Here is a 45,219-nt window from a genome sequence, read left to right as displayed (position 1 = left end):
ACAAGTGAACGGATATGGTCCGTTTTTGTCGCAGGTGACAAATGTGAACGGATTTGCTCCGTTTTTAAGTCGCTTGGAGCTGAATATCAGGCTTTTGTATTTTGGGAAGTGAACGGACATGCTCCGTTTTCAGGTCGCTCCCGCTTGCTTTCGCCTAATTGGCTTTACAGGTGAACGGATTTACTCCGTTTTTCTGTCGATTATTGCCAAATTGAACGGATATGCTCCGTTTTTTAGGCCCGTTTTAGGCCTTTTTCAGCTCCAGAACTGAACGGATTTGACCGTTTTTAGTGGGGGAACATGCTCCGTTTTATCTAAGCATAACACCTATGTATATATTTTCCATCTGTTAGATCATAATCTTTATCCTCTTTGACATCCCGCAGAAAATCAGCCTGTGATGTGTTTGCAATTTCATAACCTCTGTTTTGCAAGTCTTCCCAAAATCTTAACTGGGCAAGATAGTTTGTTGTAACAATCTCTTCGGCAGAAAGCCCAGCGCCTAAAATCTTATTAACAGCATTAATTTCATTCTCATCGGGTTCTTTCGTTGAGAAACTCTTCGCTGAAGCATCATATTTTAATTTTTCAATTTCTTCCTTTGTTTTTACCTTTGGCTCATAACGTTTTGTCCAATCGCGCTGGCTATTGCGCTGACTATTAGTAAATTGAGAGCCTGCTGATGAATTGCCGCCTCCTGAGTTGCCACCTGTAGATTGAGTATTACTGGAAGCTTGATCATTATTTGTTGAGTTATTATGTCCACTTGTTGCTGATTCCTGTGATGGCGATGCAGCGTTTTCTTGGCTACCAACGGAAGATCCAGAATTGTTGCCTTCTAAAGTATTTTCTTTCTGCTCTACCTGAGATTCTTCTTGTTGCCTTTCTTTTTGCAGATCCTTCAATTCATTTTCAAAATACTTAGGCTTAACCTCTTCAATAGGTCTTTCCACAACAATCTCAGGCTCTTTTTCATCCTTGATATCAAGAAGTCCAAATATATCCTTCCAATATTTTTTTAATAAAGAAATAAAATTCTCGTCATCATAAAGGTCTCTGCAATTTTGATTCAGATAATCGACCACTTTTTCTCCTTTATAATTCTCATCTAATTTGCTTTTACATTCACGATAATCTAAATCCATACTTAGATATTCGCAAAGTTTTTTCACGAACGACTCATATACCTTCTTATCTTGCCAGCTATCTACATAGTAGAATGTTTTATTGCTTTGATCAAAATAGAAATCTTCATTATCTATGGATAGGTCATAGAAACCATAGCTTATAGATTCACAGAGGAAGAATTTTACATCTTGCATCTTTTGCTTCATAAACTCAAATCTTTCCGACCATTCGTTTTTATATCTATATGCTATTATCAATAGTAGACGACGATATATTTCATAAATCACAATTGTTGTCTGACTTCCTTCTAATGAAGTTTTTGGGGTAGGCTTTAAGTCATCATCGGTGTATACAGGTATATTGAACATTTTACATACTTCTAACTCTTTCCCCTTTGGGAAAAATGAAATATCAATAACCCTTGGTGAAGATTTAAATACGTATGCCTGATTACACTTGTTCGGATCAATTGCTATCAAACTTGATACATGACTCGTCCCTCCTTGTCCGTTCTTCCAATTCGCATTTTTTTGTGAGAGATAAGTTGCCACCCAAGTTGGTTTATCTTCCGAGCTATCGTCGAGAAGCCATCGTAAAGCATTGGACCGTTTTGAATTATCTGGTTCTGAATTTATCAAAAATTGTATGATGTCACTCAAAGATAAGCTATTCTTACATTGTTTACACAACTCATCGAAAGGCTCTGATGATTGCATACCCTCGTCAATAACCTTATCATCATAGTTGGGGATGTATTTCATATAGTCTTTCAATGAAGAAGCATACAAATCAGATGCTTTTTTCATAGCCCCACTCTGAGATGGTATACACTCAACATCATTTAAGACGCCTTTCTTGACCATAGCATTAATGGTAGAGATAATCTCTGGATCTTTTGAACCGACGTAAAGACACCAAAAATAGATGGAAAATTTTTTAAATTTCAGATGTTGGATATCGACACTAATATCTTTAAATCTATCCTGACATCCCATGTTCAATAACAATTGAGAGACTTCTTTTATACCACCATATTTCAGGTAAACATTACTAATATATTTTTTAGAGATGCCAAATCTTTCAAAATCACATTTGCACTCATACTTTGAGCCCAGATATAAATCTTCAGATTTCGTTAAATCACCACCTCTATCGTATAGTTTAATCTCACTCTTTCGTTTTATAGTATAATCTGAATGATTCAACATTTCCTTAAAGAAAGCGAGATGATCATCCTTTTGAATGAGATTATTATTAGCATTTTGAATTAAGATAAATTGGTCTACTTTCGCATCTATCCATTGTTGAAGTTCCGTAATTTTCTTTGTACCCGCTGAATCCGCTATCTTAATGATAAGATTCCTGATGCTCTCATCTTGGTAATAATCGCGTGATATTTCACCAACTAGTTTGACCATTTTGAATGGTTCCTTCTGTGAATAGTTATCAACTGTTATCCTTAGAGCATTTGCAATTGGCACAAAGACTCCACTTGTGGTGGTTTCGACTTGAAGTTCTTTTAGCTTTGTAGCAAGTGAATCAAATGTGTCCTTATCTGCTAGTTCATTACTGTACTGATCGACCAAAACCCAAGGCAGCTGCTTATCTTTAAGTGTAGGAAGGTCATGCTTGATGATACTGTAAATGACCTCTTTAACATCATCCTTAACACCTAAATTTTTGAAGAAGCGTCTCCATTCTTCAACATTATCATTATCTCTAATATATGCTGAACTAACAAACGTATTTTTTCCATGATTTCTAGCAAAATCTTCTATTTGGGCCTGCCCCATGTATGAATTAGACATATAAATCTCTGCTGTGGATAAACATGTCATGGTTGGCGCAGATTCTTCGTTTGTTTCATTTCTTGTCGAGTAAGAGATAATGGGAAGAACTTTCAAACGGCTAATCTTTGCTTGAGCCTTAATGCCGTTGTCGAATAGCCATGACCAGAATAGAATATTCTTTTCTCTATCTTGAATCGTCTGTCCTAGGGTGGCTGCATTCTTTTCTATCCAGCAGCAAAGAGCTTCGTCATCCAATATAATGCTCCTTTGAACATCATTCCAATAGGCAAGGTTCCCTTCTGTGATAAATGCAGAATCAATAGCATTTATTTCTGGAAGTAATCCTGATGCACATTTATTTAGGACACCAAATTTGTCATTACCCAAGATGAAACAATTATTACTTAGGTTTAATCTTCTTGGTTCATCTTTACCATACACATAAATTGGAGCTCCGTTTAATAATACTTTATCTATATCATTAAGAAGCGTATATTTCTTACTCATAAAGTTGTGAAAATCTACGCATCTTTCCTTAGTATCTAGTAATACTTTGAACTTTGTCACGTTAACTATTTCTGGGATAACAGTAGGTATAGACTGATCGACAATGATATCCTCAAAAAAATTGCTAAACTTTTGAGGGTCATAAGTCTTAAATCCAAATAGGCCGAATAGACTTCTCAACTTCTGATTTTCATCATATTCATTTGACAGAATGGTGAGATGATTTTGTGGCATCCACGAGCTATCATTCATTTCTTCAAGTTCTTCATTATAGAAGAATCGATTTACTCGTTCAGAGATAACAATGGGGAGATCCTCTCCAAGTATCAGCATAGGAGAATTTCTAAATATTTCCGCTTCCTTGTTATTATTATCCCATTGGTATTCCCCTAAGAAATTCCAAAATGACAAATTAATCTCATTGCCTTTCTTTATCGACTCGTTTATCTCTAAGATATGTCTTTTTACTAAATATTTAAAAAATCCATCGGTTAGGTCAAAAAGGCCGAAATAACGTTTAAAGAAAGATACCATTTCTTTCTTTCCCGTTTCATCAAGATCTTTATAATAATCGTCAGAGATATGTGACATCCAGGATTTATCAAACCAATCATAATGAAGATACTTGTCATTGATTTGATTAAAAACTTTTTCATCCGAGGCTGAATAGTAATTCACATTACCATTACCATCTTCAAAGAAAAGTCCATATCTTGAGAAACGATTGTAGCTAATGCTTTTCTTTTCAAGAGAATCACTTTCCTCAATAATGCCTTTTATGTCATCTTTATGGATGAAGAGATAATTAATGAACGATTTGCTTATATCAATAGAGTCGCCTATTTTCTTTTTTATGTCATCCCAACAATTGCCGTCCGCTAGCACTTCGTTGATGATGTATTTGTCGTCTAATTCTGAAATATTGTATAATTTCAGATATACTTTAACATCAGAATTGGTATAATAGTCATCATGAAGAATGGTAACCCAATCATAACAGAACCAACTCTCCTTTCTGATATTACTTACATATGGAGAGTTAAAGAATAGTTCCCTAAGATTTAAGGAAGTGTCTGTTGGAATCAATTTTTCCTCAATATCAACTAAAGGAATCTTGTTGATTAAATTTTTCGCATCAACTTTGTTAATAGCAATGTAAGTAACAAAACTAACAGATTTGTCCTTATCTGTAAGAGTCTCTTGAGTTGCTGCTGTATTTGCTTCACTATACAAGAAATTATTGATGAGATCTTTTGCACTATAATGCCTAAACTTTGCTATATTCTCCTCCTTCTCCAGCAATTTGCATTTTACTCTTGTATTTTTCGACAATCTAGGTAGTATATCAGCAAAAGCAGACAGATATTCTAAGGCTTCATCTATATTGTAATACAGTTCACCAACCTTGAATAGTTCAGATTTGTCATGTTCACCAATAAACATTGGCAGATCACTATAATCATTAGGATATTTATCTATAAAGTAATTAATCCATTGGGCATTATTATTATCATCCTTAAGCCATTTTATAAAATCATCGTTTTGGAATAAGCCAATCAGATTCGATTTCTCAAATCTAAGACTATTCTCACCATAAAGCGATAATACTTTTTTGAAATTAGAGCTTTTTCTTAATGACGGATGAGGCAATTGTCCATTCATATTAGTGAACGAAAGAAAAACACGATCCTCAAAAACGTCATTCCCTGTAACACTCGTATTATCTAGAATAATGTTTTTAATGCACGCATATTCAATTGTATTATTCGCTCCACATACGGGAACCAATGGCTCTGTATTTATACATTCCTCAAATCCTTTTTGGAAACGGCTAATCATGTTAACATGCTCTTCATTTCGGCCAATTTTACAAGTTTTAAAATCTGGAATTAAAGAGAACACAGAATCATAATCATACCCGTGCTCAAGCAATTGTTTTATCCATTTGAAAAAAGCACGTCCTGCTATTTCTGAATACTCTATGTTCCAATACTCTTGCTGTTCAATACCATCACGAGGCCCTGTAGGAATCATATCTGTATTCATCAGGAACTTAAACCCCCATGAATCTTTCGTTGGAAGATAACAATAAATGCGAGAGTTATCAACCGTTAGCAGGGCTTTGTTGGCTACTTTACAAGCGAATGATACTGATGTTTCTGTCTTGAATTTAAACTTCTCAGGCATTCTGCCCTTATGAGAATCTATTAATTCTGCGATTTTCGTTTTAATCTCTGGAGCTATTTCTGACTTAAGATCATTGGGATTTGAAACGACCCACTCGCCCTCGTTGCCTTTTCTTGTGCATTCAATATTTTCGCGACCAGGAATCTTCACAGTTACACTGTCTATCCATGGAATAAAGATGATGATCCTGGGATCACTAAAAGCCTCTAAGAATCGATCTATATATCCATCCTTTGCTAAATGTATTATAGATTTATCTCTTGGCTTAAGAGCTATTTGCACATTGTAATCCTTATTCTTTTCAAAAGATGAGCGAAGGGCAACTGGAATTCCTGTTGTCCATATAGGGGTTGTTTCAAATGAGACCGCACTCCTTTCAATTTTTGACTTGTCAAATCTAAAGGAATAATCTCCCGTTTTGATATAAACATAATCACAGTCAATAAAGACATTTTTAAAACCTACACCTTTATATCCAATCGTTTCTATATTATCGATTTTTTCCTTTTCACCTATTCCGCAAATACCAAGTACATTTTGAACAGTGAATTTGGCTCCCGTATGTCTGAAATACAGATAATCTCCTTCAAACTCAAACTCTACGTGCACTGGTATTTTATTACCATTTGAGTCCCTTTGAGGGTAGTCATTTGCATTTTGTAGCAATTCATAAATAAATGTATTCCTATCTTGTCCGCTAATATTGATGCGATTGTTCTCTATTCCATGTAACGCCAAATCCGTACTTCTTCCTTCATTAGATATGGCATCCTTATATAATCGAGTTATAATTTCCTGTGGAACGACAGCCTTTATGGGCTTGTCTATTGTTATCTCAGTTCCATTAGCGTCTTTAAACTTCCATGTAAATTCGATACAATCTCCATTTTTGAAGGTTGCTATAGGACGGTCAAGTGTCAAACTAATAGGTGCATCTTCTAATCTTGAAAAATTAATCTTTCGCACGCATTCAATAGAATAATTCCCATCCTTGCACGTATAAACGCCAACGAGTCTAAAAATACTTTTTCCCCACTTAGACTGTAAGACTTTTATCCTCGGGTCATTTTCTAAAGATTGCTTCTTGTATCCCGTTTCTGCTTTTATTTTACTATCAGAAGACTTTGACATTTTGGAGGGAATCAATCTCTTTGTGTCAGCATTGATAGAAGCGTCTATGTTTTTATACACAGGTAACATTAAGAACATGTTGTCAGATTTCAAACGTAGTTTGCGTTCTGCCAACTTTAGCTCTATTCTATGCCAACCTTTAGGTATTCTAATATATGAATCCCTCTTAATGTTATAATAAATATACTTTTTAGCGACAATATCAGGATAAGATATTGCTTTGCCACCTTTTATGGTTCTAAATTTGGAAAGAGAACCATTATATTTCTCTTTGTTAGTCGTAAACAAAGGGATATTCGACATGAAACACTCAAAGACGAATTCATCTACTCCCCAAAACTCTTTGAGGTACTCAACAATCTGCTTGTCAGTCCATTGCTTGACGGACTCCATATCTATGCTATTGGTAATCTCAGACATTTTTTCTTTATTTAAGTTTACTCATTTGATGTTTCTTTGCCTTTGTAACAGCCTTCAGCCTCGCTTTCCTCTCGCTCTTCTCAAACTGTAGCCACTCTCATGAGTAAGCTTAGAAGCAGCCTGGAGTATGGCAAGAAGCAGCTTAGAAGCTGGCTACACTATGTTAAGACCTCCCAATGTCCACCAAACTTACCTCCAACACGCCGGACGATGTTATTCTTTTTCAGTTTTTTTGTATTCCAATAAACACCATCTTCTGTGATACCACAAGCTGCAGCCAGTTCCTTATTGGTAATTTGAGGGTTCTCTCTCATCAGTCTAATGATTGTTTCCGTAGTTGTTTCCGTAGTTGTTTCCGTAGTTTTCTCCGTAGTTGTTTCCGTAGTTGTTTCCGTAGCAGGTTTGTTATCACAACCTGCATGAGTCGGGATGTGGATAAGGAATGTCAGACGATCTTCTGTCGTCTCGAAAGTGGCACGGGGAGAACCATTGGCAGCCAGTTTCTCCTGAATGGTGGGTACTCCTGTTGAACGGCCCTCCGTCAAATCCAACTCTTTCAAGAAGTCACCCAACCTGCGGTTCCGATAACGACGACTCTTCAAACTATCACCTTTTTCGATAGCCGACATAGGAATGCTACGGTCAGGCCCGGGACAGTTGAGAATGGTGATACCATCAGGCTCAATGGTAATCTCTACGGGTTCATGTTGCTGATAGTCTCTATGATACATCGAATTGACAACAGCTTCTTCTATAGCATCATAAGGATAGTTCCAGAATCGATCAGCTTCCTGCTTGCCAGACACTTTCTGAACCGTCTCATAAAGAATGTTAGTTTCCAGATAGTCCATCGTCTGCTTGATAATCTGTGGCACACTTCCTTTGAACGTCTTTTCTGTGAAGTTCTGTGGATTCTTCAGTTTTCCTTCTGGAAATGTCACAACATCAATCTGCGTATAAGGGAAGAACTTCTCAGGACGTTCGCAGAACATCATTCCCGCTACGTTCTTAATCATACGGTTCTCTGTCGGGCCAGTCAACAGTTCCATCTGCTCCAGCGTATCTGCCAATGGCTGCGTGAAGAGTGAAGCTTCCAGTTTGCTGCCAATGGTGGCCAAATAATCACGTAACAATACCATAGAGATATCACTCATAGTGATTTCTGGATTCGGACGCTCGTCGAACGGCACACGGTTGGCCATGTCTCTCAGTTCATCCAGTACTTCACCCTTGGCAACAATGCTGCTTGAACCACTTCGGATGTAATACTTCATCTTTTTCTCCTTTGCCGTTACATCCACTGGGATAGCATACGGACGGTTCACACCTGATGGTGCCCAAATCACCAGCACCTGCTGCCCATCAACCTCTTCAACCGAGGTTCGTGGCAGATAGTATGGGTCGAACATATTATTAAACCCAACCATCTTTTTCATGATTCCGTCCACAGCCTCAATATTGATGCCAGGTACAGGTCTTTTGGCGATACCGTATTCATTCTCTTCGACTCCCACGAGTATATAACCGCCTCCGAGGTTGTCGAAGTCGTTAGCGAAAGCGCAGATACTATGATAGATTTCAGCAGGGTTCCAGCCTTTTTTGAACTCAATCCTGTTCCCTTCTACTTTCCGCTTGTTCAGCAAATCTTCAATATTAATTGGTAGTGCCATATCCTTATAACTTTTTATTTGTCTGCAAATACTTTTTCGAAATGTGCCCAGGCGGTACGATAGTCGGCGATGCGGTCGCAGCGGGTGTATGGTGCTACGAAGGTTTGTTGCTGGCCACTATAGAGTTCGCTCTTGGCTGGGTCGATGGTGTGGGTATGAGTGGGTGATGTACCTGCATAGGTATTTTCGTCTATCTGTTCACCACGAATATCCTCCCATCCAAGCATACCAGTACTGTTGTTGCGCTTTCGGTCAAGACCTACTCCAACAAGACCTTTGGAACAGGTAAAGACAATCTTACCTTCGGCATCATACCAAGTATCATTCTCATTCTGTTGAAGCACAGGGAACTGAATGGTATATATCATCTCCAAATCTTGTAAACTCATTCCCAAAGCCATAGCAGATAATACATCAATTTCCACTAATGCCTGACGACGCTCGAAGTAGTTGCGAAGTGGAGTATCCCATGACCATTTCTCTGTTAATGTAGAAAAAGGATGCAGACGATTATCATCTATACTCCATGTTTGGCTACAGAAATCGTCACGCCAGACTTCACCCCACAGGACAGCATAGTGTTTCGTGAGGCAGTTGAGCATGAGTGTACGAGAATAGAGTGCTGATTGATATTTTTGTTCTACATTTATTGGAAAATATTGAATTCTTCTAGGATTCAAATTTTGCATCGCAATAATCTTAACATAGAAATCCATAACAATTGAGGAACAAAGCGCAGCCATATCCACGGTGTTATCTCCGCTGTTAAATGCAGCGGAGATAACACCGTTGATATGTGCTGTTTTGCTGCGCAAAACAGCACATATCAACGATCGTTCACCTTCAATGCTGAGCATTGCTCTGAAGCCCAACTTATAATAATCCATCCAGCTATCATACAATGGTTGGCCTTTATCATCTTGACCCTTTTGGAATCCTTTTATCAATTGTTTATATTCTTCTATAGGTCGCAATGGGATGTAATTTGTTCGAGGAACATAATCTGCACTCAATTGTAGCAGGCTGATACTATCATAAGATCTGTTAGTATCGCATACAGTTTTAGGGGTTTGATATATAGGATTTGCAACATGAAAATGTGGCCCACTATAAATAAATTTATAATCATCACCATCCGTGTAACACGTTTCACGTTTTGTAATTCTTTCTCTCTGAGCGCCACTTTCATCAAAGCACGTTGTAACAATATTTGCAATATCTTTAACATGTGATGGATATTCAGAAATTTTTTCTATAACATTTATAATTAACTGTGAGTGCAGACTAATCAATTTTGCGCAATCTTTTGTAGTTCCATCCTCAAAAGTATTTGATAAAAGTTCTATTTCTCTGTTTGTAAAATGGACAATTCGATCACGGTGTGGCTTAGTATTCCACTTTCCTTCACCATCTTTTATTCCACCACAAATACCATGCCCATCATGATTTAGACAGCCGTCTATTGTGCTGGGGTGATACAAATTATATATATTTATAAAGTCCGCGCTCTCTTGTACACTTCCTAAAATATGACAGCCGTATTTTGTATGCCAATCAATTTCAGCAAACAACAGAAGTGCATTAACGTATTGAAAATGATATCTTAATCTTTTGTATAGAACTTTTCGTAAAGGTTGTCCCTTAGGATCGTCATATACTCCTTCAGGACACAAGATTCCAATGTATCCATTTGCAGGAGAAGCCATTTCCATGCAGTTGGACAAAACACATTTGTATAAGTTTGTTTTTTGCCCTATAAGTAAAGGATAATTACAAAAGGCATTAAGAAAAATAGTACTACATGCCTGTTCATTCTGTTCACTAATATACAACTTCTCCATTGAGGAGTCTCGCATAAAATCTTCAATACGCTGACGAATTATTGGAGAACTAACATTACGGATAGCTACTTCTGGATATTTATCAGAAATAACATCTTTCTCATTAAACTCAAGTTTAATCCAAGGTGGATTACCGCATATGATGTCAAATCCATCACGGAGCCAGAATACTTCAATGAATTCCAGCATGGGATGGAAGAAACGATAACGCTCAGACAAACGACAGACTATCTTAAAGCGCTGTGGATCTTCATCAGAGAACAAAGAAGTATTACCTTGAGCTTCGGTGAGTATTTCCTCTTGCGTCTTGGCTACAATCTGTGCTTCATCCTCTGAAATACGATTGTACTCAGGCTCATCTTCACATACCATATCAGCACGTTCCAAGGCTTGACGAGTACGATTATCAAGTTTGTCGTTATCTACATCGAGCAATGCCTCTATGTCTGCCCAATATTCCTCACGGGTAGGAATACTCTCAGCATCTTTATACTCCCAGAACCACAACGAGCACCAGTAATCCATCGCCAGTTTCAATTTGCGATAGGCATTGTTATGTCCATAGCGGGTATCAAAGAGTTGCTGCTTGCGAGCATAGCTCTCTGCCTGCTCTTCTTCCTTAAACATTGATTCGCTGTCAGAATGGTCAATACCATCCCATACCTCATTACGATTGTTGGTGTATTTGTCGATAGAGATTTGATCAGTATAATACTCTTTCAACAATATATCAATTTTACCAGACAATCGCTGGAGCGTCTGGAAATCATATTCGGTGATAGGCGCTGTCCAATCCTTCAGGATAAGCGTCATGCGAGCAAACTCATTAGGATGAGCCTGTTTCTGTTCTTTGATACTTCGCACACCAAGCATATTGGCATCAGGAAGTAGGAAGTGATAGACATCGTTGACAGAACGGTTCACTCGGTTGGAGAAGAACTTTATCTTATGAGGAGCTTTTTCCCACCATTTGTTCTGCTTTAGCGGACGGCCTTGCCTCTCAAAGATTCCTTTCACGTCATCTTTGCTATACACCTTCAGCCAAGCGCCAATAACAGCATTACCGACAGCAAGACGGTTTGCAAAGAAGGGGGGTTCCATATCCTTGTGAATCACATTGAGCCACAAAGAAAGCTTACCTAACTCGATAGCCGTGGGGTTCAAGTCAACACCATAGACATTGTGGGTGGCAATAAATGCCTTGACTCTTTGAAGTTCATCGCGATATTTGTCAGGTTGAATGCGCCAGTTCTTTAATCCACGTTCACGCTGCTGTCGCTGCTGATGGGTAAGATAGGCCTCAGCCAACTGATTGATGACTTCGTTCTGGAAGGCGGCAGCACCCATGGCTGGTTCCAAGATTTTCAGATCAAGAAGTTCTGTGGCCTTGCGCTTATTGGCAGCTACATCATCGATGATAGCCTTCAAGGTATATTTAACCGTGCTGCGCGTCAGTACTTCTGGTGTGTAGTAACTTGCTGACTTCTGACGATCACGTCCATTCAGTCGATAAACGAAAGTACCCTTGGGCAGAATAACGGGTTCACCAGTTTCCCGATTGCATAGTACTTCTGAAATATCAAAGTCGCCCATACGGCTGTAGGGAACCAAGAATGTACCATCTGAAGGATCATTCGCCTTGTGTACCTCGATATAGTCTTCCTCTGCATAGAAGCCACGGAATGCAAGCAGACTTTCATATACACTACCCAACTGGTTTACACCCAGATTGGCATAGCTGATGCGACCACAGTAGTTTTTCTTTTTAGAGAGTGAGAGGGCTTTGATAATTTCCTGCCACTTGATATTACGGATACGTACATCAGCCAGATGTTTCAAATTTTTGTTATTGAACAATGGTGAGTCGATAGGACGAACTCGGAAACTCTTATAATATCCAGATAATGTAGCATTGTGACCATCAGACAACAGGTTGAACAAATGATGGATGCTGTCATCGAAGAAATATCCGTCGCGACTTTCCTGAGAGTTGAGACGTACCATCTCTAAATCGCGAAGGGATTCCAGTGAATAGCCTCGCTTATATACCTCATCGCCAACTGGAAGTATTTCCAACTCTTCACGACTCTCTGCATAGAAAAGGAAGAGCAGACGATAAATGATGGTTAGACAGTCATCCTTGACCTCTGACTCGAAGTCATCATCGGTTTCGTCATAAGTATCCGTTTCTTTATTGTATTTGCCAAAAGGGCGATTCACCACATTCTTCATGTAGTGCAGAGCTTCATTAGCTAAAGTCTCTACTGCAAGAATGACTCCTTCCTTCAAATCCTTTGTGACCTCGTAGGCATTTTTGTAGCTTTCCTCGATGATGGTGTCCATCAATACCATTTCGCCCTCAGCTGCCAGTGTTTGCTTGCTTACCAACATGTGGAACAAAGCATAGTAGTTCTTAAAAGCAGGAACACGAGCCTGAGCAAAGAGTTCGTCGAGCGAGAACTGCAGATAGCTGCCTTTAACCCATTTGTCTTTATCAAACAGGAATACCATATTACCTGCCATCATCAGAATGAAATGTGGACGGCGGTCTTCTGGCAGTAAGAATATCTGGGTAATAGCCTTATTGATAATGGCTGGAGATATCTTATATCCATCAGGCAGTTCAAAAACAAATCGCCACTGGCGAGCAGAATATTTCTGTTGTTTGGTATTGCGGTCCGGCTCACTTTCATACTGCTGTTCAAAGAGTCCTGCAGGTTCTTGATCATTAATGGCTATCAGATTCTGCATCTCCATGACGAACATCTTCACCTGCTGACCTTGGCGAAGAATATGACGCACAGGAATCATCTCGATGGGGTCAGAATCTTCATTAACGATACAATGTTCCTGGTAAGCATGACCAGTTTCATAACCCAGTATCTTCAACAGTTGAGTATTGAAGTCATGGGTCTTTTTGATGGCATCCTCTGTACGCGGATTATTATTGATGATGAAATTCTTATATTCGTCATAGTCATGCTGGAGTCGAACAAAAGGAGAACAAAGAGCCTTAACCTCGTCATTAGACAGGCCAGAACACTTTTGCACTTTGTCCAGAAAATCCTCACCAAAATATCCAGAAGGGAAATAATCACCTACGTTTTGGATGAAACGATATTTTATATTGTCAGTCATAGAATTGCTTGTTTAATCTGTTAGAAATTATAAAAAACTGCCAGCAGGCGCATGTATGGATCTGCCTTGTCTAGTGAGAACATATCTTGATAAAACTGACTCGACTCGTCGCGAATAGTGTGTATCTCTTCTATCTGTTTATCACGATTGCGACGTGTAAGAATTACATCCTCACCCCCAAAAAGCGTTTCGGCATCATTTGTCCATTTATCGAGCTTCTTTTTGTATTCTGTCAGTTGTTCTTCCATCTTGACGGCCACATCAAACTGCTTTTGCATCATGTACATCTCGTTGCCTTTAGATACGGCACTCGACAGATTGCACTGCAAGATCTCGACATCAGCCTCTTGGACTCCCTGTAGGAAGCCTTCTGTGATAGGATATTTATTCAAGAACTCGTCCAATGATACGGGCTGTTCACGGATAGCACCCTCTTTATCGAGAGGAACCACAAAGAACTTGCTAACTAGCGTCTGTCCTAATCCATTGGCATGACTGCCATAGAACAAATAGTAGCTCATTCCCTTAGGTAACTGTTCACCCTTAACAACAAATGCCTGGTTCTTAGGAACTGAAGCCGTAAACTTAGTAAGCAGATACTGAATAATGGGATGGAGGTCATACAAAGGTAAGAACTTGCTCCAACCACCATCTTTGCTCTTGCGGGATGCTGCTATCGACTTATTCAATGTTGGTTTATCTGCACACAGGCGGAAAATGTTATCTAAAGGCACAGCTTCACGAGGCATATCGAACAGTACATCGCTTAACTCAGCATTGTTTTTGACTTCAACGTAAGGAACATCACCTTCTTTCCAGCTAACATCGCCGTGACGAATGGAGTCGATAGCTTCAAGTTCATTGAATAGGTCACGGTAGAAAGACTCGTCTGTCTGATACAGTGATAGTTTAGGCTCAAAGATCTTATCTGAGAGGTGTTCCTTGGCTGGAGTAGTTGCCACGATGTCAGGACGCCCAAACCCTCTGCGCTGGCGACGGCCAGGCTGAAGGAACTCTTCGTCACCTTTCTTCAAGGCTTCTGCCACTTCATCTTCCTCTTTCTTGCTATTATAAAGCTCCATCACACTCATGGCATCGCCCAAAGTGTCGTGAACCTCTTGTTCCTTGTCACGCAGCTTATCGATGATACGGAAGTCGGTGCGTAGGTCAGCATCCTGACCTTGGGCAACAAGATAGTAAATGATGGGCGTTTGTTTCTGTCCATAGCGGTCGATACGACCATTACGCTGTTCGAGGGTGATAAGGCTCCAGGGTATATCATAGTTAAACATGATATGGCAGAAATAATGGAGGTTTACACCCTGAGAACCAGAATCACTGGAAATGAATACACGGATTTTGCTATCTTCCTTAGCGAAATCGTTGACCATCTCTTCCTGTTCAGTATCAGTAAGTGAGCCATCAAAACGCTTTACTTGATCTTCATTCAGTTTGAATTCCTTTTTGATAATCTCCTCAAGGAATTTCATGGTGGCAATACGCTCCGTGAAGATGACAACACGTTCTTTGGGATTCTTCTTCCAAATCTCTTTCAGCTTCTCACGGAAAGCGACATAACGGGTATCGATACCAAGATTGATATTACTGTTTACCAAATCAAGCAGCTCCTTAATCTCTATGCTGTCATCTTTCTTGATGCGTTCTTCAAGTGAAGCCTTTGCAGCGTATGGAGATGAAAGGTAGCTCTTGAAAAGTGACAAAGAGAACAGTGGGTCTGTTCCGTCTTCTTTGTTGACAGAACGGAACTTAGTATGCTGCACTTTAAGGAACTTTTCTTCTTCAGGATGAAGGTCAACAGAAATACTGATAACCTTACGATCCTGAAACTGGCCACGAATTTTATCGTCATCGATATCTTTCTTAAATCGACGGACGTAGTATGGCTTAACATCTTCCTGGGTGTATTCACCATTGCGAGGAATGGAAATAGGATCGAGCATTCGCATAAGATTTGCGAAAGATTCAGCACTTCCATTGTGTGGTGTTGCGGAAGTTAGGATCATCGAATCACACTTCTGAGCAAGGAACTGAGCCAAGTCACCACGTAAGCTGTCCTCGTTGGCAACCTTATGGCACTCATCAATGACGATAATATCCCAATGAGTCTTTTCAAGCCATGCACGAAAACGGCCATTGTTTTTCAGCGTATCAATAGAGATAATGGTTTTGTCGTAGTAGTCAAAGGGATTCTTATTCATTGGAATCTCACTCTGAATCTTTGCGACTCCGACACTATCCAAACGAACGAGAGGAATGGCAAAACGATTCCAGATTTCTTCCTGGAACTGGGCTAGAATACTCTTCAAAGCACAAACGAGGATTCGTTTGCCACGACCACGACGTATCATCTCACTCAGGAATATACCTACTTCGATAGTCTTACCAAGACCTACGCCATCAGCTATAAGCAATCGTGGGCGAGGCAGTTCCATAGCCTTCAAGGTAGGTTCCATCTGATATTCTGCGATATCATAGGCGCCACCTTGAGCTACCGTTATCTTATGCGAGAAGAAGGCATTACTTCTAATCGCAGTTTCGATAAGAAGACGTGTTTTACGCCAACGTGGATCCTTATCTGCCACAAGCAGAGTATTGGAAGGGCTGACGATCTCAATGTCAGTGTCAATGCTCGTATCAAATATGAAATGGTGGTTCTTCACCAATTCACTGATACCTGTGACATGTAGCAAATAAACATCATTTATATCTCTTTCTACACTGGTGATAAGGAAATCCTCACCACGAACAGTAATTCGTTGCCCAGCTGCATAACTTATATTCATATTCAAATCCTGCACTAAAACCAACAATTATCTATTTACATGAGCTAATGAGCACTGCACAAGACATCTTCTGATTTATCCTCCCAAACCAGTCCATAGTTCCTATGCTCACGCAGCAGCCTAATAAGGTTACTACGCAAGTCATTGATCAGGCCCACAAGAGTCTGTAACTTGCAGAGAAGTTCTTTTATGATTACGGCACTACTCATAGCTGCACCCTCCTTGTTTTTGGACACGTCTATAGCTGACCGTTTTGCTAAAATATAGATTCTTCATGCTTAGTTGGAGCTTAAAATCTGTTATGCAATCTGGTTTATTAATCTCATGTCATGCAATGAAGCCCGCACTCACATTAGAGATTGGTTATTGCCATCAATAAGCACAAGGCCAATCCAGGCAAATGCCACAATGCAGCGACAAAATTACAAAGAAAAAATCAATTCAGCAAGAAAAAGTCGGAAAAGTTTGGAAGATATTTTATTAATGCTTATTTTTGCAGCAAAATTCAAATATTGAAGATATGAAACTATTGAAAGAATCCTCTGCCTCGTAATGTTTAACCGAGTGGCGCATCAAGAGTATGTGACCTCTCATAACATTACAAGCATTATGGGTAAAAGTAGAAAAAAGACACCAGTATGCACTTGGTGTTGCTGTAAGTCTCAGAAACGAGGTAAGAAAATTAGCCATCGTAAATTTCGTCGTAAAGAAGCCACCGTTATTATATCAGGAGAATACGACCTTCTCCCTACTCGTCAATGGGAAATCGTTGAGCAATGGGATTTGGGAGGTGACGGCAAACATTATTGTGGCCATTCCCCTAATGAGGAATGGTATATCAAGTTGATGAGAAAATAAATAAAACTGAAAATATTTTGCAAAATGTTTGGTGAATATTTAATTAATGATTATCTTTGCCGCCATAAACAAAATATCACTATAAATCAAATTTATTTAGTATGAAAACAAAACTAATTCACAACCTTGCTACAGCAGCCATGATGCTGCTTGCAATCTTTGTCGCCACAGGATGCAATACCTATTCCGACAATCCCGCTAATGCGTCAAAAAATCTAACCGATGCCGAGAAGGCCGATTTGCTTGAGCGAGCCTACGTCTATGCACTGCCGCTGATGCTTATGGATGCCACCTATATCCATATGACTAACGTGGTTGATCCCGTTGGTCAGCAGGCACCAGCCAACCGTCTGATTCACGCCCGCGTGCTGGCCAACGCCAATACCAAGGAGGTGGTGACACCTAACGTGGACACTAACTACACACAGGTGATGATGGACCTCTCAGGAGATGCACTCGTGTTGCGCCTGCCACACACCGATCGTTTCTGTCTGGCTCAGATTCTTGATGCCTGGAGCAACTGCATAGCAGCTCCTGTAGCCACCGATATCGAGGGTGAATATGGCTACTACTGTTTTACAGGCCCCAAATTCAAAGGCGACGTTCCAGACAACATGACTCATATCGCCAGCCCTACCGACCATGTGTGGATGCTGCTGCGTACTGTTTGTAAGGGTAAGGATGACCTGGACAACGTACATGCCATACAGGACGAGATGCGCACCTATATGCTGAACGACTTTGTAACTACCGGCGCAGAATATAAAGGTAAGGGAACCTACAACCCTGATTACGACTTTAAAGCTCCTGTGGACTACATCATGACTATGCCTATGGACAAATTCTTTGCTCGCGCCAATGAGCTGATGCTCACCAATCCGCCAGCAAAAGAAGATGCCGAATGGTTGGCCGACCTGAAGCGTATCAACGTAGGCCCAGGTCTGAAGTTCGATGCTTCTATCTTCGGCAGTGAGGCAGAGACATTGTGGAAAAACCTCGTAACCAATATTATCGCTATCACAACGCCACACAGTCAGCAGTTTGTTAAGCCCAATGGCTCTTGGCAGTTCTATGGCGAACCTATTGCAGAGTTCGGTACCGAATACTATTATCGTGCTCTTATTGCTGTGGCAGCCCTCGCAGCCAATCCTGTAAGCGTAGCCGTTTACCCACGTGCCAACGTGGATGCCAATGGACAGCACCTTAATGGCAATCATCGCTATCGTCTGCATATAACTTCTGACAACTGGCCAGAAACAAAACCTTACGGTTTCTGGAGTGTGACTCTCTATGGCGAAGACAACTTCCTGTACGGCAATGAGCAGAATCGCTATAATATCACAGACCGCGACAACTGGAAGCGCAATGATGATGGCTCACTCGACATTTATGTTTCGCACGAACCGGATACAGACCATCCCGATAACTGGCTGCCTGCTCCAGCAGACGACTTCCATCTCATCTTCCGTATCTACAACCCAGTGGATCGTATCGCCCATAACGAGTGGACAATGCCTGTCATCACCCGCTTAGATTGATATCCCAGATACCTCAAATTTACCCAAACACTAACCCCGCTCTACTATGATAGTAAAGCGGGGTTAGTATTAGGGGAAAAATGCATTTACTTGATGCGGGGATGTGTGGGGCGAGCCTCGGTGGCATCGTCTGCACTGCGGGTGCGATAGTGACTGCCACCCCAGTTGTAGTCGTAGTCGTATTTACGAGTAGAGTTACGCAGCTCGAAGCTTACTTCCTTGTCGCCATCCCAGAAGCGGCCACGGAATCGATTTGAGTTCAAAGAGTAGCTACGGATTTCTACACGAGCGCCATCTTCGAAGCGGATATAAATGGTACCAAAATCAACATACCACTCGAAACGATATACCTCGTAGTCACGTGGTCCATAATAATCGGCCCAGAGACCATTACCCTCAGTGTAAGAGTTTGAGTATCGCAGGAATGTGATTTCTGAATCAACATACGACTCGCCATAAGCATCGGCTATCGACATGTTACCACGCCATGTGCCTTCGAGATCGTAGGCGATTTCCTCATCGGTTTCGCAAGAGGTGAACGACAGTGTCATCAATCCCATCATCGCGATCATCAGTGTTGTGTAGAGCTTCTTCATAATTGTACCCTTTCTATTTTTTTTGTTAGACATTCGATTATTTTTTGATATTGCAAAGTTAGATAATTTAGCTTACTCCTACAAAGGAAAATCCATAAACCACAATGGGGAATTCCCTAAAGTAGAGAGGAAAGTTGGTTAAAGTCCATATTCCGATAATCGGATATCTGGATGTCGGACAATTCGCTGATCGACTCTGCCGAATTGGTGGTTGCCAGTCCCACTACCTTCATATTGGCAGCACGACCAGAACGCAGACCATTAAAGCTATCCTCGAAAACAATACACTCATCGGTGCTTGCACCCAAGCGCGCGGCGGCTTTGAGATAACAATCGGGATCGGGCTTACTACGCTCGAAATCCTCGCTGGTAAGAATAGCATCAAACAACGACTTAAACTCAGGCTGATAGCGATACACAGCCTGCATCTTAGGCAGATTAGAGCTGGTTACAACTGCCGTTTTCACACCATGACTGCGCAAATCGGCAATCATCTGCTCAAAGCCCTCGATATAGTCGTAATGCATGTGGCTCTCGTATTCGTTAAGTCTATCTGTGATAACAGACTGCTCTTTCTCCAATGGACCACTGAACCACTGATCGTAGATCTGTGTGAGCGTCTGACCTTTAATTTCGTGTTCCAGACCTGGACGTTCGGGGTGATAGAGTCGACACTGAGAACCCCAGAAAATAGAATACTGGGGTTCTGTGTCGAATACTACACCATCGAGGTCGAAGAGTGCGGCTTTCAATGTGCTCATTTCTTCTCCTCCACTGGTACGAGATACTTATCGCCTGTCTGCTTCAACAGATCACGGGCATACTGCTCAGGATAACCAGGACGCTCTGCACGTGCACCATGTCCATAAGGTGTGCGCAGGAAAGTGCCGTTAGCATCTGTTGGCTTAATGGCCATATCGTTAAACTTCACAATCAGGAAGAAGGCCAGCTTCTGCCAACGGGCAATCATCTCGTCGCCCTTCTTACAGCTATAATTTGTCAGGAACTTCACACGCTCCTCGGCTGTAGGCAATGCGAGGGCCTTAGCCTCGATCTCAGGCTGAAGCTGAGCATACGAAGCATCGAGCGAATCACGAACAGCCTGCAGGGTTGGGAACAACTGTGAGTAACGAGGATAAACCATATTGCTAACCCAGTTGCATACCCAGAAAGCATTGTCCATCGAGAAAGTTACGTCATCAGCACCCTCCTCAGTAAAGCACTTGGGGCGACGTGTGATACAAGAATACATAGGTGTGTAAGCCACCATATTGCCATCGTCGTTACCAAACCAGAAGCAAGCACCAACCTCGCGAGGCATCCAGCTACGCATCTGTGAGATAAAGCTCCAAGCAGTCTGCTGGGTTGAGATAGGACGCTCGTTGAATACATCCTGCTCACCCACCTTGAATGTAAGAGGTGTAGGACGATAAGGCATCTGATAGATACCGCCACCGATATTGGTATCGAGAGCGAATGGAGTACCCTCGTAGTGATCGCGCATAGCATCGCGCAGATCCTGGATGGTTACCTTCTTGTTAGGGATAATCCAAAGTGGCATCTCCTTAGCATTCTTCTCCTTACCGGCTGCATAGGGAACATACTCCGAGAAATCGTCGGCAAAGCGGTTGAAGAAACTCCAAACACGAGCCTCGCAAAAACGACGACCCGAGAAGTCGGGAGCAGCGTAGGCTGCATTATAGCTAAAGTCGGCATCTTTACCATCAAACCAGCCCATAGCACGTGCATAGCTTACCACATTGCTTGAGCAAAGCATCAGGTTGGGAACAGGCTTCTTACCATTAACGGCATACTTCTTACCAAACAGGTCCTTCATCTGAACCTTGACATAGCGGCCATCCAGGAACTTGGTGATACGACTCTGGTTGGCGTGAGCTGCTACTGCATTATCAGGAATGCGGACAGCTACCCAAACGGTGCGCTCCTTCGACTTGGTGCGATCAGGACCGCAACCCATCATCTCCAGAATCCAAGCTTCGTCCTTATCAGCTACAGAGAAGGTCTCGCCCTCAGAGTAGTAACCATACTGCTCAACGAGCGATGTCATAATCTGCAGGGCCTCGCGAGCAGTCTTTGAACGCTGCAGGGCGATGTAGATAAGCGAACCATAATCGATAACACCTGTTGAGTCGGCCATTTCCTCGCGACCGCCAAAGGTTGTCTCACCGATAGTTACCTGCCACTCGTTAGAGTTACCAATCACATTATAGGTCTCGGCAGCCTCAGCTATCTCACCTAAATACTTGTTTGTATCCCACTCGTACACCTTACGCATATCGCCAGGCTGATGCTTGGCTGCTGGATAGTGATAGAGGGGCATGAATGCGCCATACGAGTCGGCATTATAAGTTACAAACACCGATCCGTCGGCGCTGGCTTTCTTGCCAACAATAAAGTTAGTACATGCCGATGCGCCCATTACGGCCATCAGCGCAATTGCTAGTATCAGTTTTCTTTTCATATACATTATTATATATTAGTCACAAGCCTTAAACGACATGTCGAGTCCCTTAACAGAATGTGTAAGCGCACCAACGCTGATGAAATCTACACCCTGTTCAGCATAATCGCGAATGGTATCGAAGGTGATACCGCCGCTCGATTCTGTCTCATAACGATGGTTGATAATATCAACCGCCTTCTTGGTATCGGGCACGCTGAAGTTATCAAGCATGATACGATCCACACCACCGTGATCCAGTACCTGCTGCAACTCATCGAACGAACGTACTTCGATTTCAATCTTCAGGTTCAAGCCCTTCTCCTCGAGATACTTATGGCAGCGATCGATAGCGTTTGTGATACCACCGGCAAAATCTACGTGGTTATCCTTGAGCAGAATCATATCAAACAAGCCAATACGGTGATTGCAACCACCACCAATCTTTACGGCCTGCTTCTCGAGCATACGCATACCAGGTGTGGTTTTACGGGTATCAAGCACACGGGTGTTGGTACCCTCCAGACGCTTCACATACTTATCAGTCATGGTGGCAATACCACTCATGCGCTGCATGATGTTCAGCATCAGACGCTCGGTCTGAAGCAGCGAACGGATTTTTCCTGAAACAATCATGGCGATATCGCCTTTCTTTACGCGGGTTCCATCCTGCATCAGCACCTCAACCTGCATGGTGGGATCGAAACGGTGGAACACTTCTTTTGCAATTTCTACTCCTGCCAAGATACCATCTTCCTTAATCAGCAGATGACTCTTACCCATTGCATCCTCGGGGATACAGCACAAGGTAGTGTGGTCGCCATCGCCTATATCTTCGGCAAACGACAGATCTATCAGTCTGTCAACCAATTCATCAACACTTAACATAAATACTTTAAATCTTCAATTATATAATTTTTCAATGTATAAATTCTTAGAAATAAATACCGAATCCAATACGTACACCGAATCCTGAATAGTCAGAATCCTTGGTGCTGTGCTCGTAATAAACCTCGGGCTCAACAGTGAGCTTACCTGTGAGGAAATAAGCGTAACCTACGCTCAGCTCAGGACGGAAATCGCTGAAGTCGTCGCAATGTACATACTTGGCTGTAGCACCTGCATACACACCACAACTCTCAAAATAATAACGCAGTCCGGCACCCAACTGTACCACCGATGGAAAATCGGTCTGAGCACGATAACCTACCAAACCGGTAATCATCCAGTCGTCGGCAATCAGATAACCGCCTTTAGCATCAAGGTTGAAGGTCCAATCGCTACCCTTATGATAGTTCAGATCCAAACCTGAGAGCGAAGCGCCTACATACCACTTATCCTGAGTAAACACCTTTTCAGAATCGTTCAGATACTGTGCGTTAGCACCGATTGCCATCATGAGGCCGATAGCAGCCATTATCAACTTTTTCATAATCATTACTGTTTTAAGTTATTATTCTTTCGATACCATAATACAAACCATACAATAGCTACCACCAGACAAACCACGCCGTAAGGATAACCATCGTTACCAAGTCCCAGGAACTGCTTCGACACAAAGAAGTAGGTACTACAAACGGTAGTCATAAACAAGGCAGGAATCAGCGTAAGCCAGAAGCACTTGTTGTTGCGAACCAGATAAACGGTGATGGTCCAGAGTGTGAACACGCTGAGCGCCTGATTACTCCAACCGAAATACTGCCAGATAGTATTAAATCCATCGGGATTCTCAATCTGCCAAACCAGCATAGCGATAGAGAGGGCAAACAACGGGATACAGATAAGCAAGCGCTTAGGAATGGGGCGCTGATTCATCTTTAACCACTCTGCTACAATCAGTCGGGCCGAACGGAAAGCGGTATCACCCGATGTGATAGGTGCAGCAACTACTCCCAACATAGCTAAGATAGCACCAACAACACCCAACCACTCGTTACAAACCAAGTTTACTACAGCAGGAGCCGAAGTATGGAATCCAGCTGTAGCCTGCTCAATCAGCGTGTAGCCAGGAGCGGGGTTACCATAGAAGAACCACGATGCTACTGTAGCCCAGATTAGTGCCACGATACCCTCGGTAATCATGGCGCCGTAAAAGATGGGGCGGCCCATTTTCTCGCTCTTTACGCAACGGGCCATCAGCGGACTCTGTGTAGCGTGGAAACCAGAGATAGCACCACAGGCAATAGTGATAAACAAAGCTGGGAAGATATTATCCTTCCAAGTGTCTGGCTCTGTAGCAGCACCCATATTATACAGACTGTTCCAGAGCTCGGGCACTGTAGGCCAATGCAGGAACAGCCACACCATCAGCGCAGCTGCCATAAACAGCAGCGAGAAGGCGAAGAGCGGGTATATCTTTCCGATAATCTTATCGATAGGCAGCATGGTAGCAATCACGTAGTAGCAGAAGATAATACCTACCCACATCAATGTATCGCCACCCATCGTGTGCAGAATCTCAGCCGGACTATATACAAACACCGTTCCTACCATAATAAGCAGCAGTACGGTAAACACCAGCATAATACCCTTGGTAGCCTTGCCCAGATACCTACCAATCAGCTCGGGCAGTCCGGCACCATCGTGACGCATCGAGAGCATACCGCTGAAATAATCGTGGGTAGCACCAGCAAAGATACAGCCGAAAACAATCCATAAATAAGCCACAGGACCGAACTTGGCTCCCATAATCGCACCAAAGATAGGACCTGTTCCGGCAATGTTCAGGAACTGGATCATAAAGATCTTCCACGAGGGCAACACGATGTAATCTAACCCATCGGCCTTGGCCACAGCTGGGGTAACACGATCGTCAGGACCAAATACTCGCTCCACGAGTTTACCGTAGAACAAGTAACCACACACAAGAGCCATCAGACTCAATACAAACGAAATCATCTTTCTTTAGCTTATTTTTGAATTATTTTTGTGCAAAAGTAGTATTTTTATTTGAGAAATGGAAAAAATAAAGTAACTTTGCACCAAAATTATCAAAAAAAATATCATTTTGAAGACAATTATACATATTTTCGTGCTTTTAGCACTTGTGCTAACCACCAAAGCGAATACGCCAAAACATGAAGTCAGAGCCGTTTGGTTAACCACCATTGGTGGTATCGACTGGCCTCACTCCTACTCTACACCTACCCAGCAGCGCGAGTTGATTTCGATTCTCGACCAACTGCAGCAGGCTGGTATCAATACCGTACTGATACAAACCCGCGTACGTGCCACCACTATCTTCCCAACCACAACCGAGCCTTGGGACGGTTGTATTACCGGTCATCCTGGTAAATCGCCTGGTTACGACCCGCTGCAGTTCTGCATTAACGAGTGTCATCGTCGCGGTATGGAGTGCCACGCTTGGATTGTTACCATCCCTGTTGGCAAGTGGAACGGTACAGGCTGTAAGCAACTCCGACAGAAATATCCATCGCTGATTCGTAAGATTGGCGACGAGGGATATATGGATCCCGAAAAGCCACAAACGGGCGATTATCTGGCCCAGTTCTGTGCAGAAGTAACACGCAATTACGATGTAGATGGTATCCATCTGGATTACATCCGCTACCCCGAAACCTGGAAGCTGAAGGTATCACGCCCACAAGGTCGACAGTACATCACCGATATCGTTCGCAAGATTAATCGTGCCGTTAAAGGTTTAAAACCATGGATTAAGCTATCTTGCTCGCCTATAGGAAAATACGACGACCTGACTCGTTACAAAAGTTCGGGTTGGAATGCCAACACCACCGTGTGTCAGGATGCCCAAGGATGGTTGCGCGACGGACTGATGGATGCCCTGTTCCCGATGATGTATTTTCAGGGCAATAACTTCTTCCCCTTTGCGGTAGATTGGCTGGAGCATAGCTACGGACGTATGGTGGCTCCAGGCTTGGCTGTTTACATGATGCATCCCCGCGAAAAGAACTGGAATCTGGATGTGATTACCCGCGAGATGAACGTGCTGCGCCAGCTTGGTTTGGGATGCACTTTCTTCCGCAGTAAGTTCTTTACCGATAATACCAAAGGTATCTACGATTTCACCCGCGATTTCAATATCGTACCAGCCCTCGTTCCACCTATGACGTGGGCGAGCAAGCAGGCTCCATCGGCTGTTAACCATTTGCAGATGAAACGCGGTATGATCAACGATATGATTTCGTGGCAGAAGGCTACCGACTATTCGGGTGCCGACTATCTATTATATAATGTCTATGCCTCAGAAACACTTCCCGTTGACGTGAACAATCCCAAGAATCTGATTGCTACCCGTCAGCGTGAGTTGTCGATTACCGTACCCCATAAGGGTCGCACCTTGTATTACGCCGTTACGGCCATGAACCGCTACGGTATGGAGGGCGAAGCAGCCAGCATCCCCTCTACTATAGCACCTAACGGTAGCAAACCATACGATTTTCGCGAGCTAATCATGGGAAATAAGCTAAAAAAGTACAAATCAACAAAGAAATGAGCTAAAAACACAACCTTATGTGCCAATAATTGCGTAATTTTGCAGCATTCAAAAATATAGCAAATCAAAAATATAACTAATTATGGAAAGAACTTGGAGATGGTTTGGCAAGAAGGATAAGATTACTCTTGCACAACTGAGACAGATCGGTGTTGAGGGCATCGTTACCGCCCTGCACGATGTACCCCTTGGCGAGGTTTGGACTCGTGAGAAGATTCGCGACCTGCGCGAGTACATCGAGAGCTACGGTATGCGCTGGAGCGTAGTAGAATCGTTGCCCGTTGTTGAGACAATCAAATACGGCGGTCCCGATCGCGATCACCAGATCGAGGTTTACAAAGAGAGTCTGCGTAACCTTGCTGCCGAAGGTATCCACTGCATCTGCTACAACTTCATGCCCGTACTCGACTGGGCCCGCACCGACTTGTTCCACGACAACCCCAACGGTGCCACTAACCTCTATTTCAACTATGCCGAATTTGCTTATTTCGACATCTATATCCTGAAGCGTCCAGGCGCTCGCGAGGAATGGGAGAAGTTCCAGTTCCCCGAGGGATGGGGCCAGGGCCGCAGCGTCATCGCCGAGTGCGATGAGCTGGCTAAGACCATGACACCCGAGAAGGACCACAAGCTGGTTGAGAATATCGTCATCAAGACTCAGGGATTCGTATCAGGTAACTTCAGCGAGAACGATGAGGCTCCTGTACAGAAGTTCCGCGAGTTCCTCGATCTGTATAAAGGCATCGACAAGGCTAAGCTGCGTGCCAACATGAAGTACTTCCTCGAGGCTATCATGCCTGTATGCGAGGAGTGCAACATGAACATGTGTGTTCACCCCGACGATCCCCCTATCGAGATTCTTGGCTTGCCACGTATCGTACGTACCGAGGAGGATATCCAGTGGTTCCTGGATGCTGTGCCCAACAAGCATAACGGACTCACATTCTGTGCAGGTTCGCTCTCAGCAGGTGCCTATAACAATGTGGTTGAGCTGGCCAAGAAGTTTGCCTCTCGCACACACTTCGTTCACCTGCGTTCGTGCCACATCTTCCCCAATGGCGACTTTACTGAGGCCTCTCACCTGGGCGGTCGTGCCGACCTGATTGAGCTGTGCCGTATCTTCGAGAAGGAGAATCCCGCTCTGCCTATGCGTGTGGATCATGGTATGACCTTTACCGATGAACCTGGTGGTATTATGGACGAGAGCAGTCACGGTCACAATGCCGGTTACACCCTCTTGGGTCGTATGTTCGCTCTCGGTCAGGTACAGGGTATCCTCGCCACCGTTGATCGCGAATTAGGCATCGAATACAAACAACCCGGATTCTTTGATTAATTGACAATTGACAATTGATAATTATGAAATTAAACGATATACTGAGCGGCCAGTTAAATGTCGCAGAGTGGGAAGCTAAGGGCTACCAGCTTCCTAAGTTCGATATCAAGGCTGTACGCGAAAAGACAGCCAAGGAGCCCACATGGGTACATTTCGGTGGCGGAAACATCTTCCGCGCTTTCCCTGCTGCCATCCTGAACGATGCACTGAACACAGGTAAGTACGATCGTGGTGTGATTGTAGCCGAGACTTTCGACTTCGAGGTTATCGACAAGGCTTATGCCCCTTATAACAACCTTTCGCTTTGCGTGAACCTCTGCTCAGATGGTTCTATCGAGAAGAAGGTGATTGCCTCAGTAACCGAAGCCCTGAAGGCCGACCCACAGTTTGAGGATTGGAACCGCCTGGTTGAAATCTTCAAGAACCCAAGTCTGCAGATGATTTCGTTCACCATCACCGAGAAGGGGTACACCTACAACGAGGCCGATCTGGCTCGCGGACTGAAGCCCCTCTTCGCTATGGGTAAGGTTTGCGCCCTGCTGCTCGAGCGTTTCAACGCCGGACAGCTGCCTCTCACCGTTCAGAGCATGGACAACTGCTCACACAACGGCGATAAGGTAAAGGCTGGCGTATTTGCTTATGCCGAGCGTTGGGTGAAGGACGGACTGGTTCCTGCAGCCTTCCTCGATTACCTGAAGGATGAGAAGAAGATCACCTTCCCTTGGTCGATGATTGATAAGATTACCCCTCGTCCACACGAGAAGGTAAAGGAGATGTTGGCTGCTGATGGTTTCGACGACAACAACTATATCGAAACCGAGAAGCACACCTTCACAGCTCCATTCGTAAATGCCGAAGAGGTACAGTATCTCGTTATCGAGGATAACTATACCAACGGACGTCCACCATTGGATCTGGGCGGTGCTCTCTACACCACTCGCGAAACCGTTGACAAGGTAGAGACCATGAAGGTTACCACCTGCCTGAACCCACTGCACACCGCCATGAGTATCTATGGTTGCATGCTGAGCTACACCTTGATTTCTGCCGAGATGGCCGACGAGGACCTGCGCCCATTCGTTCAGAAGCTGGGTTATATCGAGGCTATGCCTGTAGTTGTTGATCCAGGTGTACTGAACCCCTACGAGTTTATCGGCGCTGTTATCAATCGCCGCTTGCCAAACCCATTCATGCCCGATGCCCCACAGCGTATCGCTATGGATACCAGCCAGAAGCTGCCTATCCGTTTCGGTGAGACCCTGAAGAAGTACATCGCTCGCGGCTTGGACAAGAGCAATCTGGTACTCATCCCACTCACACTGGCTGGTTACGCCCGCTACCTGAAGGGTATCAAGGATGATGGTACAGCCTTTGATTGTTCACCCGACCCCATGCTCGAGGAACTGCAGGCTATCGTTGCTCCATTGCAGATTGGTAAGGCCGATCAGGATTGGAGCTGCCTGAAGACTCTCTACAGCCGCAAGGACGTGTTTGGTCTCGACCTTTACGAGGCTGGTCTGGGCGAGCAGATCGAAGGAATGGTTAAGGAACTGTTTGCTGGCAATGGTGCCGTTCGTGCTACCTTGCACAAATACGTTTCAGCAAGATAATAATTAATAAGGCCCGCCAGTTGGCGGGCTTTATTATTTGCACTTTTCGTACCATTCGCGTAAGGCGGCACGTGGGGTGCCTTGCTTTACGGCTTGGTCTAATGCCTCGCGGGCCTCTTTCTTACGTCCTAAGCGCAACAGCACATCAACTTTCGATGCCGTCAGCTCTGCGTTCTTGGGGGCCAGACGTAAGGCTTCATCCCAATCGTACAGGGCTGCATCGTATTGCGCCTGTTGTGTTTCAAAAGCCGCTCTGGCAGCATAGGCATCCGTACTGTCGGGAAACATCTGTACAGCACGATTCAGCTCATCAGCAGCATCGGTCTTTCGTCCTAACAACTGCAACACGTGCGCCAAACCCAAGCGCGCCTCCAGGTGTTCGGGCTGGATAGCTAAGAAAGCCTCGTAATCGGCACGGGCAAAACTATACTGTCGCAACTGCGTCTGACAGAACGCACGGAAGTAAAGTGCCGCCAGGTTTTTCTCGTCTTTCTTCAATACAGCCGAATATTCATCGCGGGCATACTCATACTGCTGCAGATTAATGTTAGCCTCAGCCTTTTTTAATCGCAATTCCAGATTATTGGGGTTCATATTAATCTGCTCTATCAGTACCGATACCGAATCGCGCCATTGTTTGGGCGTCTGTCCGCTGGCCGAATCGGCCAGCAAAGGCAGAACTACTAGAGATACTAGCCGGGCTAGATTTACCAGATTATTACGCATTCTTAATGTAGTTTACAATCCACTCTCCCACTTCGGTTGTGCCGTATTTCTCGCCACCTTCAACCTGAATCTCTGGGGTGCGCACGTTGGCATCGAGCGATGCGGTAACAGCCTTACGGATAAGACCACCCTCTTCGTTCAGTCCGAAGTGCTCGAGCAACATGGCAGCTGAGAGAATCTGAGCGATAGGGTTAGCCAGATTCTGACCGGCAGCCTGAGGCCACGAACCGTGAACGGGCTCGAACAGCGGTGTGTGCTCACCCAATGACGACGAAGGCTGCAAGCCCATCGAACCAGTAATACAACTGGTCTCATCGGTCAGGATATCACCGAAGGTATTCTCGGTAACAATCACGTCGAAGTAACGGGGCTCTGTCAACACACGCATCGAGGCATTGTCGATAAACATATAATCGGTGGTAACCTCAGGATACTGTGCCTCCATCTCCTTGGCTATCTGGCGCCACAAACGGCTCGATGCCAGCACGTTAGCCTTATCAACCACCGTCAGATGCTTCTTACGGGTCATCGCCATCTCAAAGCCTACCTTCAGGATACGCTCCACCTCGGGACGGGTGTAGATGTTGGTATCGTAAGCCTGATCGTTATCCTGATACTTGGCGCCGAAATACATACCACCTGTCAGCTCGCGAATCACCACAAAGTCGGCACCCTTCAGGAGTTCTTCTTTCAGTGGCGACTTGTGCAACAGACAATCGAATGTAGCCACAGGGCGCACGTTAGCAAACAAGCCCAGCTTCTTACGCATGGCCAGCAAACCAGTCTCAGGACGTATCTTAGCGGTAGGATCGTTGTCGAACTTCAGCGAGCCAACAGCGGCAAACAGCACAGCGTCGGCCTGCATACATACCTCGTGGGTGCTGTCGGGGTAAGGATCGCCCACCTCTTCGATGGCGTGAGCACCACAGATAGCAGGGGTATATTCAAACTCGTGACCGAACTTAGCAGCAATTGCATCCATTACAGCCACACCTTGTTTCATAATCTCTGGGCCTATTCCGTCGCCCTCTAATACAGCAATCTTTAATTTCATAATTCTTCCTTTCTAATTATATTTCTTTTTCTTGTTCGTCTTCTACGATGTTCAGCATCTTAAAGGTGGCCTTGATGGCCGCTTCGGTCTGGTCGGCATCCAGACCTCGGGTACGCAATATCTTACCGTTATCGTTCCAGGTAATCACAGTCTGTACCAACGCATCGGTTCGTCCGCCTGGCGGGATGGTAACAGCGTAGTTCTGCAGGATGGGGAACGTACGTCCGAGATACTTCTTATAGATATAGCGCAACGACTTCACGAAGGCATCGTACTGACCGTCACCAGTGGCCGAAGCCTCGTACGCCTGTCCGTTAATCTCCACCTTCACATTTGCTCCAGGCTTTAAGCCGTAAGCCGTTGAAACCACGTAACTTACCAGCTTAACTTTATCCTCGGGAGCATCGTGTTTCAGCACGTCGCTCACAATGAATGGCAGATCCTCCTGCGTTACAATCTCCTTCTTGTCGCCCAGTTCGGTAATACGCTGGGTTACACGTTTGGTCTGCTCAGGTGTGAGTTCCAAACCGAGTTCCTCCAGGTTCTTGGCGATGTTAGCCTTACCGCTATTCTTGCCAAGGGCATATTCGCGCTTTCTACCGAATCGCTCAGGTACCAAGGCGTTACAATACAGGTTATCCTTCTTATCGCCATCGGCATGCACGCCAGCCACCTGGGTAAACACATTGTCGCCGATGATAGGCTGATTAGGTGCTACAGCAATACCGCTATAGCTCTCAACCATTCGCGAGATATCGTTCAGTTTGTCCTCGCGGATATTGGTGCGGGCGTTAAACTGATCCTTCAGAATTACCTGCACACTCGACAGCGGTGCATTACCACATCGCTCGCCCAATCCGTTCACCGTTACGTGCAGACCTTTGGCACCACTCAGCACAGCGGCCAGCGAGTTTGATACCGCCAGGTCGTAATCGTTATGAGCGTGGAAGTCGAAATGCGTATCGGGATAACGCTTCAGCATTTTGCGGAAGTACTCGATACACTGCAACGGGTTCATGATACCCAAGGTATCGGGTAGCATAAAGCGTCGGATACCTACATCGCACAGCGCATCCATCAGCTTGTAAACGTAGGTGGGCGACTCGTTCATACCGTTGCTCCAATCCTCCAGATACAGGTTAACGGTGATGCCTTTCTCGTGGGCATAACGCACCTCGCGATGGATATCCTCTATATGCTCATCGGGTGTTTTCTGCAACTGCTGGGTGCAATGCTTCAGCGAGCCTTTGGCCAACAGATTCACGGTCTTACACCCGCACTCAGCGGCCCAGTCGATGCTTTTGCCACCATCGATAAAGCCCAGCACCTCTACCCTTTCGAGGGCATCGATACGTGAGGCATAGCGACAAATCATGCTCACCGCCTCGCGCTCGCCCTCGCTTACACGGGCCGATGCCACCTCGATACGATCCACATTCAGATCGTTCAGCAGCATACGGGCCATCATCAGCTTTTCGTGGGGCAGAAACGATACGCCGCTGGTTTGCTCACCATCGCGTAGCGTAGAGTCCATAATCTCCACAAAGGGCTGAACACGCTTGAATTTGTTTACTTGTTCGCTTGTTCCCATTGTTCTGTTTTCTGTTTGTTCTCCACCAAGAAGTCGATATCGTCTAAGCCGTTCATCAGACAATGCTTCTTGTAAGCGTTAATGTCGAAGTGCTCGCTGTGGCCGGTAGCCTTGTTGGTTACCGTCTGGTTGGGCAGATCCACCTCTACTTCGGTCTTGGCATCAGCATCGATGCTGGCAAAGAGTTCAGCCAGGAAGTCCTCGCTTACCACCACGGGCAGCACAAAGTTATTCAGCTCGTTGTTCTTATGGATATCGGCAAAGAAACTGCTGATAACCACACGGAAGCCGTAGCCTGCGATGGCCCACGCAGCGTGCTCGCGACTACTGCCCGAACCAAAGTTCTTACCAGCCACCAGGATACAGCCCGAATACTTGGGATTATTCAGCACAAAGTCGTTGTTCAGTGTGCCATCGGCATTGTATCGCCAGTCGCGAAACAGGTTGTCGCCAAAGAATTTCTCTTCGCGTGTGGTGGCCTTCAGGAATCGGGCGGGTATGATCTGGTCGGTGTCCACATTCTCCATCGGCAGTGGCACACACGTACTTGTTATGATGTTGAATTTCTGTTTCATAATAATTCTCTTGGATCGGTTATTACTCCAGTTATCGCTGCGGCTGCAGCAGTAAGGGGCGATGCTAAGACGGTGCGGGCACCAGGACCCTGACGACCTTCGAAGTTGCGGTTGGATGTTGATACTGCCAACTTGCCTGCGGGCACCTTATCATCGTTCATTGCCAGACAGGCCGAACAGCCAGGCTGACGGATTTCGAAGCCAGCTGCCTCGAGCACCTTGTCGAGTCCTTCTTCGCGAATCTGCTTGTCAACAGCCCACGAACCAGGCACCAGCCAAGCCACCACATCGGGCGACTTATGGCGCCCCTTAACCAGATGGGCAAACGCGCGGAAATCCTCGATACGTCCGTTGGTGCAAGCACCTAAGAACACATAATCCACCTTGGTGCCCAGCATCTTCTGTCCAGCCTCAAAGCCCATGTAGTTCAGAGCCTTCTCAAAGCCTGCTTCGGGTGCATTAGCCTGCTGCGCATTGGCAGGTATTGATTCAGTAATACCGATGCCCATACCTGGGTTGGTACCATAGGTAACACGAGGCTCGATATCAGCAGCGTTAAAGGTCAGCTCCTTGTCGAACACAGCATCGTCGCCGCTCTTCAGCGTTTTCCAATAGGCCACAGCCTTGTCCCATGCCTCACCTTTGGGTGCATACTCCCTACCCTTCAGGTAATTAAACGTGGTACTGTCGGGGGCGATAAAACCACCGCGAGCGCCCATCTCAATCGAGAGGTTACACAGCGTCAGTCGACCCTCCATACTCATGGCTTTTACCGTTGATCCGGCATACTCTATAAAATAGCCCGTAGCACCGCTGGTGGTAATCTGTGCCATCAGGTAAAGGGCCACATCTTTGGGTGTTACGCCCTTACCCAGCACGCCGTTGATGGTGATACGCATCGACTTGGGTTTCTGCTGCAGAATACACTGCGAGGCCATCACCATCTCTACCTCGCTGGTACCGATGCCAAAGGCCACAGCACCCATTGCGCCATGGGTAGAGGTGTGCGAGTCGCCACAAACAATCGTCATGCCTGGCAACGATAATCCCTTCTCTGGACCTACCACATGGATGATACCGTTATCCTTCGACATCATGCCGTAATGGGTGAGTCCGAACTCGGCTGCATTCTTGGCCAGGGTATCCACCTGCTTACGCGAAACGTGATCCTCGATAGGCTTATCCTGATCGTGCGTAGGTGTATTGTGATCGGGCATACAGAATATCTGCTTTGGTCGGAAACACTTCAGTCCGCGTGCACGCATGCCGTCGAAAGCCTGAGGCGATGTTACCTCATGACAGTACAAGCGGTCGATATACAGCTGTGTAGGACCTTCCTCCACCTGCTGCACCACGTGCTTATCCCATATCTTATCAAAGAGTGTATTCATTTAGTCTTCCTCCTTTTTAAATTTGTTGATACAATCGATATACGCCTCGACGCTGGCGGTTACGATATCGGTGTTGGCACCAAATCCATAGTAAAGTGCGCCATCGTACTCCACCTGCATATGTACCTTACCCACATCGTCGCTACCCTTCGAGATAGCCTGAATGGTAAACTCCTTCAGCGTCATCTGCTTCATGATAATCTTCTTGAGTGCCTTGATGGCCGCATCAACCGGACCGTTACCCGAGGCGGCTGCCTCAAACTTCTGTCCGCTGATGTCCAATCCGATACTGGCCACACTCTTCACGCCCTTACCTGTAGTAACCTGCAGGAAGTCCAATCGTACGGCGTGTGTATCGGCGGTATCTGCACCAGCCAGCATCAGGGCGTCGGCATCGCTCACCTCCTTCTTCTGGTCGGCCAGCACCAGGAACTTCTCATATACCTTATCCAACTTCTCCTCAGTCAGATCCACACCGTTTACGTGCAGACGATGTTTCAAGGCAGCACGACCTGAGCGGGCGGTGAGTACGATTGAGTTATCGTCGATACCCACATCCTTGGGGTCCATAATCTCGTAGGTATGTACATTCTTCAGTACACCGTCCTGATGGATACCGCTTGAGTGCGCAAAGGCATTACGACCCACGATAGCCTTGTTAGGCTGAACGGGCATGTTCATCAGGCTCGACACCATACGGCTGGTGGGATAAATCTTAGTGGTATTGATGTTGGTCTCGATGCCCAGCTGCTTATGGCACTTCAGTATCATGGCAATCTCTTCGAGCGATGTGTTACCGGCACGCTCGCCAATACCGTTGATGGTCACCTCCACCTGACGGGCACCAGCCATCACACCACTGAACGAGTTGGCAGTAGCCATACCCAAGTCGTTATGACAGTGGGTTGAAATGATAGCACGATCGATATTGTCCACGTGCTCCATCAGGTATTTGATTTTATCGTGATACTCCTCGGGCAGACAGTAGCCTGTGGTATCAGGGATGTTTACTACGGTAGCACCAGCCTTGATGACTGCTTCCACTACCTGAGCCAGATATGCGTTGTCTGTTCTTCCAGCATCCTCGCAGTAGAACTCCACATCATCTACAAATCGCTTGGCGTACTTGGTGGCGGCAACGGCACGCTCCAGAATCTCCTCACGGGTTGAGTTGAACTTATACTGAATATGCTCGTCGCTAGTACCGATACCCGTGTGGATACGCTTGTGCTTGGCATACTGCAGGGCTTCGAAGGCCACGTCGATATCACGTTCAACGGCACGTGTCAGCGCACAAATCACTGGCCATGTAACCGCTTTCGAGATTTCAATCACACTGTTAAAGTCGCCTGGACTTGAGATAGGGAATCCTGCTTCGATCACGTCCACGCCCAACTGCTCAAGCGCCTTAGCCACCTGAATCTTCTCTACGGTGTTCAACTGGCATCCGGGCACCTGTTCGCCGTCGCGGAGCGTTGTGTCGAAAATAAACAATCTGTCACTCATTTTTAATTTCTATTTTACGATAATACTTGTTATTCCAAACGAAAGAGCCTTTCACACTCGGAAGTGAGAAAGGCTCTATCTTAATTTTTAGTTTCAATGAAACACTGTCAATTATCTACACACCCTGTCACTTCCGACCTGCCCCATGCAGTCGAATAATAATAAACAGGCTGTTAAGTAGATTCAGACTCTTCATTTTTAATTCTTTTATCAATATCCGGCGCAAAATTAATCATTTTCGTTGGAATAAACAAACAATTCGTAACTTTTTTATCGAAAAATCTATCAATTTATCACTTTTAGACCTTTTTGGGGGCCTCTAGGCATACTAATTCTTGATCATAACCATAAAAATTATCGTTATTTTGATGGCAAAGATAGCAAATTAATTTGTAACTTTGCACCCGAAATCATGTAAATAAATGAAAAAGGTATTAATATCTATTATAACACCCTTTGTTCTGCTGTTGGCATCAACCTACTTTCTGAGGCAACCCACGCATCCTGGCATGCATCTGAGTGCCGATATGCAGAACACACTTGCCGCCGAGGCCGACACCCTGCCCAACGACTCTATGCCCGATTTTGGCGACGAATTTGAGTATTACTTCGACCGTCACAACGTGATGGACGAGGGCTATGAGATGGTGGCCGCCTTTGCCAACGGCAAGCGTCTGCAGATTGAACCTGCCCAGCGATTAACCGTGTGGAATGTGGGCAACTGGCGCAATCGCACCCACGAGGGCACCACGCTGGCCGTAGACTCGGCTGGTTTCACCATTGTGGCCACCTATCAGGCCGACACCATCAAAACAGGTTTGCGTATCGACAGCTTAGGTACCTACCAAGGCGACTTCAGCGGCACCAAAGCCAACGGTCATGGCGCTTACATTGCCGATGGCAGCTATTTCGAGGGGCACTGGACCGATGACAAGCGCGACGGATTCGGCATACAACTGCTCACCCCTGCCGATGGCGAGCCACGCCTGCAGGTGGGCGAATGGAAGAACAACCGATTCTGGGGCGAACGCATGAAGTACACCTCCGAGCGTATCTACGGCATTGATATCGCCCGTTACCAGCACGGAAAGGGACGCCACAAATCACCCATCCTCTGGGATAAGCTCAGCATCAGCTTCTTGGGCAAGAAAAACCATAAGAATGTTCACGGTAAGGCCAACTACCCCATCTCGTTTATCTTTATCAAGAGTACCGAGGGCGTTACCGTAACCAATAAGTTCTATGCCGACGATTACGCCAAGGCGCGCAAGCATGGTATCCCCATCGGTGCCTACCACTTCTTCTCGCTCAAGACATCGGGTGCCGCTCAGGCCAAGCACTTTATCAAGCACACCAAGTTCCTGAAGGGCGACCTGCCCCCAGTGCTCGATGTAGAGCCCAGCGACGCACAGATACGTGCTGCAGGCGGTGCCGAGAAGATGTTCCAACAGATACGTATATGGTGCAGGATGGTAAAGGCCCGTTGCGGCGTAACACCTATCTTATATATAAACCAGATGTTCATCAATAAGTACTTTGGTATGGTGCCCGACATTAAGCGCGACTACGACGTGTGGATTGCCCGCTACGGCGAGTATAAGCCCGATGTACGCCTGGCCTTCTGGCAGTTGTGCCCCGATGGCAGGGTAAACGGTATTCGTGGCGATGTAGATATCAATGTGTTTAACGGCTATAAGAGTCAGTTCGACGAGTTCGTAGCCACCAAGAGTATTAAGTAATTATCAATTATGAAAACAATCCTGATACTGGTGGGCAAGACCACCGACAAGCATTTCCAGGCGGGCATCAACGATTATGTAGACCGTATTGGTCATTACATGCCTTTCGAGCTCGTTACCATCCCCGAACTCAAAAACACCAAGAGCCTGTCGGAGGCGCAGCAGAAGACCACCGAAGGCGAGCTGATTCTGAAACAGATTCAGCCCAGCGACACCGTAGTACTGCTCGACGAGCATGGTAAGGAGTTTCGTAGTATCGAGTTTGCCAAGTGGCTGGAGCAGAAACGCAATACGGCCCGCCGACTGGTATTCGTCGTAGGCGGACCGTATGGATTTTCTCCCGAGGTGTATGCCCGTGCTAACGAGCAGCTCTCGCTCTCAAAGATGACGTTCTCGCATCAGATGATTCGTTTGGTGTTTACCGAGCAGATCTATCGTGCCTGCACCATCATCAAGGGCGAGCCCTATCATCACGAGTAATTAAAGATCATTGTAATTCTGTACAGCGAAGGTGCTGGTGCGCATGTCGCCAGTCTCGAAGCCACGCTTCAGCCAGCGCTTACGCTGATCGCTGGTGCCGTGGGTAAACGATTCGGGCGTAGCACGTCCCTGAGCCTTCTTCTGCAACCAGTCGTCGCCGATAGCCTTAGCCAGTTCCAGCCCCTTCTCCAAATCGCCGTACTCCATCGAGTGGTTCATGGCATCCTCGTAATGCGCCCACACGCCGGCATAGTAGTCGGCCAGCAGTTCCAGTCGCACACTTATCTGGTTGGCAGTCACCTTATCTGTCTGGTTCATAGCCGAATGCGCTTTGTTCAGTGTACCCGTCAGGTACTCAATATGGTGACCAATCTCATGGGCTATCACATATGCGTAGGCAAAGGTATTACCCTCGACACCCAACTGACGTTTCATCTGGGTAAAGAACGACAGATCCACGTACAGCTTCTGGTCGCCCGAGCAATAGAACGGACCCACAGCAGCCGTTGCCGAACCGCAAGCCGAGTTTACCTGATTACTGAACAGCACCAGCGTGGGGTACTGATATTCGCCCCAGCCATTCTCCTCGAACACCTTGGTCCAAACCTCCTCGGTACTGGCCAGAATCTTCTTACAGTCCGAGGCCAGTTCCTGTTCCTCCTCAGTAAAATTCTCCTCGCCAACGGTCTCAGTAGGCGCCTGCATGGTTTGCTGCACCACATTCTGCACCACATCTGTTACATCGCCGCCTTGCAGGAATGTAAACAGCGCAATCAGAATAATACCTCCGATACCACCGATACCAGCCTTAGCACCACCGCTCATACCGCGGCGATCCTCAACATTCGAGCTTTCTCTTCGTCCGTCTAATCTCATAATGCTTTTAGTTTATTAGTTATTACTTTAATTTTTAAATTCTTACATTATTCAATTTTTACATTTTACCGCACCGTCATATGAAAGCACCCCTGCTTCACCTCGTATTTGATGTAGCAGCGCCCCTGTTCGCGCATATCGCGCAGCACCTCGCACAGCACGTATTTCAAGCTGTCGTTTCGCACCGCTCTGCGCTCTGGTCCGTCGGGATCCTGAACCGTTTCGTAGCGGTTGTAACAGATGTCGAAGGTGGTACCATACAGATGGCACGAGTTCTCGGTTGCATTACCGTTATGTCGGCGCAGCTTAGTCACGTCGGCCTCTGTTCGCAGCACACTGGTGACGATAGGACGATGCAGATTGATGCCCTTAACATACAAACTGTCGAAGAATGCCTGTCCGATATCCTGCAGCAACACCGCCGCACGTGGCACCAGGTAAGGAATACTCGAGTACAGCTTGTCGATATGGTAGTAAGGGTTGGCACCCACGTACACCAGTTCACTCTTACGCTTCTCGGCATCCTCGCGGTTTTTCACACGCTTCACGCCCCACTTCATCGCCGCCGCCAACTGCACCGACTGGGTATCGGGAAAGCAAGCCTTAAAACTGGGCACCGAGTATATCTTATGCTTCTTAGCAGTAGCTGTAGCACTGAAATCGGTATGAGGCATCGCAGCTGCCACACTGTCGGCATTCACCTCTACATGGCTCTCAGCAATTCTTGGTTCAGCCAGCTGCGGAAACTCGGCACGCACCACCGCAAGCACCGCTACAATGCCCATAAATCCTATTAAATATCTTTTTTTTGTAAGTTTCATTTAAAAATTCTGTTTTGCGTTGCAAAGATACAAAAATTATTTGTAACTTTGTGCCCAAAAATAAAAAACTTCAGCTTTTGATAGAGAAACATATCGTATTAGAAGACATTGACCCCGTGATATTCTATGGGGTTGGCAACGGGCACTTACAGATGATTCGCTCGTTATATCCCAAACTGCGCATCATGGCCCGCGACAATGTGATTCGCGTTTTGGGCGACGAGGAACAAATGGCAGCTTTCGAGGAAAGCGTTGAAAAGCTGCGCGCCCATGTACTCCGTTTTAATTCGCTTGGCGACGAGGACATCCTCGATATCATAAAAGGTAAGCGCACGCGCGATGATGTGCCCGATGGCGTTGTGGTTTATTCCATGTCGGGCCGCCCCATCAAGGCGCGAACGCCCAACCAGCAGCGACTCATCGAGGCTTACAACCAAAACGACATGGTGTTTGCCGTTGGCCCAGCTGGTACCGGAAAAACATACCTCTCCATAGCCCTCGCCGTTAAAGCCCTGAAAGACAAAACCGCCAAAAAGATTATCCTCTCGCGCCCTGCTGTCGAAGCTGGCGAGAAGCTCGGATTCCTACCTGGCGACATGAAGGAGAAAATCGACCCCTATCTGCAGCCCCTTTACGATGCCCTCGAGGACATGCTGCCTCAGGTAAAGCTGCAGGATATGATGGAGAAAAATATCATTCAGATTGCCCCTCTGGCATTTATGCGTGGTCGCACGCTGAACGATGCTGTGGTGATACTCGACGAGGCACAGAACACCACACCCGCCCAGATCCGTATGTTCCTCACCCGTATGGGTTGGAACACCAAGATGATTATTACGGGCGACATGACGCAGATCGACCTGCCCCACTCGCAAAAGAGCGGACTCATCGAGGCCCTGCATATATTAAATAATGTAGAAGGCATTGGTATCGTTAATCTGCAGCGCGATGATATCGTTCGCCACAAACTCGTAACCCGCATCGTGAACGCCTACGAGGAGTTCGACAAAGAGATGAAGGGCGAAATACCAAACAAGTAAAAGTAAAAAGGTCAAAAGGTAAAATAATAAAACAATGAAAGCATTAACTAAGACGGACTTTAAGTTCGCAGGTCAGAAGAGCGTTTATCACGGCAAGGTTCGTGACGTTTACAACATTAACGACGATCTGATGGTGATGGTAGCCACCGATCGTATCTCAGCATTCGACGTAGTACTGCCCAAGGGAATCCCCTTCAAGGGTCAGGTGCTCAATCAGATTGCAGCCAAGTTCCTCGATGCCACTACCGACATCTGCCCCAACTGGAAGCTGGCTACCCCCGATCCCATGGTAACCGTTGGTCTGAAGTGCGAGGGTTTCCGCGTTGAGATGATTATCCGTAGCATCCTTACCGGTTCGGCTTGGCGCGAGTACAAGAACGGCTGCCGCGAACTGTGTGGTGTGAAGCTGCCCGACGGCATGAAGGAGAACGAGCGTTTCCCCGAGCCCATCATCACCCCAACAACCAAGGCCGATGAGGGTCACGACATGAACATCTCGAAGGAAGAGATTATCGCTCAGGGTATCGTATCTGCCGAGGACTATGCCATCATGGAGGACTACACCCGCAAGATCTTTGCTCGCGGACAAGAGATTGCCGCCAAGCGCGGACTCATCCTCGTCGACACCAAGTACGAGTTTGGTAAGCGCGATGGTAAGGTTTACCTCATCGACGAGATCCACACCCCCGACTCAAGCCGTTATTTCTATGCCGACGGTTACGAGGAGAAGTTGGCCAAGGGCGAGCCCCAGCGTCAGCTCTCTAAGGAGTTCGTTCGTCAGTGGCTCATCGAGCACGACTTCATGAACGAGCCCGGACAGACCATGCCCGAGATTACCGACGAGTATGCCGAGAGCGTATCAGAGCGTTACATCGAGCTTTACGAGCACATCGTAGGCGAGAAGTTTGAGCGCGAGAACAGCGACGAGGACATCGCCCAGCGCATCGAGAAGAACGTCAGCGAATGGCTCGCAGCTTTTAAGTCACGTTAATATGTACGAACAGGAGAAGATAAAGCCATACGGCGAAGGTGAAAAAGCGTCGCAGGTAGAGCAGATGTTTGATAACATCGCCCCTACCTACGACAAGCTTAACCACCGTTTGTCGTGGGACATCGATAAAGGCTGGCGCCGCAAGGCCATCAAGGCTTTGGCGCCCTACAAGCCCCAGTCGCTGCTCGATATAGCCACAGGCACAGGCGACTTCGCCATCCTGGCCACCCAGATGCTGCAACCCGCCCGCGTGGTAGGTGCCGACATTAGCGAGGGCATGATGGAGATAGGCCGACAGAAGGTAAAGGCACTTAATCTCGACAGCATTGTAACCTTCGAGAAAGAGGATTGCCTACACCTATCTTATAATAGCGATACCTTCGACGCCGTTACCGCCGCATTCGGCATCCGCAACTTTGCCGACCTCGACGCCGGTCTGCGCGAGATGTATCGCGTGCTCAAGCCCGGTGGCCATCTCAGCATCGTAGAGCTTACCACACCTGTTAAGTTCCCCATGAAACAGCTGTTCCACATCTACTCGCACACCGTGCTCCCCGTTTATGGCCGATTGATCTCGCGCGACACCAGCGCCTACTCCTATCTCACAAAAACCATCGAGGCTTTCCCCCAGGGCGAGCGCATGGTAGATATTCTGATGAAGGCAGGATTTGCCGAAGCCTCGTTCCGCAGGCTCACCTTCGGCATCTGCACCATGTATTTTGCAACTAAATAAATACGAAATTTATGGACAAGTACGGACTTATCGGTTACCCTTTGGGACATTCGTTCTCTATCAGCTACTTCAACCAGAAGTTTGCCGACGAAGGCATCAATGCCAAGTACGAGAACTTTGAGATTCCCACGATTGATGAGCTCCCCGAGATCATCGACCGCAACCCCAACCTTAAAGGTCTCAACGTCACCATCCCCTATAAAGAGAAGGTGATTCCTTTCCTCGACAGCATTTCGCCCGAGGCACGTGCCATCGGCGCTGTCAATGTGATCCGTGTGGTCCATGAGAAGAATAAAACGCTGCTCAAGGGCTATAACAGCGATGTCATCGGGTTTACCCAGAGCATCGAGAGCATGCTCGACCCCAAGTGGCATAAAAAAGCCCTCATCCTGGGCACCGGCGGCGCCTCTAAGGCCATCAACTTCGGTCTCAAGTCGTTAGGCATCGAGCCCGTGTTCGTCAGCCGTTACGAGCGTCCCGACACCATCCAGTACAATCAGATTACCCCCGAGGTTATCAAGGAGTACAACGTCATTGTTAACTGCACGCCATTAGGCATGTATCCCAAAACCGACGAGTGCCCCCAGCTGCCTTACGAGGCTATGGACTCGCACACCATCCTTTACGACCTCATTTATAACCCCGACCAAACCCTGTTTATGCGCAATGGTGCCAAGTACGGTGCCGAGGTTAAGAACGGCCTCGAGATGCTCCTGCTCCAAGCCTTCGCCTCATGGGAGTTCTGGCACGAAAAGTAATATAAGAATATGGATAATAGATATATGATGCGAGGCGTAAGTGCTGCCAAGGAGGATGTGCACAACGCTATCAAAAACATTGACAAGGGAATCTTTCCACAGGCCTTCTGTAAGATTATCCCCGACATCTTAGGGGGCGACCCAGAGTATTGTAACATCATGCACGCCGATGGCGCTGGCACCAAGTCGGCCCTCGCCTACATGTATTGGAAAGAGACTGGCGACCTCTCAGTATGGAAAGGTATCGCTCAGGATGCCATCGTGATGAATACCGACGACCTGCTTTGCGTGGGTGCCGTTGATAACATCCTGGTATCAAGCACCATCGGTCGTAACAAGATGTTGATTCCCGGCGAGGTTATCTCAGCCGTTATCAATGGTACCGACGAGTTGCTCGCCGAGCTGCGCGAAATGGGTATCGGCATCTACCCCACTGGTGGTGAGACAGCCGATGTAGGCGACCTGGTTCGCACCATCATCGTCGACAGCACCGTTACCTGCCGCATGAAGCGTGCCGACGTGATTGATAATGCCAACATCCGCCCAGGCGATGTCATCGTTGGTTTGTCGTCAACCGGTCAGGCCACTTACGAGAAGCGTTACAACGGTGGTATGGGCTCAAACGGCCTTACCTCAGCCCGTCACGATGTGTTTGCCAAGTATCTGGCCGAGAACTACCCCGAGAGCTTCGACCACGCTGTCCCCGACGAGCTCGTGTATAGCGGTAAGTACAAGCTTACCGACGCCGTCGAAGGTTCGCCTGTTAATGCCGGTCAGCTCGTGCTCTCGCCCACCCGCACCTATGCACCAGTTATCAAGAAGCTGCTCGACGAGCTGCGCCCCGAAATCCACGGTATGGTACACTGCACAGGCGGCGCCCAGACCAAGGTGCTCCACTTCGTGAACGACAATTGCCGCGTTATCAAGGACAACATGTTCCCCGTGCCCCCATTGTTCCGTGCCATCCACGAGTGCTCAGGCACCGACTGGAAGGAGATGTACCAGGTATTCAACATGGGTCACCGCATGGAAATCTACGTACGTCCCGAGGTTGCCGATCAGGTCATCGCCCTCTCAAAGAGCTTCAACATCGATGCTCAGGTAGTAGGACATATCGAGGAAGGCAAGAAGAGCCTCACTATCAAGAGCGAGTTCGGCACATTCGATTACGAGTAAAAATTTTTATATATAAAAAGAGCAGCGGAGAGCACAATGCCCTCCGCTGTTTTTTTATGCATTAATAAACGCGACCTTGCGCCGATTTTCCTTAGGCCTCACCGCAAAGTGTATCCACACCGCACCATAGCGATTCTTTTCTATTAGCAGCTCATCAAAGTCCTGACCGCTCTCATCCGCGTAATCCAGCAGTATGTTAGCATAGCGTATTAACTGCTCAGCACCCAACACCCTGATATCCACCGCACACCCCGTAAGGTGGTTACTGCCAGC

Annotated in this window: 30 protein-coding genes and 1 pseudogene; 12 read left to right on the top strand and 19 right to left on the bottom strand. The window is 46.0% G+C overall.

Annotated features, from left to right (window positions below; translation table 11 throughout):
* Positions 1–314 precede the first annotated feature (314 nt).
* The 4 genes from T500_RS0112595 to T500_RS0112580 all read right to left on the bottom strand — a co-directional run bounded on the left by T500_RS0112595 (position 315) and on the right by T500_RS0112580 (position 16,286).
* Complete coding sequence (locus T500_RS0112595) at positions 315–7,163, bottom strand: sacsin N-terminal ATP-binding-like domain-containing protein (protein WP_155267544.1); 6,849 nt, start codon at positions 7,161–7,163, stop codon at positions 315–317.
* A gap of 158 nt (positions 7,164–7,321) precedes the next feature.
* Positions 7,322–8,833, bottom strand: coding sequence for an RNA-binding domain-containing protein (locus tag T500_RS0112590; RefSeq protein WP_028908412.1), 1,512 nt, complete (start codon positions 8,831–8,833; stop codon positions 7,322–7,324).
* Between the two features lie 14 nt (positions 8,834–8,847).
* Complete coding sequence (locus T500_RS0112585; RefSeq protein ID WP_028908411.1) at positions 8,848–13,812, bottom strand: Eco57I restriction-modification methylase domain-containing protein; 4,965 nt, start codon at positions 13,810–13,812, stop codon at positions 8,848–8,850.
* 20 nt (positions 13,813–13,832) lie between these two features.
* A complete protein-coding gene (locus T500_RS0112580; RefSeq protein WP_230580910.1) occupies positions 13,833–16,286 on the bottom strand; it encodes a helicase-related protein in 2,454 nt (817 codons plus the stop codon).
* A gap of 939 nt (positions 16,287–17,225) precedes the next feature.
* Here T500_RS0112580 and T500_RS16720 point away from each other — a divergent pair.
* Together T500_RS16720 and T500_RS0112565 are read left to right on the top strand one after the other, a co-directional pair.
* Complete coding sequence (locus T500_RS16720; RefSeq protein ID WP_073048059.1) at positions 17,226–17,474, top strand: hypothetical protein; 249 nt, start codon at positions 17,226–17,228, stop codon at positions 17,472–17,474.
* Between the two features lie 101 nt (positions 17,475–17,575).
* Entirely contained in the window at positions 17,576–19,012 is a 1,437-nt protein-coding gene (locus T500_RS0112565; RefSeq protein ID WP_080694890.1) for a DUF1254 domain-containing protein, read from the top strand.
* A gap of 86 nt (positions 19,013–19,098) precedes the next feature.
* On the opposite strand, the gene T500_RS16525 is transcribed toward T500_RS0112565, so the two are convergent.
* From T500_RS16525 to T500_RS0112535, 6 genes are all read right to left on the bottom strand, one after another.
* On the bottom strand, positions 19,099–19,608 hold the full coding sequence (locus T500_RS16525) for a lipocalin family protein (RefSeq protein WP_155267543.1): 510 nt from the start codon (positions 19,606–19,608) through the stop codon (positions 19,099–19,101).
* A gap of 116 nt (positions 19,609–19,724) precedes the next feature.
* Positions 19,725–20,369 carry an HAD family hydrolase gene (locus tag T500_RS0112555; protein ID WP_028908406.1) on the bottom strand — a complete coding sequence of 215 codons (645 nt, stop codon included), beginning with the start codon at positions 20,367–20,369 and terminating at the stop codon, positions 19,725–19,727.
* Complete coding sequence (locus T500_RS0112550) at positions 20,366–22,090, bottom strand: dipeptidase (protein ID WP_028908405.1); 1,725 nt, start codon at positions 22,088–22,090, stop codon at positions 20,366–20,368. Before T500_RS0112550 ends, T500_RS0112555 begins: the two co-directional genes overlap by 4 nt.
* Positions 22,091–22,105: 15 nt before the next feature.
* Complete coding sequence (nadC, locus tag T500_RS0112545; RefSeq protein WP_028908404.1) at positions 22,106–22,957, bottom strand: carboxylating nicotinate-nucleotide diphosphorylase; 852 nt, start codon at positions 22,955–22,957, stop codon at positions 22,106–22,108.
* Positions 22,958–23,003: 46 nt separating this feature from the next.
* On the bottom strand, positions 23,004–23,501 hold the full coding sequence (locus T500_RS0112540; RefSeq protein WP_196243517.1) for an outer membrane beta-barrel protein: 498 nt from the start codon (positions 23,499–23,501) through the stop codon (positions 23,004–23,006).
* A 5-nt stretch (positions 23,502–23,506) separates the two neighbouring features.
* Positions 23,507–24,967 carry a carbon starvation protein A gene (locus tag T500_RS0112535; protein ID WP_028908402.1) on the bottom strand — a complete coding sequence of 487 codons (1,461 nt, stop codon included), beginning with the start codon at positions 24,965–24,967 and terminating at the stop codon, positions 23,507–23,509.
* A 109-nt stretch (positions 24,968–25,076) separates the two neighbouring features.
* On the opposite strand from T500_RS0112535, the gene T500_RS0112530 reads away from it, so the two are divergent.
* From T500_RS0112530 to T500_RS0112520, 3 genes are all read left to right on the top strand, one after another.
* Entirely contained in the window at positions 25,077–26,543 is a 1,467-nt protein-coding gene (locus tag T500_RS0112530) for a family 10 glycosylhydrolase (RefSeq protein WP_028908401.1), read from the top strand.
* An 82-nt stretch (positions 26,544–26,625) separates the two neighbouring features.
* Entirely contained in the window at positions 26,626–27,879 is a 1,254-nt protein-coding gene (gene uxuA / locus T500_RS0112525) for a mannonate dehydratase (RefSeq protein ID WP_013064172.1), read from the top strand.
* A gap of 23 nt (positions 27,880–27,902) precedes the next feature.
* The gene (locus tag T500_RS0112520) at positions 27,903–29,489 is read left to right on the top strand and encodes a mannitol dehydrogenase family protein (protein ID WP_028908400.1); all 1,587 of its coding nucleotides are present in this window, start codon (positions 27,903–27,905) and stop codon (positions 29,487–29,489) included.
* 33 nt (positions 29,490–29,522) lie between these two features.
* Here T500_RS0112520 and T500_RS0112515 read toward each other — a convergent pair whose 3' ends face one another.
* Genes T500_RS0112515 through T500_RS0112490 form a run of 6 tightly spaced genes read right to left on the bottom strand, consistent with a single transcriptional unit; the run spans position 29,523 to position 36,332 of the window.
* Positions 29,523–30,215: a tetratricopeptide repeat protein gene (locus tag T500_RS0112515; protein ID WP_028908399.1), complete on the bottom strand. Its 693-nt coding sequence runs from the start codon at positions 30,213–30,215 to the stop codon at positions 29,523–29,525.
* Complete coding sequence (leuB, locus tag T500_RS0112510; protein ID WP_028908398.1) at positions 30,208–31,269, bottom strand: 3-isopropylmalate dehydrogenase; 1,062 nt, start codon at positions 31,267–31,269, stop codon at positions 30,208–30,210. The genes T500_RS0112515 and leuB overlap by 8 nt, the downstream gene beginning before the upstream one ends.
* 16 nt (positions 31,270–31,285) lie before the next feature.
* A complete protein-coding gene (locus T500_RS0112505; RefSeq protein WP_028908397.1) occupies positions 31,286–32,860 on the bottom strand; it encodes an alpha-isopropylmalate synthase regulatory domain-containing protein in 1,575 nt (524 codons plus the stop codon).
* Entirely contained in the window at positions 32,839–33,435 is a 597-nt protein-coding gene (gene leuD, locus T500_RS0112500) for a 3-isopropylmalate dehydratase small subunit (protein ID WP_028908396.1), read from the bottom strand. Before leuD ends, T500_RS0112505 begins: the two co-directional genes overlap by 22 nt.
* Positions 33,432–34,826: a 3-isopropylmalate dehydratase large subunit gene (gene leuC, locus T500_RS0112495; RefSeq protein ID WP_028908395.1), complete on the bottom strand. Its 1,395-nt coding sequence runs from the start codon at positions 34,824–34,826 to the stop codon at positions 33,432–33,434. Before leuC ends, leuD begins: the two co-directional genes overlap by 4 nt.
* Positions 34,827–36,332: a 2-isopropylmalate synthase gene (locus tag T500_RS0112490; RefSeq protein WP_028908394.1), complete on the bottom strand. Its 1,506-nt coding sequence runs from the start codon at positions 36,330–36,332 to the stop codon at positions 34,827–34,829.
* Positions 36,333–36,754: 422 nt separating this feature from the next.
* On the opposite strand from T500_RS0112490, the gene T500_RS0112485 reads away from it, so the two are divergent.
* Both T500_RS0112485 and rlmH read left to right on the top strand, forming a co-directional pair.
* Entirely contained in the window at positions 36,755–38,071 is a 1,317-nt protein-coding gene (locus tag T500_RS0112485) for a GH25 family lysozyme (protein WP_028908393.1), read from the top strand.
* 9 nt (positions 38,072–38,080) lie between these two features.
* Positions 38,081–38,551, top strand: a complete 471-nt coding sequence (rlmH, locus tag T500_RS0112480; RefSeq protein ID WP_028908392.1) for a 23S rRNA (pseudouridine(1915)-N(3))-methyltransferase RlmH — start codon at positions 38,081–38,083, stop codon at positions 38,549–38,551.
* Here rlmH and T500_RS0112475 read toward each other — a convergent pair whose 3' ends face one another.
* A complete protein-coding gene (locus T500_RS0112475) occupies positions 38,552–39,427 on the bottom strand; it encodes a neutral zinc metallopeptidase (RefSeq protein WP_028908391.1) in 876 nt (291 codons plus the stop codon). It abuts the gene before it with no gap.
* Positions 39,428–39,492: 65 nt separating this feature from the next.
* On the bottom strand, positions 39,493–40,212 hold the full coding sequence (locus tag T500_RS0112470) for a DUF5715 family protein (RefSeq protein WP_230580909.1): 720 nt from the start codon (positions 40,210–40,212) through the stop codon (positions 39,493–39,495).
* 113 nt (positions 40,213–40,325) lie between these two features.
* On the opposite strand from T500_RS0112470, the gene T500_RS0112465 reads away from it, so the two are divergent.
* From T500_RS0112465 to T500_RS0112445, 5 genes are read left to right on the top strand one after another with little or no spacing between them, the layout of a single operon-like run.
* Positions 40,326–41,288, top strand: coding sequence for a PhoH family protein (locus tag T500_RS0112465; protein ID WP_028908389.1), 963 nt, complete (start codon positions 40,326–40,328; stop codon positions 41,286–41,288).
* A 34-nt stretch (positions 41,289–41,322) separates the two neighbouring features.
* Positions 41,323–42,279, top strand: coding sequence for a phosphoribosylaminoimidazolesuccinocarboxamide synthase (locus T500_RS0112460; RefSeq protein ID WP_013064788.1), 957 nt, complete (start codon positions 41,323–41,325; stop codon positions 42,277–42,279).
* 1 nt (position 42,280) lies between these two features.
* Positions 42,281–43,012, top strand: coding sequence for a bifunctional demethylmenaquinone methyltransferase/2-methoxy-6-polyprenyl-1,4-benzoquinol methylase UbiE (ubiE, locus tag T500_RS0112455; protein ID WP_028908388.1), 732 nt, complete (start codon positions 42,281–42,283; stop codon positions 43,010–43,012).
* A gap of 11 nt (positions 43,013–43,023) precedes the next feature.
* Positions 43,024–43,770 carry a shikimate dehydrogenase family protein gene (locus T500_RS0112450; RefSeq protein WP_028908387.1) on the top strand — a complete coding sequence of 249 codons (747 nt, stop codon included), beginning with the start codon at positions 43,024–43,026 and terminating at the stop codon, positions 43,768–43,770.
* A gap of 9 nt (positions 43,771–43,779) precedes the next feature.
* Complete coding sequence (locus T500_RS0112445) at positions 43,780–44,946, top strand: AIR synthase-related protein (RefSeq protein WP_028908386.1); 1,167 nt, start codon at positions 43,780–43,782, stop codon at positions 44,944–44,946.
* A 54-nt stretch (positions 44,947–45,000) separates the two neighbouring features.
* Here the strand turns inward: T500_RS0112445 and T500_RS17175 are convergent.
* Positions 45,001–45,219: pseudogene (locus T500_RS17175) on the bottom strand (hypothetical protein); the annotation flags it as partial.

Origin of the sequence: Xylanibacter ruminicola Ga6B6 (assembly GCF_000687715.1) — a bacterium.
GTDB classification, from domain to species: domain Bacteria; phylum Bacteroidota; class Bacteroidia; order Bacteroidales; family Bacteroidaceae; genus Prevotella; species Prevotella ruminicola_B.
Note: the sequence above shows the minus strand (reverse complement) of the source record. Positions and strands in the feature narration are given on the sequence as shown.

Excerpts from the sequence above, each read along its gene's own strand:
- T500_RS0112550 (WP_028908405.1), bottom strand. The coding sequence starts at position 22,090 with ATGAAAAGAAAACTGATACTAGCAATTGCGCTGATGGCCGTAATGGGC.
- T500_RS0112485 (WP_028908393.1), top strand. The coding sequence starts at position 36,755 with ATGAAAAAGGTATTAATATCTATTATAACACCCTTTGTTCTGCTGTTG.
- T500_RS0112450 (WP_028908387.1), top strand. The coding sequence starts at position 43,024 with ATGGACAAGTACGGACTTATCGGTTACCCTTTGGGACATTCGTTCTCT.
- T500_RS0112595 (WP_155267544.1), bottom strand. The coding sequence starts at position 7,163 with ATGTCTGAGATTACCAATAGCATAGATATGGAGTCCGTCAAGCAATGG.
- T500_RS16720 (WP_073048059.1), top strand. The coding sequence starts at position 17,226 with ATGGGTAAAAGTAGAAAAAAGACACCAGTATGCACTTGGTGTTGCTGT.
- T500_RS0112515 (WP_028908399.1), bottom strand. The coding sequence starts at position 30,215 with ATGCGTAATAATCTGGTAAATCTAGCCCGGCTAGTATCTCTAGTAGTT.
- leuC (WP_028908395.1), bottom strand. The coding sequence starts at position 34,826 with ATGAATACACTCTTTGATAAGATATGGGATAAGCACGTGGTGCAGCAG.
- ubiE (WP_028908388.1), top strand. The coding sequence starts at position 42,281 with ATGTACGAACAGGAGAAGATAAAGCCATACGGCGAAGGTGAAAAAGCG.
- T500_RS16525 (WP_155267543.1), bottom strand. The coding sequence starts at position 19,608 with ATGAAGAAGCTCTACACAACACTGATGATCGCGATGATGGGATTGATG.
- leuB (WP_028908398.1), bottom strand. The coding sequence starts at position 31,269 with ATGAAATTAAAGATTGCTGTATTAGAGGGCGACGGAATAGGCCCAGAG.
- T500_RS0112540 (WP_196243517.1), bottom strand. The coding sequence starts at position 23,501 with ATGAAAAAGTTGATAATGGCTGCTATCGGCCTCATGATGGCAATCGGT.
- T500_RS0112475 (WP_028908391.1), bottom strand. The coding sequence starts at position 39,427 with ATGAGATTAGACGGACGAAGAGAAAGCTCGAATGTTGAGGATCGCCGC.
- rlmH (WP_028908392.1), top strand. The coding sequence starts at position 38,081 with ATGAAAACAATCCTGATACTGGTGGGCAAGACCACCGACAAGCATTTC.
- T500_RS0112520 (WP_028908400.1), top strand. The coding sequence starts at position 27,903 with ATGAAATTAAACGATATACTGAGCGGCCAGTTAAATGTCGCAGAGTGG.
- T500_RS0112470 (WP_230580909.1), bottom strand. The coding sequence starts at position 40,212 with ATGGGCATTGTAGCGGTGCTTGCGGTGGTGCGTGCCGAGTTTCCGCAG.
- T500_RS0112490 (WP_028908394.1), bottom strand. The coding sequence starts at position 36,332 with ATGAGTGACAGATTGTTTATTTTCGACACAACGCTCCGCGACGGCGAA.
- T500_RS0112460 (WP_013064788.1), top strand. The coding sequence starts at position 41,323 with ATGAAAGCATTAACTAAGACGGACTTTAAGTTCGCAGGTCAGAAGAGC.
- T500_RS0112565 (WP_080694890.1), top strand. The coding sequence starts at position 17,576 with ATGAAAACAAAACTAATTCACAACCTTGCTACAGCAGCCATGATGCTG.
- T500_RS0112580 (WP_230580910.1), bottom strand. The coding sequence starts at position 16,286 with ATGGAACCTACCTTGAAGGCTATGGAACTGCCTCGCCCACGATTGCTT.
- T500_RS0112535 (WP_028908402.1), bottom strand. The coding sequence starts at position 24,967 with ATGATTTCGTTTGTATTGAGTCTGATGGCTCTTGTGTGTGGTTACTTG.
- T500_RS0112590 (WP_028908412.1), bottom strand. The coding sequence starts at position 8,833 with ATGGCACTACCAATTAATATTGAAGATTTGCTGAACAAGCGGAAAGTA.
- uxuA (WP_013064172.1), top strand. The coding sequence starts at position 26,626 with ATGGAAAGAACTTGGAGATGGTTTGGCAAGAAGGATAAGATTACTCTT.
- leuD (WP_028908396.1), bottom strand. The coding sequence starts at position 33,435 with ATGAAACAGAAATTCAACATCATAACAAGTACGTGTGTGCCACTGCCG.
- T500_RS0112585 (WP_028908411.1), bottom strand. The coding sequence starts at position 13,812 with ATGACTGACAATATAAAATATCGTTTCATCCAAAACGTAGGTGATTAT.
- T500_RS0112445 (WP_028908386.1), top strand. The coding sequence starts at position 43,780 with ATGGATAATAGATATATGATGCGAGGCGTAAGTGCTGCCAAGGAGGAT.
- T500_RS0112505 (WP_028908397.1), bottom strand. The coding sequence starts at position 32,860 with ATGGGAACAAGCGAACAAGTAAACAAATTCAAGCGTGTTCAGCCCTTT.
- nadC (WP_028908404.1), bottom strand. The coding sequence starts at position 22,957 with ATGTTAAGTGTTGATGAATTGGTTGACAGACTGATAGATCTGTCGTTT.
- T500_RS0112555 (WP_028908406.1), bottom strand. The coding sequence starts at position 20,369 with ATGAGCACATTGAAAGCCGCACTCTTCGACCTCGATGGTGTAGTATTC.